Source organism: Streptomyces sp. NPDC005878 (assembly GCF_040629815.1).
GTDB lineage: Bacteria > Actinomycetota > Actinomycetes > Streptomycetales > Streptomycetaceae > Streptomyces.
Genome location: NZ_JBEXWK010000007.1, coordinates 1 through 57,671 on the forward strand (window position 1 = coordinate 1; position 57,671 = coordinate 57,671).

50 protein-coding genes and 1 riboswitch (1 of these 51 running past the window's edge) are annotated in these 57,671 nt (G+C 72.5%); of the genes, 31 read left to right on the forward strand and 19 right to left on the reverse strand.

Annotated elements, in window-relative coordinates:
* The first annotated feature begins 220 nt into the window (after positions 1-220).
* Positions 221-475 carry a (2Fe-2S)-binding protein gene (locus ABZ404_RS13665; RefSeq protein WP_358836182.1) on the forward strand — a complete coding sequence of 85 codons (255 nt, stop codon included), beginning with the start codon at positions 221-223 and terminating at the stop codon, positions 473-475.
* A 21-nt stretch (positions 476-496) separates the two neighbouring features.
* Here the strand turns inward: ABZ404_RS13665 and bfr are convergent, their stop codons facing one another.
* Complete coding sequence (bfr, locus tag ABZ404_RS13670; RefSeq protein WP_188274092.1) at positions 497-976, reverse strand: bacterioferritin; 480 nt, start codon at positions 974-976, stop codon at positions 497-499.
* A 154-nt stretch (positions 977-1,130) separates the two neighbouring features.
* Between bfr and ABZ404_RS13675 the strand changes: the two genes are divergently transcribed.
* Positions 1,131-1,763, forward strand: a complete 633-nt coding sequence (locus ABZ404_RS13675) for a sulfite oxidase-like oxidoreductase (protein WP_358836181.1) — start codon at positions 1,131-1,133, stop codon at positions 1,761-1,763.
* 55 nt (positions 1,764-1,818) lie between these two features.
* Here ABZ404_RS13675 and ABZ404_RS13680 read toward each other — a convergent pair whose 3' ends face one another.
* From ABZ404_RS13680 to thiO, 6 genes are all read right to left on the reverse strand, one after another.
* A complete protein-coding gene (locus ABZ404_RS13680; RefSeq protein ID WP_358836180.1) occupies positions 1,819-2,427 on the reverse strand; it encodes a DUF4396 domain-containing protein in 609 nt (202 codons plus the stop codon).
* Positions 2,428-2,508: 81 nt separating this feature from the next.
* Entirely contained in the window at positions 2,509-3,360 is an 852-nt protein-coding gene (locus tag ABZ404_RS13685; protein WP_358836179.1) for a deoxyribonuclease IV, read from the reverse strand.
* Positions 3,361-3,368: 8 nt separating this feature from the next.
* The gene (gene pknB, locus ABZ404_RS13690) at positions 3,369-5,345 is read right to left on the reverse strand and encodes a Stk1 family PASTA domain-containing Ser/Thr kinase (protein ID WP_358836178.1); all 1,977 of its coding nucleotides are present in this window, start codon (positions 5,343-5,345) and stop codon (positions 3,369-3,371) included.
* 431 nt (positions 5,346-5,776) lie between these two features.
* On the reverse strand, positions 5,777-6,571 hold the full coding sequence (locus tag ABZ404_RS13695; RefSeq protein WP_358836480.1) for a thiazole synthase: 795 nt from the start codon (positions 6,569-6,571) through the stop codon (positions 5,777-5,779).
* Between the two features lie 2 nt (positions 6,572-6,573).
* Positions 6,574-6,789, reverse strand: coding sequence for a sulfur carrier protein ThiS (gene thiS / locus ABZ404_RS13700; RefSeq protein ID WP_358836481.1), 216 nt, complete (start codon positions 6,787-6,789; stop codon positions 6,574-6,576).
* Positions 6,786-7,982, reverse strand: coding sequence for a glycine oxidase ThiO (thiO, locus tag ABZ404_RS13705; RefSeq protein WP_358836482.1), 1,197 nt, complete (start codon positions 7,980-7,982; stop codon positions 6,786-6,788). Before thiO ends, thiS begins: the two co-directional genes overlap by 4 nt.
* Positions 7,980-8,093, reverse strand: a riboswitch (TPP riboswitch). Its footprint overlaps the gene before it by 3 nt.
* 196 nt (positions 8,094-8,289) lie before the next feature.
* Here thiO and ABZ404_RS13710 point away from each other — a divergent pair.
* From ABZ404_RS13710 to ABZ404_RS13730, 5 genes are all read left to right on the forward strand, one after another.
* On the forward strand, positions 8,290-9,453 hold the full coding sequence (locus tag ABZ404_RS13710; protein ID WP_358836489.1) for an FAD-dependent oxidoreductase: 1,164 nt from the start codon (positions 8,290-8,292) through the stop codon (positions 9,451-9,453).
* A gap of 43 nt (positions 9,454-9,496) precedes the next feature.
* A complete protein-coding gene (locus ABZ404_RS13715) occupies positions 9,497-9,862 on the forward strand; it encodes an Rv2175c family DNA-binding protein (protein WP_358836483.1) in 366 nt (121 codons plus the stop codon).
* Between the two features lie 71 nt (positions 9,863-9,933).
* Entirely contained in the window at positions 9,934-10,590 is a 657-nt protein-coding gene (thiE, locus tag ABZ404_RS13720) for a thiamine phosphate synthase (RefSeq protein ID WP_358836484.1), read from the forward strand.
* Positions 10,591-10,686: 96 nt separating this feature from the next.
* On the forward strand, positions 10,687-11,604 hold the full coding sequence (gene metF, locus ABZ404_RS13725) for a methylenetetrahydrofolate reductase [NAD(P)H] (protein WP_358836485.1): 918 nt from the start codon (positions 10,687-10,689) through the stop codon (positions 11,602-11,604).
* Positions 11,605-11,674: 70 nt separating this feature from the next.
* A complete protein-coding gene (locus tag ABZ404_RS13730) occupies positions 11,675-12,547 on the forward strand; it encodes a hypothetical protein (protein WP_358836486.1) in 873 nt (290 codons plus the stop codon).
* A 42-nt stretch (positions 12,548-12,589) separates the two neighbouring features.
* Here ABZ404_RS13730 and ABZ404_RS13735 read toward each other — a convergent pair whose 3' ends face one another.
* The 5 genes from ABZ404_RS13735 to ABZ404_RS13755 all read right to left on the reverse strand — a co-directional run bounded on the left by ABZ404_RS13735 (position 12,590) and on the right by ABZ404_RS13755 (position 18,615).
* Positions 12,590-14,104 (reverse strand): NAD(P)/FAD-dependent oxidoreductase, encoded by a 1,515-nt coding sequence (locus ABZ404_RS13735; protein ID WP_358836487.1) that lies wholly within the window; start codon positions 14,102-14,104, stop codon positions 12,590-12,592.
* A 54-nt stretch (positions 14,105-14,158) separates the two neighbouring features.
* Positions 14,159-14,776, reverse strand: a complete 618-nt coding sequence (locus tag ABZ404_RS13740) for a DUF4126 domain-containing protein (RefSeq protein WP_358836488.1) — start codon at positions 14,774-14,776, stop codon at positions 14,159-14,161.
* A 345-nt stretch (positions 14,777-15,121) separates the two neighbouring features.
* Positions 15,122-15,727, reverse strand: coding sequence for a helix-turn-helix domain-containing protein (locus ABZ404_RS13745; RefSeq protein WP_358837143.1), 606 nt, complete (start codon positions 15,725-15,727; stop codon positions 15,122-15,124).
* 28 nt (positions 15,728-15,755) lie between these two features.
* A complete protein-coding gene (locus tag ABZ404_RS13750) occupies positions 15,756-17,840 on the reverse strand; it encodes a YhgE/Pip domain-containing protein (protein ID WP_358837142.1) in 2,085 nt (694 codons plus the stop codon).
* The gene (locus ABZ404_RS13755) at positions 17,812-18,615 is read right to left on the reverse strand and encodes an ATP-binding cassette domain-containing protein (RefSeq protein WP_358837141.1); all 804 of its coding nucleotides are present in this window, start codon (positions 18,613-18,615) and stop codon (positions 17,812-17,814) included. Before ABZ404_RS13755 ends, ABZ404_RS13750 begins: the two co-directional genes overlap by 29 nt.
* Positions 18,616-18,840: 225 nt before the next feature.
* Between ABZ404_RS13755 and ABZ404_RS13760 the strand changes: the two genes are divergently transcribed.
* The 3 genes from ABZ404_RS13760 to ABZ404_RS13770 all read left to right on the forward strand — a co-directional run bounded on the left by ABZ404_RS13760 (position 18,841) and on the right by ABZ404_RS13770 (position 21,117).
* Positions 18,841-19,368 (forward strand): SAV_6107 family HEPN domain-containing protein, encoded by a 528-nt coding sequence (locus tag ABZ404_RS13760; RefSeq protein WP_358837140.1) that lies wholly within the window; start codon positions 18,841-18,843, stop codon positions 19,366-19,368.
* A 141-nt stretch (positions 19,369-19,509) separates the two neighbouring features.
* Positions 19,510-20,268 carry a methyltransferase gene (locus ABZ404_RS13765; RefSeq protein ID WP_358837139.1) on the forward strand — a complete coding sequence of 253 codons (759 nt, stop codon included), beginning with the start codon at positions 19,510-19,512 and terminating at the stop codon, positions 20,266-20,268.
* Between the two features lie 450 nt (positions 20,269-20,718).
* Positions 20,719-21,117 (forward strand): DUF3040 domain-containing protein, encoded by a 399-nt coding sequence (locus ABZ404_RS13770; protein ID WP_358837138.1) that lies wholly within the window; start codon positions 20,719-20,721, stop codon positions 21,115-21,117.
* Positions 21,118-21,548: 431 nt separating this feature from the next.
* Here the strand turns inward: ABZ404_RS13770 and ABZ404_RS13775 are convergent, their stop codons facing one another.
* From ABZ404_RS13775 to ABZ404_RS13790, 4 genes are all read right to left on the reverse strand, one after another.
* Positions 21,549-23,933, reverse strand: coding sequence for a DUF3488 and transglutaminase-like domain-containing protein (locus ABZ404_RS13775; RefSeq protein ID WP_358837504.1), 2,385 nt, complete (start codon positions 23,931-23,933; stop codon positions 21,549-21,551).
* Positions 23,930-25,333: a DUF58 domain-containing protein gene (locus ABZ404_RS13780; protein ID WP_358837505.1), complete on the reverse strand. Its 1,404-nt coding sequence runs from the start codon at positions 25,331-25,333 to the stop codon at positions 23,930-23,932. Before ABZ404_RS13780 ends, ABZ404_RS13775 begins: the two co-directional genes overlap by 4 nt.
* Entirely contained in the window at positions 25,333-26,343 is a 1,011-nt protein-coding gene (locus ABZ404_RS13785) for a MoxR family ATPase (RefSeq protein ID WP_358990404.1), read from the reverse strand. Before ABZ404_RS13785 ends, ABZ404_RS13780 begins: the two co-directional genes overlap by 1 nt.
* A 363-nt stretch (positions 26,344-26,706) precedes the next feature.
* Positions 26,707-27,270 (reverse strand): carbonic anhydrase, encoded by a 564-nt coding sequence (locus ABZ404_RS13790; RefSeq protein WP_358837145.1) that lies wholly within the window; start codon positions 27,268-27,270, stop codon positions 26,707-26,709.
* A gap of 409 nt (positions 27,271-27,679) precedes the next feature.
* Between ABZ404_RS13790 and rsmH the strand changes: the two genes are divergently transcribed.
* From rsmH to ABZ404_RS13870, 16 genes are all read left to right on the forward strand, one after another.
* Positions 27,680-28,684, forward strand: a complete 1,005-nt coding sequence (gene rsmH / locus ABZ404_RS13795; RefSeq protein ID WP_358837146.1) for a 16S rRNA (cytosine(1402)-N(4))-methyltransferase RsmH — start codon at positions 27,680-27,682, stop codon at positions 28,682-28,684.
* Entirely contained in the window at positions 28,681-29,274 is a 594-nt protein-coding gene (locus ABZ404_RS13800) for a septum formation initiator (protein WP_358837147.1), read from the forward strand. The genes rsmH and ABZ404_RS13800 overlap by 4 nt, the downstream gene beginning before the upstream one ends.
* A gap of 4 nt (positions 29,275-29,278) precedes the next feature.
* Positions 29,279-31,210 carry a penicillin-binding protein 2 gene (locus ABZ404_RS13805; RefSeq protein ID WP_358837148.1) on the forward strand — a complete coding sequence of 644 codons (1,932 nt, stop codon included), beginning with the start codon at positions 29,279-29,281 and terminating at the stop codon, positions 31,208-31,210.
* A 13-nt stretch (positions 31,211-31,223) separates the two neighbouring features.
* Positions 31,224-32,909 carry a UDP-N-acetylmuramoyl-L-alanyl-D-glutamate--2,6-diaminopimelate ligase gene (locus ABZ404_RS13810; protein WP_358990407.1) on the forward strand — a complete coding sequence of 562 codons (1,686 nt, stop codon included), beginning with the start codon at positions 31,224-31,226 and terminating at the stop codon, positions 32,907-32,909.
* A complete protein-coding gene (gene murF, locus ABZ404_RS13815) occupies positions 32,906-34,336 on the forward strand; it encodes a UDP-N-acetylmuramoyl-tripeptide--D-alanyl-D-alanine ligase (RefSeq protein WP_358835605.1) in 1,431 nt (476 codons plus the stop codon). The genes ABZ404_RS13810 and murF overlap by 4 nt, the downstream gene beginning before the upstream one ends.
* On the forward strand, positions 34,333-35,403 hold the full coding sequence (gene mraY / locus ABZ404_RS13820) for a phospho-N-acetylmuramoyl-pentapeptide-transferase (RefSeq protein WP_283143831.1): 1,071 nt from the start codon (positions 34,333-34,335) through the stop codon (positions 35,401-35,403). Before murF ends, mraY begins: the two co-directional genes overlap by 4 nt.
* Positions 35,385-36,824, forward strand: a complete 1,440-nt coding sequence (gene murD / locus ABZ404_RS13825) for a UDP-N-acetylmuramoyl-L-alanine--D-glutamate ligase (RefSeq protein ID WP_358835606.1) — start codon at positions 35,385-35,387, stop codon at positions 36,822-36,824. The genes mraY and murD overlap by 19 nt, the downstream gene beginning before the upstream one ends.
* 60 nt (positions 36,825-36,884) lie before the next feature.
* Entirely contained in the window at positions 36,885-38,234 is a 1,350-nt protein-coding gene (gene ftsW / locus ABZ404_RS13830; protein ID WP_358835607.1) for a putative lipid II flippase FtsW, read from the forward strand.
* Between the two features lie 6 nt (positions 38,235-38,240).
* Positions 38,241-39,326, forward strand: a complete 1,086-nt coding sequence (gene murG / locus ABZ404_RS13835; RefSeq protein ID WP_358835608.1) for an undecaprenyldiphospho-muramoylpentapeptide beta-N-acetylglucosaminyltransferase — start codon at positions 38,241-38,243, stop codon at positions 39,324-39,326.
* Between the two features lie 24 nt (positions 39,327-39,350).
* The gene (locus ABZ404_RS13840) at positions 39,351-40,151 is read left to right on the forward strand and encodes an FtsQ-type POTRA domain-containing protein (RefSeq protein ID WP_358835609.1); all 801 of its coding nucleotides are present in this window, start codon (positions 39,351-39,353) and stop codon (positions 40,149-40,151) included.
* 276 nt (positions 40,152-40,427) lie between these two features.
* Positions 40,428-41,621 carry a cell division protein FtsZ gene (ftsZ, locus tag ABZ404_RS13845; RefSeq protein ID WP_358835610.1) on the forward strand — a complete coding sequence of 398 codons (1,194 nt, stop codon included), beginning with the start codon at positions 40,428-40,430 and terminating at the stop codon, positions 41,619-41,621.
* A gap of 17 nt (positions 41,622-41,638) precedes the next feature.
* The gene (pgeF, locus tag ABZ404_RS13850) at positions 41,639-42,385 is read left to right on the forward strand and encodes a peptidoglycan editing factor PgeF (RefSeq protein ID WP_358835611.1); all 747 of its coding nucleotides are present in this window, start codon (positions 41,639-41,641) and stop codon (positions 42,383-42,385) included.
* Between the two features lie 32 nt (positions 42,386-42,417).
* Complete coding sequence (locus ABZ404_RS13855) at positions 42,418-43,140, forward strand: YggS family pyridoxal phosphate-dependent enzyme (RefSeq protein WP_358835614.1); 723 nt, start codon at positions 42,418-42,420, stop codon at positions 43,138-43,140.
* 142 nt (positions 43,141-43,282) lie between these two features.
* Positions 43,283-43,900, forward strand: coding sequence for a cell division protein SepF (gene sepF, locus ABZ404_RS13860; protein WP_067158125.1), 618 nt, complete (start codon positions 43,283-43,285; stop codon positions 43,898-43,900).
* A 70-nt stretch (positions 43,901-43,970) separates the two neighbouring features.
* Complete coding sequence (locus tag ABZ404_RS13865) at positions 43,971-44,261, forward strand: YggT family protein (RefSeq protein WP_358835612.1); 291 nt, start codon at positions 43,971-43,973, stop codon at positions 44,259-44,261.
* 55 nt (positions 44,262-44,316) lie between these two features.
* On the forward strand, positions 44,317-45,531 hold the full coding sequence (locus ABZ404_RS13870) for a DivIVA domain-containing protein (protein ID WP_358835613.1): 1,215 nt from the start codon (positions 44,317-44,319) through the stop codon (positions 45,529-45,531).
* Positions 45,532-46,249: 718 nt separating this feature from the next.
* Here ABZ404_RS13870 and ileS read toward each other — a convergent pair.
* Complete coding sequence (ileS, locus tag ABZ404_RS13875) at positions 46,250-49,390, reverse strand: isoleucine--tRNA ligase (RefSeq protein WP_358835874.1); 3,141 nt, start codon at positions 49,388-49,390, stop codon at positions 46,250-46,252.
* Positions 49,391-49,976: 586 nt separating this feature from the next.
* On the opposite strand from ileS, the gene ABZ404_RS13880 reads away from it, so the two are divergent.
* The 4 genes from ABZ404_RS13880 (at position 49,977) to ABZ404_RS13895 (ending at position 54,539) form a co-directional block, all read left to right on the forward strand.
* Positions 49,977-51,203: a TraR/DksA C4-type zinc finger protein gene (locus tag ABZ404_RS13880; protein ID WP_358835873.1), complete on the forward strand. Its 1,227-nt coding sequence runs from the start codon at positions 49,977-49,979 to the stop codon at positions 51,201-51,203.
* A 60-nt stretch (positions 51,204-51,263) separates the two neighbouring features.
* Entirely contained in the window at positions 51,264-51,830 is a 567-nt protein-coding gene (gene lspA / locus ABZ404_RS13885) for a signal peptidase II (RefSeq protein WP_358835872.1), read from the forward strand.
* Between the two features lie 52 nt (positions 51,831-51,882).
* Positions 51,883-52,824 carry an RluA family pseudouridine synthase gene (locus tag ABZ404_RS13890; RefSeq protein WP_358835871.1) on the forward strand — a complete coding sequence of 314 codons (942 nt, stop codon included), beginning with the start codon at positions 51,883-51,885 and terminating at the stop codon, positions 52,822-52,824.
* A gap of 128 nt (positions 52,825-52,952) precedes the next feature.
* Entirely contained in the window at positions 52,953-54,539 is a 1,587-nt protein-coding gene (locus ABZ404_RS13895) for a Na+/H+ antiporter (RefSeq protein WP_358835870.1), read from the forward strand.
* Between the two features lie 33 nt (positions 54,540-54,572).
* On the opposite strand, the gene ABZ404_RS13900 is transcribed toward ABZ404_RS13895, so the two are convergent.
* A complete protein-coding gene (locus tag ABZ404_RS13900; RefSeq protein ID WP_358835869.1) occupies positions 54,573-55,604 on the reverse strand; it encodes a mechanosensitive ion channel domain-containing protein in 1,032 nt (343 codons plus the stop codon).
* A gap of 30 nt (positions 55,605-55,634) precedes the next feature.
* On the opposite strand from ABZ404_RS13900, the gene ABZ404_RS13905 reads away from it, so the two are divergent.
* Positions 55,635-56,204, forward strand: coding sequence for a dienelactone hydrolase family protein (locus ABZ404_RS13905; RefSeq protein ID WP_358835868.1), 570 nt, complete (start codon positions 55,635-55,637; stop codon positions 56,202-56,204).
* Positions 56,205-56,213: 9 nt separating this feature from the next.
* On the opposite strand, the gene ABZ404_RS13910 is transcribed toward ABZ404_RS13905, so the two are convergent.
* On the reverse strand, positions 56,214-57,671 hold the 3' portion of the coding sequence (locus tag ABZ404_RS13910) for an alkaline phosphatase D family protein (RefSeq protein WP_358835867.1). Its footprint extends 195 nt past the window's final position; the window shows 1,458 of its 1,653 coding nt (coding positions 196-1,653); its start codon lies off the right edge, out of view; it ends in the stop codon at positions 56,214-56,216.

Sequence of the window (57,671 nt, forward strand, 5' to 3'; positions counted from 1 at the left end):
GGGTGGTGGGGGGTGGGGAGGGGCGTTTATAGCAGGGGATAGAGGGGGGGGGGCGGGGGGGGGGGGCCCCGCCCGGGGGGGGGGGGGGCCCCCCGCCCCCCCCCCCCCCCCACGGGCGTATCCGGGGCTTTTCGTCCCCCGGGACAGCAGGTACGGTTAGGTTAGCCTCACCGAATAGGGGATGGCTGCCGGACCGTTCCTGCCAGGGAGGTGAACCCGCGTGTACGTCTGCTCTTGCTTCGGCATCACCGACAAGCAGGTCGAGCAGCACGCGGCCGCCGGCGCCTGCACCCCGCGCCAGATCGCCTCCGTCACCAAGGCGGGCACGGACTGCGGCTCCTGTGTGCGCACCATCCAGGGTCTGCTGGGCCGGGGTGCCTGCCCGCGCCGGGAGCTGCTGGAGAAGGGCGGGTCCGGCGCGGTCCTCGCCGCCGACCCCGAGCTCGTCGACACCGAGCTCGTCGACGCCGCCTGAAGCCTGGGCGCGGGCCCCGGCCTAGCTCTCCGGCTGCTCGATGAGCTGCGCGATGTACAGCGCCTCACCGAGCTTCTCGACCAGTTCGAGCTGGGTGTCGAGGTAGTCGATGTGGTGCTCCTCGTCCGCCAGGATCGACTCGAAGATGTTCGCCGAGGTGATGTCGCCCTTGGCCCGCATGACCTCGATCCCGCGCTTGAGGCGGTCGATCGCCTCGACCTCCACCTGCCGGTCCGCCTGGAACATCTCGGTGACCGTCTGCCCGACCCGGACGTGGAAGAGCCGCTGGTAGTTGGGCAGCCCGTCCAGGAACAGGATCCGGTCGGTCAGCACCTCGGCGTGCTTCATCTCGTCGAACGACTCGTGGCGCGTGTACTTGGCGAGCTTCGTCCAGCCGAAGTTCTCCTGCATCTTCGCGTGCAGGAAGTACTGGTTGATCGCGGTCAGCTCGGCGGTCAGCTGCTCGTTCAGGAACTCGATGACCTCGGGGTCGCCCTGCATCGCAGAGGCTCCTTCCACACGGGTGAGGGGCAGATTCGCGCGCATCCTCGCATCGCGTGCGGGGAGCGTCCAGTAAGTGCACGCTTAGTAGGAGTTGCCCGAATCGGGGCGCCGCTGGTCATGACCACCCCTCGCCGTCTGTCACCATGGAGGCATGGGTCAGCCGGAACGCCCGGAGCAACGGGGAGCAGCGCAGTCGGAGCTTCCCCCGGGGCAGCGGCTCCAGCGCGGCTGGCCGGTCACCCACTACGGTCCGGTGCCCCGGTTCAAGCCGGAGCGGTGGGAGTTCCGGGTCTTCGGGGCCACCGCCGACGGCGACAAGCACTGCTGGAACCACGAGGAGTTCACGGCCCTGCCCTTCGCCACCGTCGTCGCGGATCTTCACTGTGTCACGAAGTTCTCGATGCTGGGGGCCGAATGGGGCGGAGTCCTCGCGCGCACGGTCGCAGAACTCGCGCCGCCCGCCCCGGATGTCACCCATGTGATGGTCTGGGCCGAGTACGGCTTCAGCTCCAATCTGCGCCTCGCCGACTTCCTCTCCGACCGCACGGTCTTCGCCACCCACAAGGGCGGCGACCTGCTGACCGCGGAGCACGGTTTCCCGGTACGGCTGGTCGTCCCGCACCTGTACGCCTGGAAGGGCCCGAAGTGGGTCCGCGGCATCGAGTACATGACGGCGGACCGGCGGGGCTTCTGGGAGGAGCGGGGCTACCACAACGTCGGTGACCCCTGGCGGGAGCAGCGCTACTCGTACCAGGAAGAGCCCGGGGACGGCCCCGAGCTCTGACTCCTGGTGCGTGACGTGCGTACGGTACGTGTGGTGCGTGGCGTGACCGCGGTGCTCAGTGGTGGTACTGGTGCACCACCGCGTGGCCCTTGCCGCGCCCGATCATCCACTTGTTGACCGGTGTGGTGATCACGAAGGCGAGTGCCAGCGAGACCGCGAGCGAGCCCCAGAACAGCGCGTCCGAGAGCGTCGCGTCCATGGCGGACGGCCAGAGGGCGATCACTCCGTTGTCGATCAGCTCCATGACGGCGATGGAGAGGGTGTCGGCGGCGAGCGCGACCTTGAACGCGGTGCCGAAGTCGACGCCGGCGCGGGTGATGCCGCGCAGGGTGAGCGAGTAGCCGAAGAAGAAGGCCAGCGCGATGGCCAGCACCATCGTCGGCATGTTGCCCCAGCCGAGCGCGGTGCCCACGATCATGCCGAGCACCTCGCCGATGGCGCACCCGGTGAGGCAGTGCAGGGTGGCCTGGGCGGCCATCGACCAGCTGACCTTGCCGCCGCCGTGGGCGTGGGCGTGGTGTTCGCCGTGGCCGTGGTGTTCGCCGTGGCCCTCATGGCCCTCATGACTCTGGGGGGCCTCGTGGCTCTGGTCTACCTCGTGGCCCTCGTTCGGGCCGTGCTCGTGGTGGCCGTGCTCGGTGTGCGTGTGCGCCTCGTGCCGCATGACTTCCCCCAACGCCGGATGACCGTTCCTGTCGATAACAGGAACGGTATACCCCCTAGGGGTATTCCTCAAGAGAGGGAATCAGGTCCGCAGGGACTTCAGCAGCGCCACGTCCGCCGCTTGTCCCTCCTTCCCGCCGGGCGTCTCGATGATCAGCGGTACGCCCTCGGTCGCCGGGTGTCCGAGCAGTTCGCCGAACGGCTCGGCGCCTATGTGGCCCGCGCCGATGTTCACGTGTCGGTCCAGGTGCGAGTCGACGCCCTCCTTGGAGTCGTTGGCGTGGATCAGCTTCAGCCGCCCCGCGCCTACGGTCTCCACCAGCAGGTCCAGGGTCTGCGCCGCCCCGCCGGGCGCGGCCAGGTCGTGCCCGGCGGCGTGGATGTGGCAGGTGTCCAGGCAGACGCCGAGCCGGGGGTGGGCGTCCAGCGCCTCGAAGTACGGGCCGAAGTCCCAGGTCCGCGAGCACAGCGAGGACCCCTGCCCGGCCGTCGACTCCAGCAGCAGGAACGGGTCGTCGTCGTGGGTGAGCTCGTCCAGGAGGGGCAGCAGCCGCTCCCGTACCTGAGCCAGCGCCTCGGCGCGCGGCCTGCCGCCGGTCGCCGAGCCGGTGTGCACGACCACGCCGAGCGCGCCGATCTCGCGGCCCCGGCGCAGCGAGTGCCGCAGCGACTCCACCGACCGCTCGGCCGTCGCCTCGGTGTGCGAGCCGAAGTTGATCAGGTACGGGGCGTGGACGTACGCGGAGATGCCCCCGGCGGCGCACTCCGCGCGGAACTTCTCGTCCTGGGCCGGGTTGCCGGGCGGTGTCGCCCAGCCGCGCGGGTTGGCGACGAAGACCTGGACGGTCTCGGCGCCGATGTCGCGCGCGTAGGCGAGGCCGGTCGTGGCGAGGCCGCCGGCCACGGGCACATGGCCGCCGATGGGGTTGCGCATGGGGTGGTTCAGAGTCCCTTGGTCTTGATGGTGATGGTGGAGCCCTCGGGCGCCTGGGAGCCGGCCTCGACGGACTGGCTCGCGATCTCGTCGCTGAGGAACGGGAAGCCGTGGTCGACCTTGACCTTGAAGCCGGCCTTCTCCAGTTCCTTCTTGGCGTCGTCGCTCTTCTTGCCGGTCACCTTGGGCACCGTGACCATCCGCGGGCCCTTGGAGACGGTGAGCGTGACCGTGTCGCCCTTGGCGAGGCGGGAGCCCTCGGCCGCGGACTGGGCGGCGACGCTGCCCGCCTCCTCCGGCGAGTTGACCTGCTCGGGCGCGATGGTGACCTCCAGGCCCGCGTCCTTCAGGGCGGAGGTGGCGTCCTCCACCGAGTCCCCGACGACGCCGGGGGTCTCGATCGGGGCGCCCTTGCTGACGACGAGGGCGACCGCGGTGTCCGCGCGGCGCCGGGCGCCGGCGGCCGGTTCGGTGCTGACGACCGAGCCCTGGTCGATGTCCTCGTCGAACTCCTCGGTGACCGCGCCCGGGGTGAGCCCCGCGTCGGTCAGGGCCTTCTTGGCGTCGTCCAGCGACTTGCCGCCGATGTCCGGGACCTTGACCATCTCGGGTCCACTGGAGATCACGACGGTCACCGAGGCGTTGCCGCGCACGCGCGCGCCCGTCTCCGGGTCCGTCTCGATCACCGTGCCGCGCTTGACGGTGTCGCTGTGGCGGCGGTCGACCTTCTTCACCGACAGGCCCGCGTCCTCCAGCCGCTTCTTGGCGGCGCTCTCGCTCTGCCCGATGACGGCGGGGACGTGGGTGAACTGGCCGGAGTTGATGTACCAGACCCCGGCGCCGACCCCCAGGACCAGCAGCACGGCGGCGATCACCGTGATCAGGCCGCGCCGGCCGTTCAGGACGAGGCGGGTCCGGCCGCCCCGCGCGCGCGTGGGGACGGCCTCGGGCGGCGGCAGGGTGAGCCGGCTGGTGCGGTTGACAGGGTCCTGCTCGGCGGGGAGCGGGGCGGCGCCGGGGGTGGGCGGGGTGCCCCGGGGCGGGGTCGCGGCCGCGCGCGGTATGACGCTCGTACGGTCCTCGGAGCCGGTGGTCCGGGCCGTCGGCAGGGCCTGCGGGGGCTCCGCGTCCAGTTGCTCGTCGGTGAGCGCGGCACGGGCCGCGTGGGTCTGCGCGAGCAGGCCCACCGCGTCGTACGGCCGCGCGTCGGGGTGGCGGGCGGTCGCCGACGCCACCAGCTCGTCCAGCTCCAGGGCGAGACCGGGCACGGCGGCGGACGGGGCGGGCACGCCCTCGTGGAGGTGGGCGTAGAGGATCTGGGCGGCGTTCTCGCCGGAGTGCGGCTTGGCGCCGGTGAGCATCTCGTAGAGCACGACGCCGCACGCGTAGACGTCCGCGCGGGTGTCCGCGGTGCCGTGCTCGATCTGCTCGGGGGCGAGGTAGGAGACGGTGCCGAGGACGCTCCCGGTGGTGCTGGTGACCGCGTCCACGGCCCTGACCAGGCCGAAGTCGGCGACCTTGACCCGGCCGTCGTCCCCTATCAGCACGTTCTCCGGCTTCATGTCCCGGTGGACGAAGCCGGCGCGGTGGGCCGCGCCGAGCGCGGCCAGGACCGGCTCCAGGATGTCCAGGGCGGCCCGGGGCTGGAGGGCGCCGCGCTCGCGCAGCACGTCGCGCAGGGTGCAGCCCGCCACGTACTCCATCGCCAGGTAGACGTATCCGCCGTCGGTGCCCTGGTCGAAGACGCCGACCACGTTGGGGTGGGCGAGCCGGGCGACGGACTTGGCCTCGCGGATGAACCGCTCCACGAACGAGCCGTCGGCGGCGAGGGCCGGGTGCATCACCTTGAGGGCGAGCACCCGGTCGAGCCGGGTGTCGACGGCCCGGTAGACCGTGGCCATACCGCCGACGGCGATGCGTGCCTCGACGCGGTAGCGGCTGTCGAGCACCTGCCCGACGAGCGGGTCCTGAAGGGTCGTATCCACGCAGCAGAGTCTACGAGCGGCCTCGGACACCCCTGCCGTCCCGGGTGGGGGTGGGGCGGGACTGAAGCGGAGCTGTGACGTGGGGGGTGGGGTGGGGGGGGTGGTCTTCGTCTGCGGGTGGTGGGGGGTTGCTCGCGCAGTTCCCCGCGCCCCTGGGGTGGCCGGGGTGAATCCTCGGCGGCGGTCGGGCCACCCGATGGGCCCGCAGGGCCCTCTCAGGGGCGCGGGGAACTGCGCGACCAGCCCCCACCGGCCCGCAGACGAGAACGCGCCCCACCCGCCCCGCAGCCCCCCGCCCCGCAGGCACCCCACCCCAAGGGGCGCGGGGAACCGCGTGAGCAACCACCCGCTGCGGGCACACGAACAGCGACCCAGGACCGCCCCGCAGCCGAGCGCACCCCACCTGGCCCGGCCCGCCGCCAGGCGCCCCCTCAGAACGCCGGGCGTTCCGGGTCCAGGGCCGCTCGGCCCTCGCGTGGTGACGACGCCTCGGCGAAGTGGCGGCGGGGGATGCGGCCCGCCCGGTACGCCAGGCGCCCCGCCTCCACCGCGTACCGCATCGCCTCCGCCATCAGCACCGGCTCCTGCGCGCGCGTGACCGCCGAGGCGAGCATCACCGCCGAGCACCCCAGCTCCATGGCGAGCGCCGCGTCGGAGGCCGTGCCCGCGCCCGCGTCCAGGATGACCGGGACGGTGGCGCGGTCCACGATCAGCTCGAAGTTGTGCGGGTTGCGGATGCCCAGCCCGGAGCCGATGGGGGAGCCCAGCGGCATGATCGCCGCGCACCCCACGTCCTCCAGCCGCCGGGCCAGCACCGGGTCGTCGCTGGTGTACGGCAGCACCGTGAATCCGTCGTCGACCAGCACTTCCGCCGCGTCGAGCAGCTCGACCGGATCGGGCAGCAGGGTGCGCTCGTCGGCGACCACCTCCAGCTTCACCCAGTCCGTGCCGAGCGCCTCGCGCGCGAGGCGGGCGGTGAGGACCGCCTCCCCGGCGGTGAAGCAGCCGGCCGTGTTCGGCAGGACGGAGATGCCGAGCTTCTCCAGGACGGACAGGACCGAGCCCTGCACGGTCGGGTCGAGGCGGCGCATCGCGACGGTCGTCAGCTCCGTGCCGGAGGCGGCGAGCGAGCGCTCCAGGACGTCCAGGCTCGGCGCCCCGCCGGTGCCCATGATCAGCCGCGAGGTGAAGGTCGTACCGCCGAGGGAGAACAGGTCGTCGGCCATGGTCAGCCCCCCTGCACGGCGGTCAGGACCTCGACGCGGTCACCGTCGCCGAGCGTGGTCGCGGCCCACCGGCCGCGCGGCACCACCGTCTCGTTGACGGCGGCGGCGACCCCGGCGGGCGCGGGCGTCAACGTGGAGACGAGGACGTCGAGGGTGGTGCCGGCGGCGAGGTCGCGCGCCTCGCCGTTCACGGACACGGTCGTCAAGGAGGCGGTCATACGGTCAGCTCCTGCGGTACGGACTCCGCCGGGGCGGAGGTGAAACGGCCGGGGGTGAAGGGGCGCGCCTCGGCGGGCAGTTCGCCGGTGGCCAGCGCGTGCGCCAGGGCGTCGCCGGTGACGGGGGTGAGCAGCACCCCGTTGCGGTAGTGGCCGGTGGCCAGGTGCAGACCGGGCAGCGCGGTCGGGCCGAGCAGCGGCGCGTTGTCGGGGGAGCCGGGGCGCAGCCCGGCGCGGGTCTCGGTGAGCGGGAGCTCGGTGATGCCGGGCACCAGCTCGTGCGCGTCGCGCAGCAGTTCGTAGACGCCGCCGGCGGTGACGGTGGTGTCCCAGCCCAGCTCCTCGCTGGTGGCGCCGACCACGAGCTCGCCGTCGGCGCGCGGCACCAGGTAGACGTGGCTGCCGCGGACCACCGCGCGGACCGTGCGGGACAGGAACGGGGCGTACGCGGGCGGCACGGTCAGCCGCAGCACCTGGCCCTTGACCGGGCGTACGGGAGGGCGCACCTCGTCCGGGAGCCCGGCGAGCCGGGCGCTGAGGCTGCCGCCCGCGAGGACGACCTGGTCGGCGGCGAGCGCGGTGCCGTCGGCCAGGACCGCCCCCGCGGCCCGCTCGCGGACCACCGAGAGCCGTTCGGCCCGGCCGTGGTGGAACTCCACCCCGGCCCGCTCGCAGGCCGCCAGAAGGGCCCTGGCGAGGCGGCGCGGGTCGATCTGGTGGTCGCCGTCGACCCGCAGACCGCCGCGCACCCCGGGCGCCAGCATCGGCTCCAGGCGGCGGCACTCGCGCCCGGTGAGCCACTGGGAGTCGAGCCCGAGGCGCTGCTGGAGCGCGTGCAGCTCGCGCAGATGGGCGCGGTCGTCGGCGTCCAGGGCGACCGCGAGGGTGCCGCAGGCGCGGTAGCCGGTGGTGAGGCCGCTCGCCTCCTCCAGCTCGGCCACGAAGTCCGGGTAGCGCCGGGCGGAGGCCAGGTTGAGGCCGAGGAGGGTCTCCTCGCCGTAGTGGAGCTCGGTGACGGCGGCGAGCATGCCGGCCGCGACCTGGGCGGCGCCGCCGCCGGGCGCGGGGTCGGCGAGCGCGGTGCGCATACCTTGCCGCGCGGCCCGCCAGGCCGTGACGAGGCCGATGATGCCGCCACCGATCACCAGCACGTCCGACCCGTGGGGAACTGCCCCTTTTCGGGATGAATGCATGGGCGTCCAGCCCCTCCCTTCGCCGGCATGACCCGGATCAGGTTCGTACGGTCGGAGGCCGCCGCAGCCTCCCTCTCAGCCCGGTGCGTCCGGGCTCCCGCGAGATGGTTGTCGTGCCGCCGCGCGTCCCGGGGCCGGGGCCTCGGAGCGCGGACGGTACGTCGGCCAGACTAACCCCAGCGGCCCATCGGCAGTAGGGAGCGTCCGGGCCGGGCTGTCTGACGATTCGTCAGCTGTTTATGGTGATCGGGTGAGCGAACAGCAGACGCATGCGGAACAGCGGCACGTGGTGGTCGTCGGCGCGGGCATGGCCGGGGTCCAGACCGCGGTGGCCCTGCGCGAACAGGGCTTCCCCGGCCGGATCACCCTCATCGGCGCCGAACCCCACCAGCCCTACGACCGGCCCCCGCTCTCCAAGGCGGTGCTGCTCGGCAAGGCCGAGAGCTCGGCCTTCGAGGTGGACTTCGAGGGCCTCGGCGTGGAGCTGCGCCTGGGCGAGCCGGTCACCGGCGTACGCGCGCGTGAGCACGAGGTCGACACCGCGGCCGGGCCCGTCCCGTACGACGCGCTGGTGATCGCCTCCGGCGCCGAACCCCTCACCCTGCCCGGCATCGAGGACCTTCCGGACGTCCATCTGCTGCGCACCCTCGACGACGCGGGACGGCTGCGGGCGGTGCTCGGCGCGCAGCGGCGCGTCGTGGTCGTCGGGGCGGGCTGGATCGGCGCCGAGTTCGCCACGGCCGCGCGCGAGGCGGGCTGCGCGGTCACCGTCGTCGAGGCCGCGGACCGCCCGCTCGCGGGCGCGCTGCCTGCCGAGGTCACCGAGCCGATGGCCGCCTGGTACGCGGAGAGCGGCGCGGAACTGCTCACCCACGCGCGCGTGGCGGCCGTCGAGCCCGGGGCCGTCGTCCTCGCTGACGGCCGCAGGCTGCCCGCCGACGCGGTCGTCGTCGGCATCGGCGCCCGGCCCACCACCGACTGGCTGGCGGGCACCGGCATCGAGCGCGGGGCGGAGGGCGCGGTCACCGCCGACGACCGGCTGCGCACCTCCCTGCCGGACGTCTACGCGGTCGGCGACTGCGCTTCCTTCCCCTCGGGCCGGTACGGCGAGCGGCTGCTCATCCACCACTGGGACAACGCCCTCCAGGGGCCGCGCACGGTGGCCGCGGACATCATCGGCGAGGCGGTCCTCCCGTACGACCCGGTGCCCTACTTCTGGTCCGAGCAGTTCGGCAGGTTCGTGCAGTACGCCGGTCACCACGGCGGGGCCGACCGGCTGCTGTGGCGGGGGGACCCGGCGGGCGCCGCCTGGTCGGTCTGCTGGCTGCGCGAGGACGTGCTCGTCGCCCTCCTGGCCGTCGGCCGACCGCGCGATCTGGCGCAGGGCCGCAAGCTCATCGAGGCAGGTGCGAGGCTGGATCCGGTCCGCGCCGCCGACCCGTCCGTCCCCCTCAAGGCGGCACTCGGCTGACCTCCGGCTACCGAGTGTCAGTCCGGGATGGCACGCTTGTCCCGTGACCGAGATTGACGCGAAAACCGATGCACTCGTCCCCGCCTGGCTCCACCTCCCCGACATCGCCGAGATGCTCGACGTTGAGGTGACGCGAGTGCGGCAGCTGGTCAAGGAGGGCCAGCTCATCGCCGTGCGCCGCGGTGAGAACAGGACGCTGCAGGTGCCCGCCGCCTTCATCGACGGCGACAAGGTCGTGAAGGGCCTCAGCGGCACCCTCACCCTCCTGCGGGACGACGGCTACTCCGACCAGGAGATGCTGGAGTGGCTCTTCACCCCCGACCCGACCCTGCCCGGCACCCCCGCGCAGGCCCTGAGCGAGAATCGCGGCACGGAGGTGAAGCGCCGCGCCCAGGCGCTCGCCGTCTGACCCGATCGCCACCAGGTGCGGCGCGGACCGGTCCCCCGGCCCGCGCCCACCGCATCCCACGGGGGACCTTCATGCCCACGGCCCGTGAGCGGCTCGCCGACGCCCGCCTGTACCTCTGCACGGACGCGCGCAGGCGCCAGGGCGACCTGCCCGCCTTCCTGGACGCGGTGCTCTCCTCGGGCGTGGACATCGTCCAGCTGCGGGACAAGGGCATGGAGGCCGCCGAGGAGCTGGAGCACCTCGCCGTCTTCGCCGACGCCTGCCGCCGGCACGGCAAGCTGCTCTCGGTCAACGACCGGGCCGACGTGGCGCACGCCATCGGCGCGGACGTGCTGCACCTGGGCCAGGGCGACCTGCCGGTCCCGGCCGCCCGGGCGATCCTGGGCGACGAGGTCCTGATCGGCCGCTCCACACACGCCGACGCGGAGGCCTTCGCGGCGGCCGTCGAGCCGGGCGTGGACTACTTCTGCACGGGCCCCTGCTGGCCCACCCCCACCAAGCCCGGCCGCCACGCCCCGGGCCTGGACCTGGTGCGCTACACGGCCTCGCTCGCCACCGAGCGCCCCTGGTTCGCGATCGGCGGCATCGACGCCGCCAACCTCGACGAGGTGCTCGACGCGGGCGCCGAGCGGATCGTGGTGGTCCGTGCGATCACCGAGGCCGACGACCCGGCCGAGGCGACGGCGAAGCTCGCCGGGCGCATACGTGAACGGCTGGTGGCCCCCTAGCGGCCGGTTGTCCGAGGGATGGACAAGAGTCCGACCATACGGACAATTTACCCCGGTCTTGTTGGGGGACCGCCAGGCCCTGGCTAACCTGCCGTTATGGCCCTTGGCACTGCTTCCACCAGGACGGACCACGCACGCACCGTGCGCGAGATGCTCGCGACCGGTGAGACGACGTACTCGTTCGAGTTCTGGGCGCCCAAGACCGAGAAGGGCGAGCGCAACCTCTGGAACGCGCTGCGCCGGGTGGAGGCGGTGGCCCCGAGCTTCGTCTCCGTGACCTACGGCGCGGGCGGCTCCACCCGCTCCGGCACCGTCAAGGCCACCGAGCAGATCGCCGCCGACTCCACGCTGACCCCGGTCGCCCACCTCACGGCCGTCGGGCACTCGGTCGCCGAGCTGCGCAACATGATCGGCCAGTACGCGGACGCCGGGATCCGCAACATCCTCGCAGTCCGGGGCGACCCGCCCGGCGATCCGATGGGCGAATGGGTCAAGCACCCCGAGGGCGTCACCTACGCGGCGGACCTGGTCCGCCTCATCAAGGAGTCGGGCGACTTCTGCGTCGGCGTCGCGGCCTTCCCGGAGATGCACCCGCGCTCCACCGCATGGGACACCGACGTACGGCACTTCGTCGACAAGTGCCGGGCCGGCGCGGACTACGCCATCACGCAGATGTTCTTCCGGCCCGAGAGCTATCTGCGGCTGCGCGACAAGGCCGCGGCGGCGGGCTGCACGACCCCGATCATCCCCGAGGTCATGCCGGTGACCAGCGTGAAGCAGCTGGAACGGCTGCCCCAGCTCAGCAACGCCGAGTTCCCGCCCGAGCTGAAAGAGCGGATCCTCGCCGTCAAGGACGATCCGGCCGCTGTACGCTCCATTGGCATCGAGTTCGCCACGGAGTTCTGCGCGCGGCTGCTCGCCGATGGCGTACCCGGGTTGCACTTCATTACCCTCAACAACTCCACGGCGACACTCGAGATCTACGAGAATCTGGGTCTGCACCAGCAGCCCTGATCAGTCGCATCTGGCGTACCGGCCGACCGTCCCGACAAGGGGGGCGGCGGCCGCCTGGAGAGGGGCGTACATGGGCTGGGCGGTCCTCTACATCGCGTTCGGCGTCGTCGCGCTCTGGCTGCTCGGCGAAGTGCTCCTTCAGTACAAGGCGCGGCTGCGCTGGCGGCTGCTGGCCTTCGCGGGCTTCATGGGCGTGGTCCTGGGCGTGCTCCTGCCGTCGGTCTTCGTGATCATCCTGGGCGCGCTGGCCTTCGCGGTCGGCCAGACCTGCGTGACGCTCTCCTTCCGCCGGGGCTTCTCCACGGGATGGGCGGTCGGCGGCAGGCCGGGTGCCAGCCGTCGTCGCCGCGCGGGTGGCGCGGCCCCGCTGAACGACCCGGTGCTCCAGGTCTCCGACGTCCGGTACGAGGACGGCGAGGGCAGTGCCCCGCAGGGCGCACCGGCGGGCGAGGAGGCCGACCTCGCGGGCGCCGCCCGGGAGGCCGTCTACGAGCCGCAGCCGCTGCCCGACGACACCGGCCAGTACGGCGTCTACAGCGAGAGCGCCCCCGCCGGCGCCCAGCAGCAGTACGCCGGGTTCGACACCGGACAGCAGCAGTTCGCCGACCCCTACGCGAGCCAGTACGACTACGGCACGGACACGGGTCAGCAGAGCTACGCCGCGTACTCCGACCCGTACATCGGCAGCGGCACCACCCAGGGCTACGGCAGCTACGACAGCTATGCCGCGCCCCAGCAGGCCTACGCCGACCCCTACGCCCAGAACTACGGCATGGACACCCCGCCCGGCGGGGTCTGGGTGCCGCAGCAGCGTGACAACGAGCCCCAGCCGTACGCGGAGGAGCAGCCTGCGCCGTACCCGTACAGCGGGGAGTACGGCAACGGGACGGGCGGCGGCACCGGATCCGGTTACCTCAACGAACAGCAGCCGTACCGCTATTGAGTGATCGCCGGGGTGGCCCGGCGGCCCGCTCGACCGTGGCGCTCACTGGGAGCCGCGGAAGTCGTCGCCCTCCACGATCAGGCCGCTGACCAGCGCCCCGGACATCCCGGCATGCGCCAGCCCGCCACCGGGGTGGGCCCAGCCGCCCGCCAGATACAGGCCCGGCAGGCTCGTGCGGTTGCCCGGGTGCAGCCGGGCGGCACCGGCCCCGGCCAGCGAGGGCGCGGGGACCGAGCCGCCCTCGGCGCTGGTCTCGGCCTCGGTGTCCGCGGGGGTGCGCACCACACGCCACAGGACGCGCTCGCCCAGCCCCGGCACCGCCGCCCCGGCGGCCTGGACCAGTGTGTCCGCGTACCGCTCGCGGGTCTGCTCGTCGCTCCAGTCGACCTGGCCGTGCGCGGGCACGGTCGCGGTCAGCGTGACGGCTTCGTGGGCGTCGTCCGGGCGGGTGGACGGGTCGTCGGGGCGCAGCACCGTGACCGTCGGCGGTATCGCCGGGCGGCCGGCGGTGAAGACCGCCTCCGCCTCGGCGGCCGGGTCGGGGGAGTGGACGACCGTGCGGTGCACCGCGTCGGCCGGGCGCCCGCCGCGCAGGGCGAGCAGCACCGTGAACCGCCCGGGGGCCGGGCCGGCCGCCGGACGCACCTCGCCGTCCCCCCACGGCTCGCGCCCGCGCAGCGGGCCCGCACCCGGGCGCGGCTGGGCGGCGAGGACCACGTGGTCCGCCTCCGCCACCTCGCCCGACGCCAGCTCCACGCCCGCCGCGCGGCCGTCCTTCTCGACGATCCCGGTGACCTCGGCGTCGAAGACGAAGGCGACGCGCCGCTTCAGGCACCGCTCGTACACCGCCCGCGCCAGCTCCCGCATACCGCCGCGCACATACCAACTGCCGAAGGTCTGTTCCAGGTACGGCAGCAGGGCGGCACTCGCGGGGGCCGTGCGCGGGTCCAGGCCCTCGGCCAGCGCGTAGCTCGTCAGGAGCGCGGCCAGACGGGCGTCGCCCAGCTCCCATGCGCCGACCTCCGCGAGCGTGGACGCCTGGCGGGGGGAGCGCAGGAGGCGGCGCTGTCTGAGCGCCGGATACGGGTCGCGGGCCAGGACCTGCCAGTCGGCCCAGAGCGGCTCCTCCAGGAGCGGGCGGCGCGAGCGGTCCCAGGCGTCCCGAGCGCGCCCCAGGAAGTCGCCCCATTTCTCGCCCGCCCCCGCGCCGAGCGCTCCGTCCAGCGCCGAGACGACGCCCGCGCGCGAGGCGTTGGGCAGCGAGACGTCCGTGCCGTCGGCGAAGAGGTGGCGGGCGGCGGGGTCGGTGGGCGTGAGCGCGACGCGGTCCTCCAGCGGCTCCTTGCCGGTCTTGAGGAACAGGTCGCGGTAGACCGCGGGCAGGCGCAGCAGACCGGGGCCGGTGTCGAACACGAACCCGTCCCGCTCGACCCTGCCCAGCGCCCCGCCGTACGTCGAAGCGCGCTCGTACACCGTCACCCGGTGGCCTGCCACGGCCAGCCGGGCGGCAGCCGCCATGGCGCCCATCCCGGCGCCGATCACCGCAATCCGTGCCATGCCAGGGACTTTATCGGCCGCCACTGACAACGCCGCCGCGCGGGGCGGGCGGCCTCACCGGGGCGGGCCCGCCTCCCGGGCGGCGGCCAGCCGCCGCTCCTCGCGGAGCTGGGCGCGACGCCGCCGGAAGCGGCGGATCCGGCTCCAGAGGAAGACCAGTATCGCCACGCCCAGCAGGAGCAGGATGCCCGCGATCACGGCCGCGGCGACCGGGTGGAAGATCGCGAAACTGATGATCGCGGCGACGCCGAGGTCCTCGGCGGTGCTCAGCGCGATGTTGCTGAACGGCTCCGGCGAGGTGTTCACCGCCATCCGCGTCCCGGCCTTCACCAGATGGCTCGTCAGCGCCGTCGATCCGCCGATCGCGCCCGCCGCCAGATCCGGCAGCGACCCGCTCTGCCCGGCCAGCAGCGCGCCGACCACGGCCCCCGCCACCGGCCGGATCACCGTGTGCACGGAGTCCCAGACCGAGTCGACGTACGGGATCTTGTCCGCGACGGCCTCGCAGAGGAAGAGCACCCCCGCGACGATCAGGACGTCGGGGCGCTGGAGCGCGTCGGGCACCTCGTCGGTGACCCCGGTCGCGCCGAAGACGCCGAGCAGCAGGACCACCGCGTACGCGTTGATTCCGCTGGCCCAGCCGCTGGTGAACACCAGGGGGAGTACGGACACGGACGTGATCGTAACCAGTTCCGGCTTTCCCGGGCTGGGGTTGAGCACACACGCCTGAGTATCCGTACTCAGGAGAGGAGATGAGTAGTTGCGCGGATGGGGTCCCACCTGCGCGGACGGAAGAGTGGAGGACACGGAAGGGGCAGACGCGCCCGTACCGCCGACACGGGGCGGCGGAACGAGCGCGGCTCCCCCGACCGAACGGGGCACGGGGGGTACGGGGGTACTGAAGTGCCCAGAGCGACGTACGGGGGACGTGTTCCGAAGGAAATACGCCGGTGCGGCGAGGCCCAGGGGGGATCGGGGCCTCGCCGCACCGGTGTGTCCACGCGCGCGTGGCGGCGCTCAGCGTCCGCTGACCCTCCCGTGCAGCAGCCGCGACAGCGCCGCGTGCACCTCGTCCAGGGAGCGCTCGCTCTGGAAGGCCTGCCAGTCGAGCGCCGCCACCAGCACCATCCCGACCAGCGCGGCCGCCGTGAGCGGGATGTCGATCTCCTCGCTCAGCTCGCCCTCCGCGACGGCCTCGCGCAGCACCGTCTCGACGACGGCGACCGCCTCCCGGCGCACCACCATCAAGGTGGACTGCCAGGCACGGTTGGTGCGCCACAGCTCCGCCACGTACAGCTGGGTGAAGGCCGGATAGCGGTGGATGAACTCCAGACCGGCCCGGATCATGGCGTCCAGCGCCTCGACCCTGCTGCCACCGCGCGCGTGGGTGACGTCGGCGGCCTCCTGGAGCGAGGCGGTGAGCAGCCCCACCCCGTGCCGCAGCAGCTCCTCGAACAGCTCGGTCTTGCTCTTGAAGTTGTAGTAGACGGTGCCCTTGGCGACACCGGCCCGCTCCGCGATCTCGTCGACGGTGGTCGCCGAGAACCCCTGCTCGGCGATGAGCGTCACCGCCGCCTCGTAGAGCTTCTGCCGGGTCGCCTGCCGTCTGGTGCTGGACTCCATGCGGTCGATTCTCACAGGTCCGGCGCCCCTAGAGGCTCAGCTCGGGGTGGAGCCGGTCCAGCGTCCAGACCTGCTTCCGCCTCGCCGACAGCGCGGTGAGCGCCAGCGCGCCCACGGTGAACGCCACCAGTACCGCGCACCCCTGCCACACCGGTCCGAGCCCGCCTCCGGTGATGAGCCTGCGCAGCCCCTCGACCACGTAACTCATCGGCAGGTACGGGTGGATCGCGTTGAAGAACGCCGGGCTGGTCTGCACCGGGTAGGTGCCGCCCGCCGAGGTCAGCTGGAGCATCAGCAGCGCCAGCACCAGGATGCGTCCGGCCGCCCCGAAGCGGGCGTTGAGCCACTGCACGATCGCCGCGAAACAGCACGAGACGAGCGTCAGGAACCCGATGGTGCCCGCGGCGCGTTGCATCTCCAGGCCGAGTCCGTAGTGCAGCACCGTCATCAGCGCGCCCACCTGGAGCACCCCGACCGCCGCCACCGGCAGCCAGCCCGCCAGCGCGATCCGCCACGCCGGGGCGCCGGTCGCGAGCGCCCGCCGGTTGAGCGGCTGGATCAGCATGTAGGCGACCATCGCGCCCACCCACAGGGAGAGCGGGATGAAGTACGGGGCGAAGCCGGTGCCGTAGTTGGGCGCCTTGTGCAGCGCCTGCGAGGCGAGCCTGACCGGGTCGGCCATCACCTCGGTGCGCTTGTCGCGGTCCTGCTTGTCGTAGTCGGGGATCTTGCCGACGCCGTCGTGGAGTCCGCCCGCGAGCTGCGCGGAGCCGTCGGAGAGCTTGAGCAGGCCGCCGTCGAGGGTGCCCGCGCCCTTCTTGAGCTTGCCGACACCGCTGTCCAGGTCGGTGGCGCCGGTCCTGGCCGTGGTGAGACCGGAGTGCAGGGTGCCGGCGCCCTTGGCGACCTGCTTGGCGCCCTTGTTGAGGGCGTTGATGTCCCCCACGGCCTTGTCGAGGTCCTTGGCGAGCGTCGGCGCGTTCTTGGCGACCCGGCGCGCCTGCTTCTGGAGCTCCACGAGGTTCTTGTCGAGCGTCTTGAAGTCGCTGTTCTGGTCCTGGATCACCCTGTTGAGGTCCTCGGCGAGGGTGGCCGCGGTCGCCGCCGCCTTCTTGGCGCGCTTGAGCTCGGGGCAGCCGGGGCCCGGCGTCGCGGACGCTTGGCAGAGCTTGGCGTACACCGAGTCGAGGTCGTCGGAGGCCTTGCGGGCGCCGGTCGCGGCGGCGGGCGCCGCCTTGATCACGGCGGCCAGGTTGTCGCGCACCGGCCCCACCGTGTCGTCGACCAGCCGGGCCGTGTCCCCGATGGCCTTGGCGTTCTCCTTCAGGAAGGGACGTGCCTCGTCCGCCGCCGTGTTGACCTTGTTGGCCAGGGTCTGGGTGCCGGCCGCGACCTTGCGGGCGCCGGTCTCCAGCTCCGCGGAGCCGCTGTCGAGCTTCTTGATGCCGCCCGCCAGCTTGCCGCTGCCCGCCTTGGCGTCGCCCAGGCCGTCCGCGAGGTCCTTGGAGCCCTTCTTCGCCTTGCCCAGGCCCCCCTTGAGGTCGGCGGCGCCCTTGGCCGCCTTCTCGGTCTGGTCGTGCAGGTCGGAGAAGGAGATGAAGATCTTGTCCAGGAAGGAGCGCGAGGCCTTGGCGGAGGCCGCCGAGCGCACCTCGGAGAAGACCGTGCGGGAGATGGATCCCACGATGTAGTTGTTGGCGTCGTTGGTGCGCACCTGGAGGGCGCCCGTCTCGGGGGAGTCGCCGGAGCTCGACGCGATCCGCTCGCTGAAGTCGGCGGGCATGGTCAGCGACAGGTAGTACGTGCCGTCCTCGACGCCCTTGCGCGCCTCCTCGCCGCTGACCTCGTGCCAGTCGAACGTCTTGCTGTCGTGCAGCCCCTCGGCTATGCCGTCGCCCGCGGTGATCTTCTGGCCGCCGGCGGTGGCGCCCTTGTCCTCGTTGACCAGCGCCACCGGCACCCGGTCGAGCCGTCCGTACGGATCCCAGAACGACCACAGGTAGAGCGCCCCGTACAGCAGCGGCAGCAGCAGGAGCGCGACCAGCGCGGCCCGCGGCAGCTTCCCCCTGCCGAACCGCCTCAGCTCAAGCGCGGCCAGTCGTGGCGAACGCATCCCCCGCCCCCTCCTCGTCCTTCTCGTCCCCGTCCTGCCCGTCCTTGCCGTCCTGCTGGTCCTGCTGGTGCTGCTGGTCCCGCGTGGTCCCCACCGCCAGGTCGGCCTCCTCGGGGGCCTGGCTGCAGACGGCGAGCACCGTCGTCCCGGCGTCGGCCGTGGACCGCAGCAGCGCCCACGCCTCGGCGCGCTCGACGTCGGAGAGCTTCATGTCGGTGTCGTCGACGCCGAGCAGCCTCGGCCGTCCCATCAGCCCCAGCGCCACGGACAGGCGCAGCGCCTCCAGCCGCTCCAGATCGCGTACGTAGGTGCGTTCGCCCTTCGGCAGGGTGGCGAGGTCGAGGCGCGCGGCCTTCAGCGCCTCGTCGATCGTGGCCCTGGCCCGGGTGCGGCGTTCGGCGGGCGTGCGCAGCAGCGCGCGCGGGGAACCGTCGAAGCGGTGCTGGAGCAGCGCCCGTTCGCGCAGGTGCTCGGCGACGGTCAGGGCGGGGTCGAGGTCGTTCACTCCCGGGACCGGGCCCAGGGCGCTGAACCGGCGGACGGCGGCCATCCTGCGCGGCAGCCGCTCGCCGCCGACCTCGGCGTGGCCCTCGGTGGGTTTCATCCGGCCGGTGAGAGCCAGAAGCAGACAGGTACGCCCGGAGCCGGATGGGCCCTCGATGGCGACGAGCGAACCGGGTGCGGCCTCCAGCCGCACGTTCCGGAAGGCCCAGCCGCGCGGCCCCTTGAGCCCGAAGTCCTCGGCGGTGACGCCTGCCCCGTGCGGGCTGTCCACGTTCCCCCCATTCGTTGGCTGACGAATTCTTTGAACTGACTGGTCAGTACAAAAGTAACCCCGAACCCGCGTACGAGGCAAAGAGGCAGGTCACGGGCGGGGGAGGGCGGGGTAAGGGCCTGGGGAGGTCCAGCGGAGGGCTCGCTGACGGCCGATTGTCAGTGGGGGCCCTCACGATGGACACATACGGCCACAGCGCCGTCACACGACGACAGGAGGTTCGTCATGGCCAGCCATCGCGCGGCAGCCGCCCATCGGCCCCGCCCCCTCGGCCCTGCCCCCTCACTGAACGGTCCCGCGAGCGACATCCACCCCGTGCTGCGCAGGGGTGGCGCGCCACCCGCCGCCCTCGACCTGCTCGCCCAGGCCCGCAGCGGTCTGGACGAGGCCGCCGTGCTCGACACCCCCAACGAGCGGTACGCGACGGCGCACCTGGCCGCGCTGCGCACCGCCGCCGCCGTCCTCGCCGCCCGCGGCCGGCCCGAGACCGGGCCGCGCCGGCGGCAGCGGATCCGAAGCGCCTGGGAGGTGCTGCCGGAGATAGCGCCCGAACTGACCGAGTGGAGCGCGCTGTTCGCCTCCGGCGCCACCCGCCGGGCGCGCGCCGAGGCGGGCATCCAGGGCGCGGCCACCGTCCGCGACGCGGACGACCTCATCCGCGACGCGGCGATGTTCCTGCGGCTGGTCGAGCGCCTGCTCGTCCTCCAGCCCGCGCTGCCCCAGCCGAGGACCCGGGAGCCGGACGCGGGGTGAGGGTGCGGTGACGCGGGCGCGGGGGTGCGGTGAGGTGCGGGGATGAGCGGGGGCGGGCCCCCGAGGCAATAGGGTGGTCGGGCCTTCACCGTTCTTTGCCCCGCCGTCCCGCGGCGGCGCCGCGCCGAGGAGTCAACTGCCGTGCCGGACCCCATGCGCCCCCGCGCCTCTCTCCGTACCGCCGTGGTCTGGGACGTCCTCAAAGACGCCCTCGACCGCCGGGTCAAGGCGACCGGGCGCGAGGCGCTGGACGTCCTGGACACCGGCGGCGGCTCGGGCAACTTCGCGGTGCCCGTCGCCCGCCTCGGCCACCGCGTCACCGTGGTCGACCCCAGCCCCAACGCGCTGTTCGCCCTGGAGCGCCGGGCCGCCGAGGCCGAGGTGGCCGACCGGGTCCGTGGTGTGCAGGGCGATGTGCTCGGCCTCTTCGACGTGGTCGAGCGCGGCGGCTACGACGCGGTGCTGTGCCACGGCGTCCTGGAGTACGTGGAGGACCCGGCCGAGGGCGTACGCAACGCGGTGGACGCGCTGCGCGCCGAGGGAGCGCTGAGCCTGCTCGCCGCCGGTCTCGGGGGTGCGGTGCTCGCCCGCGCGCTCGCCGGGCACTTCACCGAGGCCCGCCGCGCCCTGGACGACCCGGCCGGGCGCTGGGGCGACGGCGACCCGGTGCCGCGACGGTTCACGGCCGAGCAGCTCACCGAGCTGGTCGCGGCGACCGGGGTCGAGGTCGGCGCGGTGCACGGCGTACGGGTCTTCGCGGACCTGGTGCCCGGGGTGCTGGTGGACACCGAGCCGGGGGCGTTCGACGCCCTGCTCAAGCTGGAGGCGGCGGCGGCCGAGCTGCCCGCGTTCCACTCCGTGGCGACGCAGTTGCACGTCCTGGGCGAGAAGCGCGCCTGACCCGGCGTCCGCCGCGCGCGTGCCCCGCGCGTGCCCCAGTGTGCCCGGGGTGCCCGGGGTGCCCGGGCGTTCATCCGGCGTCCGCCCGTCCGGTGGCGTCCGTTCGGCTGCCCGGACCGCCGCCCGGACGGACGCGGCGCGGGCCGCCGGTGCGCGGCCGGTCCCACGCCCGGGCGTCCCCACGCTGATCAGCGAAGCTGTCCCGGACGGAGTAGCGGCATGGAGTACGCCACAGGCCCCCCGATCGGCGGCTTCGCCCCGTATGATCGGGGTACATGGTCCGGCATGGCGGGTCGTTCGATGGGGAATCCACTCCCCACCGGGCGGGCCGCCGTGGCGGCTCGGATTGGCGAATTGGCGTAGAGGGCGGGTTTCACGGGGGCGATTCCCTGCCTATCCTGAAGGGGCCGCATCCGGTCGCCCCCCGCGACCGACGAGTAGGAGGACTCCGTGCCGCTCTCGGAGCACGAGCAGCGCATGCTCGAGCAGATGGAGCGAGCGCTGTACGCCGAAGATCCCAAGTTCGCGACAGCGCTTGAGGGAAGCGGGCTGCGTACGTACACCCGACGACGGGTCTACCAGGCGGTCGCTGGCTTTTTGGTGGGTATCGCGCTCCTCATGATTGGTATCGGGCAGGGGATCTGGATCAGTGTGGTCGGGTTCCTCATCATGCTCGGCTGCGCCGTGCTCGCGGTCACCGGTTGGCGCAAGGCGCCACGGCGTGGCGAACAGCCGGTGGGCGGCGGTGTGGCGGCGCGGCCCGCGGCGCGCACACGTGCCCCGAAGCGGTCCGTGATGGACCGCATCGAGCAGCGCTGGCAGCGGCGCCGCGACGAAGGCGGTCGCTAGGCGGGGCTGTGCTTGAACGTGGCTGAGGGGCGACCACCGATGCGGTGGTCGCCCCTCAGCGGTTTGTCGCTCGGCCTGCGGCCTTGCTCGTCCTCAAGCGCCGGACGGGCTGATTCATCGCGCCCTCGGGGGGTGCCTCCGCCGTCCCGCCCTGCGGGCCGTCGCCTCGGCCTGCGGCCTCACTCGTCCTCAAGCGCCGGACGGGCTGGATATGCGTCCGCCCGGTCTTGAAAGGTCGGCCCGGTGCGGGCCGGGCGGGAGAGGAGGGCGGCCAAGCCGGGGTGCCGGGGTCGGGCACGTAGGGGCGAGGGTCGGCGCCGGGGAAGCGGCGCCGGTCTGCGGGAGCCGTTGGCTCCGGCCCGGTGCGCTCCCGTCGGCCCCCGCCTCACCCCCTCACGCCGACCCCCTCGTCGGCCTCCGCCACACCGTCCTCAGGACCGTCCTCCGCAGCTGCCCAGACGGGTAGCCGTCGCGGACGTCAGGGACTGCCACTTCGCCGTTGCCGTCCAGGTCAGGCGGGCCGCCGAGCGGGGGGCCAGGTCGGCTCGGAGGCGGGACCGGAGAGGGAGGGAGGTCCGCAGGCCCGTGCGGATGTCCTGGGCCGCCTCCGGGAGGCCCGTGGGGGGCCGGGGGGTCGGGGCGTACAGGACCTGTTCCACCGCGCTTGCCGCGCGGTGCGCCGACTCCGCCGCCGGGCCCTCGAGGCCGCCCAGCCGCACCATGCGCGCCGCCGCCTTGCGGGGCGTCAGCGAGTCGTCGGGGACGATGCCGTGGTCCCAGGCCGTGTCGATGACCTCCCGCCACACCGTCAGCGTGGCGGTGACCGGATCGGCCTCCGGGTGCCCGGCCCTGGCCAGTCGCCGGGAGCGGACCCGTACCCGCCACAGCCACGGCAGCAGCGGCAGCGCCAGCGCCGCGAACACGCCCAGGGCCACCGCGGCCACCGTGGCCGCGGGGGTTCCGCCGTCGTCGCCGTCCAGGGGAGCCGCCGGGGCCACCTCGCCGCACTCGTTCTGCTTGCGCAGCTGCGCCGGGCAGGAGGAGGACGGGGCCGGTGCCGCGGAGGGCCGCGCCGAGGGACCCTCGGAGGGCTTCACCGGGTTGCTGGGGGCACCCGACGGGGTGTCGGGGCGGGTGTAGTCGGGGGCGGAACCGCGCGAGGGGGTCGGTTCGAACCGGGTCCAGCCCACACCCTCGAAGTACAGCTCGGGCCACGCGTGCGCGTCCCGCAGCCCCACCGACATCGTCCCGTCCGCACGCGGCTCGCCGGGCGTGAAGCCCACCGCCACCCGGGCCGGTATGCCCAGGGTCCGGGCCATCGCGGCCATCGTGAAGGAGAAGTGGACGCAGAAGCCCTGCTTGTCCTTGAGGAAGCGGGCGATCGCCTCCGTACCACTGCCGGACTCGACCTGGGTGTCGTACGTGAACCCGCCCTTCACCGCGAACCAGTCCTGGAGCAGCACGGCCCGCTGGTAGTCCGTGGTGGCGCCTCTGGTGATCCTGCGGGCGGTCGTGCCGACGATGCGCGGCAGGGTCTGGGGGACCTTCGTGTACTCCCGCGCCAGCGCCGCCGGCGCGGGCTGCGCGGCGGCCAACTGGTCCGCCGTCGGGCGCACCTGGAGGCTGCTGACCTGGTACTGGGCGCCCTGGGTGGTCTGGCCCCGGTCGCCCACCAGGGTCCGGCCGACCGGCTCGAAGCGCCAGTGCCCGCCGATGTCGACCTTGGTCGCCGGATAGGGCATCGGCAGCCAGTTCTGGGTGTACCAGCCGGCCGCCGACACGCTCGTGCGGATCTCGGCGGTGCCGATCGACGGGCTCAGCCCCTCGGGCTGCGGCAGCACGTCCGGCACGTCCTTGATCTTGCGCTCGGAGGACTTCCAGGACGCCCCGTCGAACTGGTCCAGGGCCACGATCCGCAGATACAGGTCCTGGGTGTCCTGCGCGTTGGTGCGGTAGCGCAGGACCTCGCGGTCCTCCGGCTGGTTGAGGCTGTTCTGGAGCGAGACCAGCGGGTTGACCGCGGAGATCGTGCCGCCTCCGCCGCCCTCGCCGCTGCCGCCGCCGCTCCCGCCGAGCAGGCCGGAGCCCATCGCGGGCAGCGCGGCCGGGATCACCAGGGAGATGCCCAGGGCGAGCGCCCCGATCCGGCGGCCGGTACGCACCGGCGCCAGCGGGCCGCTGTCCGCCTCGAACGGCGTCTGCGGCCGGTCGGACCGGGCCGCCCCGCCGAACATCCGCCCCCACTGGGAGAGCCGGTCGCGGCCCTCGGCGAGCAGGAGCAGCAGATAGCCGGCGGCCGCCAGCAGGAACCACAGCCAGCTCGCCCCGCCGTTCGACAGGCCCGCGGCCACCGAGTACAGCGCGAGCAGCGGCAGCCCGGCGGGGGCGGCGCTGCGGAAGGTCACGGCGAGCGCGTCCACCACCAGCCCGATCGCCAGCGTGCCGCCCACCACCATCAGCCGGATGCCGTCGGTGGCGGGCGCCGGGATCGTGTACCGGCTGACGTCGTCGGCTCCCTGCTGGAGCAGCGCGGAGAGATGCTCCAGGGCGTCCGGCCCCGGCAGCAGCCCGACCAGCGCCTGCTCCCGCGCGAACACCGCGGTCAGCAGCACCAGCGTCACCGCCGCCTGCACCAGCACCGTCAGCGGCCGCGCCAGCGGCACCCGGCGGGCGAGCGCGCCCACCCCGGCCTGGAGAGCGAGCAGGAACGCCGCCTGCACGATCCAGGTCGCCCGGTCCACGAGCGGCAGCATGGAGCACGACGTCATCACCGTGGCGGCGAAGGCGCACAGCGCCAGCCGTCCGCGCCCGCTCATGACCACGCCCCTGACATTCCCGGTATCCCCGATGTTCCCGACGGCCACGCGCCGCCCGAAGCGGCCCCCGTGCCCGTCCGTTCCTGACCCGCCTGGCGCCACAGGTGCGTGAGGGAGGCGCCCGGCGGCACGGCCAGCGCCGTCCACCCGGCCTCGCGCAGCAGCCGCAGCGTCCGCTCGGCCGGGCCGAAGCCCCCGGGCGGCGGTGAGCCGTGCGTCCACAGGTCGCTGTCCAGGACGAACGCGACCGCGGCGCCGCTGCGCCGCCTCATCTTCGCCGCGACCGCGGCCTGTTCCTCGTCGAGGTCCCCGAAGAACCCGACGAGCAGCCCTTCGTTGCCCCCGCGCAGCACGTCGTACGCGGGCGACAGGCCGGCGCCGTCGGAGTGGTCCACGACCGCGAGGGTGTCCATCATCAGCCCCGCCGCGTCCGAGGAGTCCTGGCCGGCTCCGGCGAACCCGCCCTCGCCCTCGCCCGGCACCGAGCTTCCGGTGTCGGTCAGCAGCCGCACCGAGTAGCCGCGCTCCAGCATGTGCACCAGCGCCGAGGCCGCGCCCGAGACCGCCCATTCGAAGGCGGAGTCAGGGCCGGCGCCCGCGTACGCCAGGTCACGGGTGTCCAGGAGCACCGTGCACCTGGCCCGCTGCGGCTGCTCCTCGCGGCGCACCATCAGCTCGCCGTAGCGCGCGGTGGAGCGCCAGTGGACCCGGCGCAGGTCATCGCCGTGCCGGTACAGCCGGGGGATCACGTCGTCCTCGCCGGCCAGCGCCAGCGAGCGGTGCCGGCCGTCGCCGTACCCGGCGGCCTCGCCGGACAGGCGCACCGGCGGCAGGGGTTCGGTGCGCGGTATCACTGTGAGGGTGTCGAAGGCGCTGAACGCGCGCGTGAGTTCGCACATCCCGAACGGGTCGGTCAGGCGCAGCTGGAGCGGACCGAGCGGATAGCGTCCGCGCAGATCGGAACGGACCCGGTAGGACACCTCGCGCTTGCCGCCCGCCTCCACCCGGTCCAGGACGAAGCGGGGGCGCGGCCCCAGCACGTACGGCACCCGGTCCTGGAGCATGAGCAGGCCCGTGGGCAGCCGGGAGACGTTGTCGACGCGCAGGTGCACCCGGGCCTCGGAGCCCGCGGGCACGCGCGCGGGGGCCAGCCGCCGGCTGCCCGCGACGCGGTAGCGCGTGCGGTACAGGACGGTCGTGCAGACCAGGGGCAGCACGGCGAGCAGCAGCCCGACCCGCAGCAGATCCTCCTGGCCCAGGACGTACGCGCAGATCGCGGCGGCGATCCCGGCGGCCAGGAACGAGCGGCCGCGGGTGGTCAGTCCGGACAGGGCCGCCCGGGCCCCGCCCTTCTCGGTGTCCTCGGCCCCCGCCCCCGCCGGGGGAGCCCCGGCCGCCATCACAGCCGCCGGGTGCCGGGCTGCTGCTGGCCGTAGAGCGGGCCGCCGGCCTGCGGCACGGGGGTGTGCTGGAGGATCTCCAGGACGACCTGCTCGGCGGTGCGGCGGTTCAACTGGGCCTGGGCGGTGGGCAGCAGCCGGTGCGCGAGGACGGCGACGGCGAGCGCCTGGACGTCGTCGGGCAGCGCGTACTCCCGGCCGCTCAGGGCGGCGGTGGCCTTGGCGGCGCGCAGCAGGTGGAGCGTGGCGCGCGGCGAGGCGCCGAGTCTGAGGTCGGGGTGGGTGCGGGTGGCCCCGACGAGCTGCACCGCGTACCTCCGCACGGCGTCGGCCACGTGGACCTTGCGGACCGCGTCGACGAGCTTGACGATGTCGTGCGCGTGCGCCACCGGCTGGAGGTCGTCGAGCGGGGAGACCGCGCCGTGCACGTCGAGCATCTGGAGCTCGGCCTCGGCCGACGGGTAGCCGATCGAGACGCGGGCCATGAAGCGGTCGCGCTGGGCCTCGGGCAGCGGGTAGGTGCCCTCCATCTCGACCGGGTTCTGGGTGGCCACCACCATGAAGGGGCTGGGCAGTTCGTAGGTCTGCCCGTCGATGGTGACCTGGCGCTCCTCCATGGACTCCAGGAGCGCCGACTGGGTCTTGGGGGAGGCGCGGTTGATCTCGTCGCCGATGACGATCTGCGCGAAGATCGCGCCCGGCTTGAACTCGAAGTCCCGCCGCTGCTGGTCGTAGATGGACACACCGGTGATGTCCGACGGCAGCAGGTCCGGCGTGAACTGGATACGCCGCACCGAGCAGTCGATGGACTTGGCCAGCGCCTTGGCCAGCATGGTCTTGCCCACGCCCGGGACGTCCTCGATCAGGAGGTGCCCCTCGGCGAGCAGTACGGTCAGCGAGAGCCGTACGACCTCGGGCTTGCCCTCGATCACACCCTCCACCGACCTGCGGACGCGCTCCGCAGTGGCGGTCAGATCTGTGAGGCTCGCTCGCTCGTCATAGGTCGTCACCCGGCCCTCCTCGGCCCTTCCCCCCGCTCAAGAAGCGGGGGGTTACCCCAGTTGCCTGCGGGCCGGCGCACTGGAAACGGAACGGCCCACTTCGAAATAGGGACACCGCGTCCGAGACGTTCGGACGGATGCCACCCCCGCATTCTTGTTGCCGTCGCCGCGTCGTGTCACTCGCCTGTGGATAACTGGAGGGGATATGTCGGGGGTTGCCGTGTTTTTGTCCCCGAAGGGACCCCGAAGAGTCGCCGAAGAGACTCCGAAGCGACGCGGAATCGAGTCCGAACCGCCCCGGCCGGACAGCCGGCGGACAGTCGGCGGGGGCAGTCGGCGGGGCAGTCGGTCCGGCTGCCGGCCGGGCCCTCGCTAGGCGGCCGGGTCGATCTCGCGCAGCAGGCCGGTGGTGACGTCGAAGACGAATCCGCGCACGTCGTCGACGTGCGGCAGGAACGGGGAGGTGCGGACCCGCTGCATGGACTGGCGTACGTCCTGGTCGACATCGCGGAAGGACTCCACCGCCCAGGCGGGGCGCTGGCCGACCTCGTCCTCCAGCTCGTGGCGGAAGTCCTCGGTGAGCGACTCCAGGCCGCAGCCGGTGTGGTGGACGAGCATGACGCTGCGGGTGCCGAGCGCCCGCTGGCTTATGGTCAGCGACCGGATGACGTCGTCGGTGACCACGCCGCCGGCGTTGCGGATGGTGTGGCAGTCGCCGAGTTCCAGGCCGAGGGCCGCGTGGAGGTCGAGGCGGGCGTCCATGCAGGCCACCACCGCGACGCGCAGGACCGGACGGGCGTCCATACCCGGATCGTCGAACGCTTGTGCGTACGTGCGGTTCGCGTCGACCAGCCGGTCGGTGACGGTACCCCCGTCACCGACCGCCGGGCGGGGGCGGACGGGGGGCTCTGCGGGGAGGTGCGCAGGAGTCGACATGTCTATGACGTTAGTCGCCGTAGATCGTCCGGTCGCGCTGTGAGGACGGAAAAATCCCGTCAACTCGGTCCGCTGTGAGGTAACCCACAAGCGTGGTAATCGGTCACCCGTGCGGGTGAAAAGTGCACCCCGCGACGCGCTGGGCCGTTGATTGACCGACAGGACCGGTGGACTAAAGTGACGCGAAGTGGGAGGGGTGACACACTCCGGCCCGCTTGCGGGGACAGATTCCGTATCCGCAATACAGAGCAGTTGCACAGTTTCCCCCCGCGTGCGCGGCGCGCGTACGGCTCGGCCTCCTCCCGCTCGCCGGTCGGCTGACGCCACTTCCCCGGCGCCGGCAGACCTTCCGAGCGGGTGGGGACCCGGCCGTATGCGCGGGGTGCCCGCCGGACCTGAGAGGGCCAAAGTGACAGGGCGCGAAGCGCTTCCCAGCGAGGGCGACGGCGGGCGACGGGAGGAGCGGACCCGGCACGTCCCGGTGATGCTCCAGCGGTGCCTGGACCTGCTGGCCCCGGCCCTGACGCAGCCCGGCGCGGTCGTCGTCGACTGCACCCTGGGCCTCGGCGGGCACAGCGAGGCCCTGCTCACCCGGTTCCCCGAGGCGCGCCTGATCGCCCTCGACCGGGACAAGGAGGCCCTGCGCCTCTCCGGCGAGCGCCTGGCACCCTACGGGGAGCGCGCGACCCTGGTCCACGCCGTCTACGACGAGCTCCCCGAGGTCCTCGACAGGCTCGGCGTCCCGCGCGTCCAGGGCATCCTCTTCGACCTCGGCGTCTCCTCGATGCAGCTCGACGAGGCCGACCGCGGCTTCGCCTACGCGCAGGACGCCCCGCTCGACATGCGCATGGACCAGACCACCGGGATGAGCGCCGCCGAGGTCCTCAACACGTACGCGCCGGGCGAACTGGTGCGCATCCTGCGCCAGTACGGCGAGGAGAAGCAGGCCAAGCGGATCGTCTCGGCGATCGTCCGCGAGCGAGAGAAGGAGCCGTTCAGCAACAGCGCGCGGCTCGTCGAGCTGATCCGCGACGCGCTGCCGCAGGCCGCCAAGCGCACCGGCGGCAACCCCGCCAAGCGCACCTTCCAGGCGCTGCGCATCGAGGTCAACGGCGAGCTCTCGGTCCTGGAGCGGGCGATCCCGGCCGCCGTCGCGGCCCTGGACGTGGGCGGGCGGATCGCGGTCCTGTCGTACCACTCGCTGGAGGACCGCCTGGTCAAGCAGGTCTTCGCGGCCGGCGCCGCCACCACGGCCCCGCCGGGCCTGCCGGTGGTGCCCGAGCAGTACCAGCCGCGGCTGAAGCTCCTGACCCGCGGCGCCGAACTGCCCACGGAGGAGGAGGTCGCCGAGAACCGCCGGGCGGCCCCCGCCAGGTTCCGCGGGGCCCAGCGGATCCGGGAGGACGTGCGGTGAGCGCACCGGCCAGGCAGCTGCGGGGGCGGGCCGCCCGGCTCGGCAGGCTGCTGCCCCCCGCGGGCACGGGCAGCCCCGCCCGCACCCCGTTCGTCCTGCTGGTCGTCGTCCTCCTCGGCGGCGGACTGATCAGCCTGCTGCTGCTGAACTCGGCGCTGAACGAGGGCTCGTTCAAGCTGAGCGAGCTGCGCCGCCAGACCACCGAGCTCACCGACGAGCAGCAGGCCCTCCAGCACGACGTGGACGGCCTCTCCGCCCCCGACGCGCTCTCCCGGCGGGCCACCGAGCTCGGGATGGTCCCCGGCGGCAGCCCCCTGTTCCTCAACCCGGACGGCACGGTCAAGGGCGTGCCCGGCGGCGCCGTCCAGCCCGCCCCGGCGCCCAGCCCCGAGCTGGTCCAGGGCGCGGCCGTGACCGCCCCCGCCCCGTCCCCCGAGACCCCGGCCGCCTCTCCCGCCCCGGGCGCGCAGCCGTCCGGCACCCCCGCGCCGGCCCCGGCGCCCGCGCAGACCCCCTCCGGTACACCTCCGCGCGCCTCCGTACCCCCGGCGCCCGCCCCCGCGAAGACCTCCCCGACCCCCGGCAGGTGACGCAGTGAGCCCCCAGGAACCGCCGCGCCGCCGGGTGCCAGGACCCGCGCGGCCGCGCCCCCAGGCCCGCCCGGCGCAGCGCCGCCCCAAGCCCCCCGCCCGGATAAGGCTCGGCAGCCCGCGCCCCCGGCTGCGCCTGGTCAGCCTGGGGCTCACCCTGGTCATGATCGCGTTCGTGGTGCGGCTGCTCCAGGTACAGGCGGTCGACGCCAGCGCGTACTCCGCCAAGGCGGAGAAGAACCGGTACGCCAGCTACGCGCTGCCCGCCGAGCGCGGCGAGATCACCGACCGCGACGGCATCGCCCTGGCCACCAGCGTCGACGCGTACGACATCACCGCCGACCCGTCGATGTTCACCCCGGCCACCAGCAAGGCCCCCGACGCCCCCCAGCAGGCCGCGGCCCTGCTCTCCCCGCTGATCGGCAAGGACCAGGAGGAGATCGCCAAGAAGCTGCGGACGCCCCGCAGCCGCTATGTGGTCCTCGCCCGCCGCCAGACCCCGCAGGTGTGGAACCAGATCAAGGACCTGAAGAAGGTCTTCGCCGAGAAGGCCCGCGCCGACCTGGCCAAGGGCGGCACCGGCGCCAATGTGCTCGGTGGCGTCTTCAACGAGTCCAGCAGCAAGCGCGTCTATCCCAACGGCGACCTCGCCGCCGGGATACTGGGGTACGTCAACGCCGAGGGCCGCGGCGGCGGGGGCCTGGAGTCCCAGCTCGACAAGGTCCTGGCCGGCGAGGACGGCAAGATCACCTACGCCCAGTCGGGCGGGCGCCGGGTGCCCACCGCGGGCACCCGCGAGACCCCGGCCGTCCCCGGCTCCGGAGTCGAGCTGACCCTGGACCGGGACATCCAGTGGATGGCCCAGAAGGCCATCACCGACCAGGTCCGCAAGTCCCAGGCCGACCGGGGCTATGTGGTGGTCCAGCGCACCGACACCGGCGAGGTCCTCGCCATGGCCAACGCCCCCGGCTTCGACCCCAACGACCTCTCCCACGCCAACACCTCGGCACTGGGCAACGCGGCCGTCCAGGACGTGTACGAGCCGGGCTCCACCGCCAAGGTCATGTCCATGGCCGCGGTCCTGGAGGAGAACGCGGCGACCCCGCTGACCCACGTCACCGTCCCCAACCGGCTGCACCGCGGCGACCGGCTCTTCAAGGACGACATCGACCACCCGACCTGGAACCTGACGCTCAACGGCGTCCTCGCCAAGTCCAGCAACATCGGCACGATCCTCGCCGTGGAGCAGCTCGGCAAGACCGACGCCGAGGCCGACCGGGTCCTCTACTCGTACCTGCGCAAGTTCGGCCTCGGCTCGCCCACCGGCCTCGGCTACCCCGGCGAGACCCCGGGCATCCTCGCGCCGCCCCAGAAGTGGTCCACCTCCCAGCAGTACACGATCCGCTTCGGCCAGGGCCTCTCGCTCAGCGCCATGCAGGCCGCCTCGGTGTACTCCACGATCGCCAACGGCGGGGTGCGCGTGGAACCGACGCTGGTCCGCGGCACCAGGGGCCCCGACGGCCGCTTCACCCCGGCCCCGGCGCCCAGGCAGTCCCGGGTGGTCAGCGAGAAGACCGCCAGGACCGTGGCGCAGATGCTGGAGTCGGTCGTCGGCGACGAGGAGGGAACCGGAACCAAGGCCCGCATCCCCGGCTACCGGGTCGCGGGCAAGACCGGCACCGCCAACCGGGTCGACCCCAAGACCGGCCGCTACCACGGCTACACGGCGTCCTTCGCCGGTTTCGCCCCCGCCGACAAGCCCGCGATCACCGTCTACTGCGCCATCCAGAACCCCACCAGGGGCAGTTACTTCGGCGGTCAGATCTGCGGTCCGATCTACAAGCAGGTGATGGAGTTCGCGCTCAAGACGCTTCAGATCCCGCCGACCGGCGCCCAGCCGCCCAAACTGCCCGTCTCCTTCGGCGGCACCGACTGAATCCGGAACCATCGTGACAACCATCACCCCCGGCCCCGGGAACCAGAACCGCGACCACCACGCCCCGCCCCCCTCTTTTGGCGACCCGGCGGGTGCGCCCGGTACGCTCACCGCCGTGCCACACGCTGATCAGTACCGAACCGCCCCGCAGGACGCGCCCGCGCACCAGCCGGGAGCGCCCCGTCCGGACCGGGGCAGCCCGACGCCCCTGAGCGAGCTGGCCGAACGGCTGGGAGCCGAGAGCCCGGGCGCGGGGGAGGTCACGGGCATCACCCACGACTCCCGCGCGGTGCGCCCCGGCGACCTCTACGCGGCCCTGCCCGGCGCCCGCTTCCACGGCGCCGACTTCGCGGCCCAGGCCGCGGGCCTGGGCGCCGCCGCCGTCCTCACCGACCCGACGGGCGCCGAACGCGCCGCCGCGACCGGCCTGCCGGTCCTGGTCACCGAGGACCCGCGCGGCGCCATGGGCGCCCTGGCCGCCGAGATCTACGGCCACCCCGGCCGCGACCTGCTCCAACTGGGCATCACCGGCACCTCGGGGAAGACCACCACCGCCTACCTCGTCGAGGGCGGGCTGCGCGGGGCCGGGCACCGCACCGGTCTGATCGGCACGGTCGAGACGCGCATCGGCGACGAGCGCCTCAAGTCCGAGCGGACCACCCCCGAGGCCACCGACCTCCAGGCCCTGTTCGCGGTGATGCGCGAGCGCGGGGTGGAGTCGGTCGCCATGGAGGTCTCCAGCCACGCCCTGGTGCTGGGCCGGGTCGACGGCTGCGTCTTCGATGTCGCCGTCTTCAACAACCTCAGCCCGGAGCACATGGAGTTCCACTCCGACATGGAGGACTACTTCCGGGCGAAGGCGCAGCTGTTCACGCGGCGGCGCGCCCGGGTCGGGGTGGTGAACTTCGACGACGAGTACGGCCGCAGGCTGGTGACCGAGTCGGAGATCCCGGTCACCACCTTCTCGGCCGAGGGCCACCCGGATGCCGACTGGCGCGCCGAGGACGTGGACGTGGCCCAGGACAGCTCGACCTTCACGGTCGTCGGGCCCAAGGGCGAGCGGATCTCCGCCACCGCCCCGCTGCCCGGCCCGTTCAACGTGGCCAACACCCTCGCCGCGATCGTCACGCTGGCCGTCGCCGGCGTCGACCCGCAGACCGCCGCCGACGGCGTGGCCGCCGTGCCGGGCGTGCCCGGCCGCCTGGAGCGGGTGGACGCGGGACAGCCGTTCCTCGCGGTGGTGGACTACGCGCACAAGACGGACGCCGTCGAATCGGTTCTGCGCTCGCTGCGCAAGGTCACCCGCGGCAAGGTGCACATCGTGCTCGGCTGCGGCGGGGACCGCGACCGCACCAAACGCGGGCCGATGGGCGCGGCCGCCGCCCGGCTCGCCGACACCGCCGTACTGACCTCGGACAACCCCCGCTCCGAGGACCCGCTCGGGATCCTCGCCGCGATGCTCGCGGGCGCCGCCGAGGTGCCCGCGCACGAGCGCGGTGACGTCCTGGTCGACGCCGACCGGGCCACCGCCATCGCCGCGGCCGTGGCCCGCGCCGAGCCCGGCGACACCGTCCTGGTCGCGGGCAAGGGCCATGAGCAGGGCCAGGACACCCACGGGGTGATCCGCCCCTTCGACGACCGTGTGGTCCTGCGGGCCGCGATCGAACACCGCCAAGCACAGTCAGGGATGAAGCAGTGATCGCCCTCTCCCTCGCCGAGATCGCCGAAATCGTCGGCGGGCAGTCGCACGACATACCGGATCCGTCCGTCCAGGTCACCGGATCCGTGGTCATCGACTCCCGCGCCGTGGCGCCCGGTTCCCTCTTCGCCGCCTTCGCGGGCGAGCGTGTCGACGGCCACGACTACGCGCGCGGGGCGTACGAGGCGGGCGCGGTGGCCGTGCTGGCCACCCGGCCCGTCGGTGTGCCCGCGATCGTCGTCGACGACGTCCAGGGCGCGCTCGGCGCGCTGGCCCGCGAGGTCGTGGGCCGGCTGGGCACCGACGTGGTGGCGCTCACCGGGTCCTCCGGCAAGACCTCCACCAAGGACCTGATCGCGCAGGTGCTCCAGCGGCACGCGCCCACGGTCTACACGCCGGGCTCGCTCAACAACGAGATCGGCCTGCCGCTGACCGCGCTCACCGCCACCTCCGAGACCCGCCACCTGGTCCTGGAGATGGGCGCGCGCGGGATCGGCCACATCCGCTATCTCACCGGTCTGACCCCGCCGCGGATCGGACTCGTCCTCAACGTCGGCTCCGCGCACATCGGCGAGTTCGGCGGCCGGGAGCAGATCGCCCAGGCCAAGGGCGAGCTGGTGGAGGGGCTGCCGTCGGCGGACGAGGGCGGCCGCGCCGTGCTCAACGCCGACGACCCGCTGGTACGGGCGATGGCCTCGCGCACCAAGGCGCGCGTCCTGCTCTTCGGCGAGGCCGAGGACGCGGACGTACGTGCCGAGAATGTCCGGCTCACAGCGGCCGGACAGCCTTCCTTCAGGCTTCACACACCCTCCGGGTGCAGCGACGTGACCTTGCGCCTGTACGGTGAGCACCACGTGTCGAACGCGCTCGCCGCGGCCGCCGTCGCCCATGAGCTGGGCATGTCCGCAGACGAGATCGCCCGCGCGCTCTCCGAGGCGGGCACCCTCTCCCGCTGGCGTATGGAGGTCACCGAGCGTCCGGACGGTGTGACAGTCGTCAACGACGCCTACAACGCGAACCCCGAGTCCATGCGAGCCGCCCTGCGCGCGCTCGCCGCCATGGGCGAGGCCGCCCGGGCCAGGGGGGGACGTACGTGGGCGGTGCTCGGTCCGATGGCCGAGCTCGGCGACGAATCGCTCGCCGAGCACGACGCGGTCGGACGGCTCGCCGTCCGGCTCAACGTCAGCAAGCTCGTGGCAGTCGGGGACCGGGAAGCGTCCTGGCTGCAACTGGGCGCATATAACGAGGGTTCGTGGGGTGAGGAGTCGGTGCACGTGTCCGACGCACAGGCGGCCGTCGACCTGCTGCGCAGTGAACTGCGCCCGGGTGACGTCGTGCTGGTGAAGGCATCGCGGTCGGTCGGCCTGGAACGGGTGGCACTCGCGCTGCTCGACGGTGGCGTCGAGGGCGAGGTCGCCGCCCGATGAGGCAGATCCTCTTCGCGGGAGCCATCGGTCTCTTCCTGACCCTGGTCGGCACCCCGTTGCTCATCAAGCTGCTCGCCCGCAAGGGCTACGGCCAGTTCATCCGCGACGACGGCCCGCGCGGCCACGCCGGCAAGAAGGGCACGCCCACCATGGGCGGCATCGCCTTCATCCTGGCGACGCTCATCGCGTACGCCGCGACGAAGGTGATCACCAGCGAGGACCCGACCTTCTCGGGTCTGCTGGTGCTCTTCCTGACCGCCGGCATGGGCCTGGTCGGCTTCCTGGACGACTACATCAAGATCGTCAAGCAGCGTTCGCTCGGTCTGCGGGCCAAGGCGAAGATGGCCGGCCAGCTGATCGTCGGTATCGCCTTCGCGGTGCTGTCCCTCCAGTTCGAGGACAAGCGGCACCAGACCCCGGCCTCCACCAAGCTCTCCTTCATCACGGACTTCGGCTGGTCCATCGGGCCCGTCCTGTTCGTGATCTGGGCGCTGTTCATGATTCTCGCCATGTCCAACGGCGTGAACCTGACGGACGGTCTGGACGGCCTGGCCACCGGCGCCTCCGTGATGGTCTTCGGCGCCTACACCTTCATCGGGCTGTGGCAGTTCCAGGAGTCCTGCGCCAACGCGCAGACCCTGACCAACCCCAACGCCTGTTTCGAGGTGCGCGACCCGCTGGACCTCGCGGTGGTCGCCTCGGCCCTGATGGGCTCCTGCTTCGGCTTCCTGTGGTGGAACACCTCGCCCGCCAAGATCTTCATGGGTGACACCGGTTCGCTCGCGCTCGGCGGCGCGCTCGCCGGCCTCGCGATCTGCTCGCGCACCGAGTTCCTGATCGCCCTGCTCGGCGGCCTCTTCGTGATGATCACCATGTCGGTGGTCATCCAGGTCGGCTCGTTCAAGATGACCGGGAAGCGCGTCTTCCGGATGGCCCCGCTCCAGCACCACTTCGAACTCAAGGGGTGGTCCGAGGTCCTTGTGGTGGTGCGGTTCTGGATCATCCAGGGCATGTGCGTCATCGTGGGCCTGGGTCTCTTCTACGCGGGATGGGCAGCCGACAAGTGAGCCAGAGCTGGCAGGGCATGCGGATCACCGTCGCCGGCCTCGGGGTGAGCGGCGTCAGCGCCGCCCGCGCCCTGGCCGGTCTCGGAGCCGTGGTGACGGTCGTGGACGGCGGTGACTCCGCCGCCCACCACGAGCGCGCGGCCGAACTGGCGCGGCACGGCGTCTCCGTACGGCTGGGAGACGCGGACACCCTCCCCGAGGGGACCGGACTCGTCGTCACCTCGCCCGGCTGGAAGCCGGACTCCCCGCTGTTCGCGGCCGCCGCCGAGGCGGGCGTGGACGTGGTCGGGGACGTGGAGATCGCCTGGCGGCTGCGGGACCTGGACGGCCGCGAGCCCGCGCCCTGGCTGGCGGTCACCGGCACCAACGGCAAGACCACGACCACGCAGATGCTGGCCTCGATCCTGCGCGCGGCGGGTCTGCGCACCGCCGCCGTCGGCAACATCGGCACGCCGATCGTCGACGTGGTGCTCGGCGAGGAGACGTACGACGTCCTCGCCGTGGAGCTCTCCAGCTACCAGCTGCACTGGGCGCCCTCGCTGCGCGCCCACTCGGCCGCCGTGCTCAACCTGGCGCCCGACCACCTCGACTGGCACGGCTCCATGGAGGCGTACGCCGCCGACAAGGGCCGGATCTACGAGGGCAACACGGTCGCCTGCGTCTACAACGCGGCCGACCCCGCCACCGAGGACCTGGTGCGCGAGGCCGACGTCGAGGAGGGCTGCCGGGCGATCGGCTTCACCCTCGGCACTCCCGGCCCCTCCCAGCTCGGCGTCGTGGAGGGCATCCTCGTCGACCGCGCCTTCGTCGCCAACCGGCAGAAGAACGCCCAGGAGCTGGCCGAGGTCGCCGATGTGACCCCGGCGGCCCCCCACAACATCGCCAACGCCCTCGCGGCGGCGGCCCTGGCCCGCGCCTTCGGCGTCGAGCCCCGGGCCGTACGGGACGGGCTGCGGGCCTTCACGCCCGACGCCCACCGGATCGCGCACGTGGCGGACGTGGACTCGGTCGCCTACGTGGACGACTCCAAGGCCACCAACACCCACGCCGCCGAGGCATCCCTGGCCTCCTACGACTCGATCGTCTGGATCGCCGGGGGCCTCGCCAAGGGCGCGTCCTTCGACGAGCTGGTACGCCACTCGGCCGAGCGGCTGCGCGGGGTCGTCCTGATCGGCGCCGAGCGCCACCTCATCGCCGAAGCGCTGGCGCGACACGCCCCCGAGGTACCGGTGGTCGACCTCGACCGGACCGACACTGGGGCGATGTCCGCGGCGGTCCGCGAGGCGGCCGGGCTCGCCAAGCCCGGGGACACGGTCCTGCTGGCCCCGGCCTGCGCCTCGATGGACATGTTCACCAACTACAACAAGCGCGGCGAGGCCTTCGCGGAAGCGGTCCGCGAACTCGCCGCCGAGCGCGCCTAGCCGGCCGGGACCCGTCCCGCGGGCCGGCGGCGCCGGGCACGACTGGAGGGGACAGCACACATGCCGGCCGAAGCGACCCCGCCCGGGTTCGTCCTGCGCAGCCGTGCCGCGGCCTCCCCGCGCCGCCCTGCGGTCGGGCGCGGCGGCGGCAGCGGCGTCCCGCCACGGCTCCGCGGCGGCGGTCCGCGGCGGCTCCTGGAGCGCGCCCGGCGGGGCTGGGACCGCCCCCTCACCGCGTACTACCTGATCCTCGGCAGCTCGCTGCTGATCACCGTGCTCGGTCTGGTGATGGTCTACTCGGCCTCGATGATCAAGGCCCTGGAGCTGTCGCTGCCGGCCTCGTACTTCTTCCGCAAGCAGTTCCTCGCCGCCCTGATCGGCGGGGCGCTGATGTTCGCGGCCTCCCGGATGCCCGCCAAGCTGCACCGGGCCCTGTCCTACCCGATGCTGGTGGTGACCGTCTTCCTGATGGTCCTGGTGCAGATCCCCGGGATAGGGATGTCGGTCAACGGCAACCAGAACTGGATCTACCTGGGCGGTCCGTTCCAGCTCCAGCCCAGCGAGTTCGGCAAGCTGGCGATGATCCTGTGGGGCGCCGACCTGCTCGCCCGCAAGCAGGACAAACGGTTGCTCACCCAGTGGAAGCACATGCTGGTGCCGCTGGTCCCGGTGGCGTTCCTGCTGCTGGGGCTGATCATGCTCGGCGGCGACATGGGCACCGCGATCATCCTCTGCGCGATCCTCTTCGGGCTGCTCTGGCTCGCCGGGGCGCCCACCCGGCTCTTCGGCGGCGTCCTCGCGGTGGCCACGACCATCGCCGTGCTCCTCATCAAGACGAGCCCCAACCGGATGGGCCGGCTCGCCTGCATCGGGGCCACCGACCCCGGCCCGCAGGACCAGTGCTGGCAGGCCGTGCACGGGATCTACGCACTCGCCTCGGGCGGATGGTTCGGTTCCGGGCTGGGCGCGAGTGTGGAAAAATGGGGCCAACTCCCCGAACCCCACACCGACTTCATCTTCGCCATCACCGGTGAGGAACTGGGCCTGGCGGGCACACTGTCGGTGCTCGCCCTGTTCGCGGCTCTAGGCTATGCGGGTATCCGCGTGGCCGGACGCACGGAGGACCCCTTCGTGAGGTACGCCGCGGGAGGTGTGACCACCTGGATCGTGGCCCAGGCCGTGATCAACATCGGTGCGGTGCTCGGTCTGCTGCCGATCGCCGGGGTCCCGCTCCCGCTGTTCTCCTACGGGGGGTCCGCCCTGCTGCCGACCATGTTCGCCGTGGGGCTGCTGATCGCGTTCGCGCGGGACGACCCCGCGGCGCGGGCGGCGCTGGCCATGCGGCAGCCTCGGGTGAGTTGGAAGTCGATGAGACGGCGCGTCAAGAAGCGTCCGTCCGGAGAGCGGTGAATTTCGGTGCATGTCGTACTCGCCGGTGGGGGGACCGCCGGCCACATCGAGCCCGCGCTCGCCCTCGCGGACGCCCTGCGCAGGCAGGACCCGACCGTGGGGATCACGGCCCTCGGCACGGAGAAGGGCCTGGAGACGCGGCTGGTCCCCGAGCGGGGCTATGAACTCGCGCTCATCCCGGCCGTCCCGCTGCCCCGCAGGCCCACCCCCGAACTGATCACGGTCCCGGGGCGGCTGCGGGGCACGATCAAGGCCGCCGAGCAGATCCTGGAGCGCACCAAGGCCGACTGCGTCGTCGGCTTCGGCGGCTACGTGGCGCTGCCCGGCTATCTCGCGGCCAAGCGCCTCGGGGTGCCGATCGTCGTGCACGAGGCCAACGCGCGCCCCGGTCTGGCCAACAAGATCGGCTCGCGGTACGCGGCCGGGGTCGCCGTCGCCACCCCCGACAGCAAGCTGCGCGGCGCCCGCTACATCGGCATCCCGCTGCGGCACTCCATCGCCACCCTCGACCGCGCCCGGGTCCGCCCCGAGGCGCGCGCCGCGTTCGGCCTGGACCCCAACCTGCCGACGCTGCTCGTCTCCGGCGGCTCGCAGGGCGCCCGCCGCCTCAACGAGGTGATCCAGCAGGTCGCTCCGGTCCTCCAGCGCTCCGGCATCCAGATCCTGCACGCGGTCGGCCCGAAGAACGAACTGCCGCGCGTCGACAACATGCCCGGAATGCCGCCGTACATCCCGGTACCGTACGTGGACCGGATGGACCTCGCGTACGCCGCGGCCGACATGATGCTCTGCCGCGCGGGCGCGATGACCGTCGCCGAACTCTCCGCCGTCGGGCTGCCCGCCGCCTACGTCCCGCTGCCGATCGGCAACGGCGAACAGCGGCTCAACGCCCAGCCGGTGGTGAAGGCGGGCGGCGGTCTGCTGGTCGACGACGCCGAGCTCACCCCCGCGTGGGTGCAGGACCAGGTCCTGCCCGTGCTCGCCGACCCGCACCGGCTGTACGAGATGTCCCGCGCCGCCTCCGAGTTCGGCCGCCGGGACGCCGACGACCTGCTCGTCGGCATGGTGTACGAGGCGATCGCCGCGCGCTGACGGAGCGGCAGAAGGCAGGGGACCGTGGCCGGACAGGCGACCGCTCGACGCGGGACGGGGCAGGCGGACACGTCCGGCCCGTCCGGCCCCCGCCGCCCCCTGCGCCGGCTGCGGCTGCGGCTGCCCGCCCGGCGGCGGCTGGTGCTGATTCTGGCCACCGCGCTCGTCGCCGGAGCGGCCCTCCTGTGGGTGCTGTACGGCTCCACCTGGCTGCGGGCCGAACAGGTGGAAATCACCGGCACCGAGGTGCTCACCCCGGCCGAGGTCGAGGCGGCGGCCGCCGTTCCGGTCGGATCGCCGCTGATCTCGGTCGACACCGACGGGATCGGGGCCCGGCTGCTGCGCAGACTGCCGCGGCTGGACTCGGTGGACGTCGGCCGCTCCTGGCCGCACGGCATCACCCTCGACGTCACCGAGCGCAAGCCCGTTCTGCTGATGAAAAAAGGCGCGAAATTCACCGAAGTGGACGCCAAAGGTGTGCGGTTCGCCACGGTCGCCAAGGCGCCCGCGCACGTACCGCTGCTCGAACTGAACCCGGACAACTCGACCTCCCTGCGCCGCTTTCCGGCCGATGTGCTGGTGCGCGCGGCGGTGCGGGTGGCGGGCGAACTCCCGTCCGCCGTAGCGGCGGACACCCGCCTCGTACGGGTCACCTCCTACGACGCGGTCTCCCTGGAGTTGAGTCGCGGGCGTACCGTCCTGTGGGGCAGTGAGGAGGAGGGGGAGCTCAAGGCCCGTACGCTGGTCGCCCTCATGAAAGCCGCGCCCCGGGCGCGGTACTTCGATGTGAGCGCCCCCACCGCCCCGGCGGTATCGGGGAGTTGACGCACATATGCGCTGGCCAGCACCCTGGTTGGTCATCGCTACGGGTGATCACATAGGGTGAAAAGAAAAACGGGAGGTTCGGCGTGTTCGTTGAACGTGCGCCACTTGTCGACTTAGTGTCCTGTTCGGAAGAGTCCAGTGAACAGACACATTGGTAACCCTAAACTTCAACGTTAGGGTTCGGGTCGGCGTTCGGACCGTCCCACATCGGCATTCGTCGTCGCCGTGCGACACCCGCACGTGACGACCCGTAACTCGAGGCGAGAGGCCTTCGACGTGGCAGCACCGCAGAACTACCTCGCAGTCATCAAGGTCATCGGTGTCGGCGGCGGTGGTGTCAATGCCATCAACCGAATGATCGAGGTCGGTCTCAAGGGCGTCGAGTTCATCGCGATCAACACCGACGCACAAGCTCTGTTGATGAGCGACGCCGACGTCAAGCTCGACGTCGGCCGTGAACTGACCCGCGGCCTCGGGGCCGGAGCCAACCCGGCAGTCGGGCGCAAGGCGGCAGAGGACCACCGCGAGGAGATCGAGGAGGTCCTCAAGGGGGCCGACATGGTCTTCGTCACCGCGGGCGAGGGTGGCGGCACCGGCACCGGCGGCGCGCCCGTCGTCGCCAACATCGCGCGCTCGCTCGGCGCCCTCACCATCGGTGTGGTCACCCGGCCGTTCACCTTCGAGGGGCGCCGCCGCGCCAACCAGGCGGAGGACGGCATCGCCGAACTCCGCGAAGAGGTCGACACCCTCATCGTCATCCCCAACGACCGGCTGCTGTCCATCTCGGACCGCCAGGTCAGCGTGCTCGACGCGTTCAAGTCGGCCGACCAGGTGCTGCTCTCCGGCGTCCAGGGCATCACCGACCTGATCACCACCCCGGGTCTGATCAACCTCGACTTCGCCGACGTCAAGTCGGTCATGTCCGAGGCCGGTTCGGCGCTCATGGGCATCGGCTCGGCGCGCGGCGACGACCGCGCGGTGGCCGCCGCCGAGATGGCGATCTCCTCGCCGCTCCTGGAGGCGTCCATCGACGGCGCCCGTGGTGTGCTGCTCTCCATCTCCGGTGGCTCCGACCTCGGTCTCTTCGAGATCAACGAGGCCGCGCAGCTGGTCAGCGAGGCCGCCCACCCCGAGGCCAACATCATCTTCGGCGCGGTCATCGACGACGCGCTGGGCGACGAGGTCCGGGTCACGGTCATCGCGGCCGGGTTCGACGGCGGCCAGCCGCCCGCCCGCCGCGACACCGTGCTCGGCTCCACCACCGCCAAGCGCGAGGAGCCCGCGCCGGTCCGCGCGGCCGAGCGCCCGCTGGGCGGGCTCGGCACCGTGAGCCCGCGCGAGGACACCCCGGCCCCGGCCCCGGTCGAGACGGCCCCGGCCGGCGAGACCACCCCGCCGCAGGTGCCGACGGCCCGTCCGTACCAGGACAGCCAGGCCGAAGAGCTGGATGTCCCGGACTTCTTGAAGTGATAGGGCAGCACTCCCTCGTGAGCGGCGCGCACTTCGCCTTCACCGACCGGTGGGGCGGGGTGAGCGCCGCTCCGTACGAGGAGCTCAACCTCGGCGGCGCGGTCGGCGACGCGCCCGATGTGGTCCGGACCAATCGCGGACGCAGTGCGCGGGCGCTGGGCCTCGACGCGGACCGGGTGGTCTGGATGAACCAGGTGCACGGGCGGGACGTGGCCGTGGTGGACGGGCCCTGGGGCGCGGACGCGGAGGTCCCGGCTGTGGACGCGGTGGTGACGGCACGTCGCGGGCTCGCCCTCGCGGTCCTGACCGCCGACTGCACACCTGTTCTCCTGGCCGACCCGGTCGCCGGGGTCGTGGCCGCGGCGCACGCGGGACGGCCCGGGATGGTCGCGGGCGTGGTGCCCGCGGCGGTCGGGGCGATGGTCTCGCTCGGGGCCGAGCCGTCCCGGATCACCGCCCGGACCGGGCCCGCCGTCTGCGGCCGGTGCTACGAGGTGCCGGCGGCGATGCGGGACGAGGTCGCCGCGGTCGAGCCCGCCGCCTGGTCCGAGACCGGCTGGGGAACCCCGGCCGTCGACGTCACCGCCGGCGTGCACGCGCAGCTGGCGGCGCTCGGGGTGACGGACCGGCAGGCGTCCGGGGTGTGCACGCTCGAATCGAAGGACCACTTCTCGTACCGCCGCGACCGCACCACCGGCCGGCTCGCCGGATACGTCTGGCTCGACGCGGAGCGGGACGCCGAGGGAGAGGGGAGCGGGTCATGACGGACCGGACCGACCAGACGGACGAGACGGACCTGACCGGTCGCAAGGCGGAGCTCGCCGCGAACCTGGCGCGGGTGGAGGAACGTATCTCCGCGGCCTGCGCGGCGGCCGGGCGCAAGCGCGGCGACGTGACGCTCATCGTGGTCACCAAGACCTACCCCGCGAGCGACGTCCGGCTCCTCCACGAGCTGGGCGTGCGCCAGGTCGCCGAGAACCGGGACCAGGACGCGGCGCCCAAGGCGGCGGAGTGCGCGGACCTGACCGATCTGCGCTGGCACTTCGTGGGCCAGCTCCAGACGAACAAGGTCCGTTCCGTGGTGAATTACTCGGATCTGGTGCAGTCTGTCGACCGGGACCGCCTGGTCACGGCCCTGTCCGCCGCCGCCGTGAAGGCGGAGCGGGAGGTGGGGTGCCTCATCCAGGTCGCGCTCGACGCGGAGTCGGGGGCGCGGGGCGACCGGGGCGGCGTCGCCCCGGACGGAATCGGGCAGTTGGCCGGGCTTGTGGCGGACGCTCCCGGTCTGCGGCTGGACGGTCTGATGACCGTCGCGCCGCTGGCCGGCGAGTACGCGGGCCGCGACCGTGCCGCGTTCGAGCGGCTGATGGATTTGTCGACTGACCTGCGCCGCGCTCATCCGGCTGCGAACATGGTGTCAGCAGGGATGAGTGCGGATCTCGAAGAGGCTGTAGCGGCCGGAGCGACACATGTACGCGTCGGTACGGCGGTACTCGGAGACCGACCCCGGCTCGGGTAACGTCGCGAAGCAAGTCGGACCACAGCAGAAAATATGGTCATTCCCACTCTTCGGTGGGCAGACCTAGTGGATCGTGGGCACTTGGTGACACTGCGACATTTGGCGACAAGGGCGATCCACCACAGAGCGGAGGAATCGGAGCATGGCCGGCGCGATGCGCAAGATGGCGGTCTACCTCGGTCTCGTGGAGGACGATGGGTACGACGGCCCGGGGTTCGACCCCGATGACGAGTTCGAACCCGAGCCGGAGCCCGAGCGGGACCGTCGGCGGCACCAGCCCCCGCATCAGGTCGAACGGGACGAACCGGTACGAGCCGTACAGCCGCCGGCCCCCCGCGAACCGGTCTCCCATGCAGCCGTGATGCCCGCGGAATCGGGGCGTCCGGCGCGAATCGCCCCCGTGGCATCCATCACACCTGAACGTCCGAGCCTGGAGAAGAACGCACCGGTGATCATGCCCAAGGTCGTGTCCGAGCGGGAGCCCTACCGCATCACCACGCTGCACCCGCGGACCTACAACGAGGCCCGTACCATCGGGGAACACTTCCGCGAGGGCACGCCGGTGATCATGAACCTCACCGAGATGGACGACACCGATGCGAAGCGACTTGTCGACTTTGCCGCCGGTCTCGTGTTTGGTTTGCACGGCAGCATTGAACGGGTGACGCAGAAGGTGTTCCTGTTGTCGCCTGCTAACGTCGATGTCACGGCGGAGGACAAGGCCCGTATCGCAGAGGGCGGTTTCTTCAACCAGAGCTGAGACACGACACCGGGAACGATCCGGCCACGGGGCCGGGGGCACAGAGAGCAAGGGGAGAGGGAAGCGCGAGATGGGCGTCGCACTGGATGTGGTCTACATCGCGCTGATGTGCTTCCTCATCGTGCTGATCTTCCGGCTCGTCATGGACTACGTCTTGCAGTTCGCACGTTCATGGGAACCTGGCAAGCCGATGGTGGTCGTTCTTGAGGCCACCTACACTGTCACCGATCCACCGCTCAAGCTTCTGCGGCGGTTCATTCCGCCGCTGCGTCTCGGGGGCGTGGCACTCGACCTGTCCTTCTTCGTTCTGATGATCATCGTGTACATCCTGATCTCCATCGTCACCAGCGTGGGGAGATAGATGTGAGCGACACGGTCCTGCCGACTGCCGACGACTACGTAGAGGTGAAGAAGAGATGCCGCTGACCCCTGAGGACGTGCGGAACAAGCAGTTCACGACCGTCCGGCTCCGAGAAGGCTACGACGAGGACGAGGTCGATGCCTTCCTGGACGAGGTCGAAGCCGAACTGACCCGCCTGCTTCGCGAGAACGAGGACCTGCGCGCCAAGCTGGCCGCCGCGACGCGTGCCGCCGCGCAGAACCAGCAGCAGCAGGGTATGCGCAAGCCGGAGCCGCAGGACCAGCGCGGTCCGGGTGCGCCCGTGCCCGCCGCCATATCCGGACCTCCGCAGGTGCAGCAGCAGCAGATGGGCGGCCCGCCCCAGCTGCCGAGCGGCGCCCCGCAGCTGCCCGCCGGCCCCGGTGGACACGGTCCGCAGGGCCAGCACGGCCAGGGTCCCATGGGTCAGGGTCCGATGGGTCAGAACCAGATGGGTCAGGGCCCCATGGGTCAGGGTCCGATGGGCCAGAACCAGATGGGCCAGAACCAGCTCGGCCAGGGTCCGATGGGGCAGGGTCCCATGGGCCAGGGTCCGATGGGCCAGAACCAGCTCGGCCAGGGCCCCATGGGCCAGCCGATGGGCGGCCCCATGGGCGGCCACGGTCCGCAGATGTCGCAGCCCGGCCAGGGCCCCGGCGGCGACAGCGCCGCGCGTGTCCTGTCGCTGGCCCAGCAGACCGCCGACCAGGCGATCGCGGAGGCCCGCTCCGAGGCCAACAAGATCGTCGGCGAGGCCCGGTCGCGCGCCGAGGGCCTGGAGCGGGACGCCCGCGCCAAGGCGGACGCGCTGGAGCGGGACGCGCAGGAGAAGCACCGCGTCGCGATGGGCTCGCTGGAGTCGGCCCGCGCGACCCTGGAGCGCAAGGTCGAGGACCTGCGCGGCTTCGAGCGCGAGTACCGTACGCGCCTGAAGTCCTACCTGGAGTCGCAGCTGCGCCAGCTGGAGACCCAGGCGGACGACTCGCTGGCTCCGCCGCGCACCCCGGCGACCGCGTCGCTGCCGCCGGCTCCGCAGATGAGCGGGTCGATGGCGTCGGCCGGTGCCGGGTCGATGGGCCACACGATGGGCGGCCAGCCGTCCATGGGTGGCGCGCCCTCGTACGGCGGGCAGCAGCAGATGTCGCCCGCGATGACGCAGCCGATGGCGCCCGTGCGGCCGCAGGGCCCGTCGCCGATGCAGCAGGCTCCGTCCCCGATGCGGGGCTTCCTGATCGACGAGGACGACAACTGACGGGCGGGTCGCGTGTGACCCACGCGTAGCCTTCGGCAGGCTGAGGGCCGGGCCCCCGGATTCATCCGGGGGCCCGGCCCTTTTCGCGCCCTACGGGACGCCCGGTCCCGACTCCTCCCCCAGCCCCGGGGGTGGGTGGGTCTTGCCTGGACTACGCCCCCGGGGCCCCTGTCCGGGGCCGGCGGCCCTGCGCGCCCGGTGGGTTGCGCTGCGACCCCGGTGGGTTGCGCCCCCCGGCTCCCGCCTGCCGTCTTCCTCTGCGGACCGTGGGTGGCTGGTCGCGCAGTTCCCCGCGCCCCTGGCAACCAGGGCCGAGCCATGTTTCCCGGCGACGGGGAACCCCCTAGGGGCGCGGGGAACTGCGCGAGCAACCCCCACTCAGCCGCACCCGACAGCGCACCGCACCCGACAGCGCACCGCACCCGACAGCGCACCGCACCTCACCGCACCTCACCGCACCTCACCGCACCCCGCCCCACCCGCCGGAGGCTTTCGGGAAGGGGTGGGGTGGGGGAAAGCAAAGCGGCCCGCCCCCCCGGCAGGGGGGACGGGCCGCTGTGGGCTCGGGCGGGAGCGTTGCACCCTGCGGGGGCGCGGGCCCGGGCGAGAGCGTTACGCCTGCGGGCGCGCGGGCTCCCGCGGCGGCGCTACGCCCTGAGCGGGCGCGGGCCCCGCGGCGGCGCTACGCCCTGAGCGGGCGCGGGCTCCTGTGGCGGCGTTACGCCTTGCGGAGGCGGAACGTCAGGGACAGGGCCTCGTCCGTGAACGGGGCGCCGTACGTGTCGTCCGCAGCCCCGGCCGCGTACTCCGTCGCCAGGACCTCCTCCGCGATCAGCCCCGCATGCGCGCTCAGCGCCGAGACGACCTCCGCGTCCGAGGACTCCCACCGCACCGCGATCCGGTCCGCCACATCCAGCCCGCTGTTCTTGCGCGCCTCCTGGATCAGCCGGATCGCGTCCCGGGCCAGGCCCGCCAGCCGCAGCTCCGGGGTGATCTCCAGGTCGAGGGCGACCGTCGCGCCCGAGTCGGACGCCACCGACCAGCCCTCACGCGGCGTCTCGGTGATGATCACCTCGTCGGGGGCCAGCACCACCTGCTCGCCGCCCACCTCCACCGACGCCTCCCCGGTGTCCCGCAGGGACGCCGACAGCGCCGCGGCGTCCGCCGCCGCGACCGCCTTGGCCACGTCCTGGACGCCCTTGCCGAACCGCTTGCCCAGGGCACGGAAGTTCGCCTTGGCCGTGGTGTCGACCAGCGAGCCGCCGACCTCGGAGAGCGACGCGAGGGACGAGACGTTCAGCTCCTCCGTGATCTGCGCGTGCAGCTCCGGCGAGAGGGACTCGAAGCCCGCCACGGCCACCAGCGCGCGCGAGAGCGGCTGGCGCGTCTTGACGCCCGACTCCGCGCGCGTGGCGCGGCCCAGCTCCACCAGGCGCCGCACCAGCAGCATCTGCTGCGAGAGCGTCGCGTCGATCGCCGACGGGTCCGCCTTCGGCCAGGACGAGAGGTGTACGGACTCCGGGGCGTCCGGCGTCACCGGCACCACCATGTCCTGCCACACCCGCTCGGTGATGAACGGCGTGAGCGGGGCCAGCAGCCGCGTCACCGTCTCCACCACGTCGTGCAGCGTGCGCAGCGCCGCCTTGTCGCCCTGCCAGAACCGGCGCCGCGAACGGCGCACGTACCAGTTGGACAGATCGTCCACGAAGGAGGAGAGCAGCTTGCCGGCGCGCTGCGTGTCGTACGCCTCCAGCGCCTGCGTCACCTGCTCGACCAGCGTGTTCAGCTCGCTCAGCAGCCAGCGGTCCAGGACCGTGCGCTCCGCCGGGGCCGGGTCGGCCGCGCTGGGCGCCCAGTCGGACGTGCGCGCGTACAGCGCCTGGAAGGCCACCGTGTTCCAGTACGTGAGGAGCGTCTTGCGGACGACCTCCTGGATGGTGCCGTGGCCCACGCGGCGCGCGGCCCACGGGGAGCCGCCGGCCGCCATGAACCAGCGCACCGCGTCCGCGCCGTGCTGGTCCATGAGCGGGATGGGCTGGAGGATGTTGCCCAGGTGCTTGGACATCTTGCGGCCGTCCTCGGCGAGGATGTGGCCCAGGCAGACCACGTTCTCGTACGACGACTTGTCGAAGACCAGCGTGCCGACCGCCATCAGCGTGTAGAACCAGCCGCGGGTCTGGTCGATGGCCTCGCTGATGAACTGCGCCGGGTAGCGGCTCTCGAACAGTTCCTTGTTCTTGTACGGGTAGCCCCACTGCGCGAACGGCATCGAGCCCGAGTCGTACCAGGCGTCGATCACCTCGGGGACGCGGACCGCCGTGTGCGAGCAGCCCTCGGCCGTGCAGGTGAAGGTGATGTCGTCGATGAACGGGCGGTGCGGGTCGAGCGCGCTCTGGTCGGTGCCGGACAGCTCGCTCAGCTCGGCGCGCGAGCCGACGCAGGTCAGGTGGTCGTCCTCGCAGCGCCAGATCGGAAGCGGGGTGCCCCAGTAGCGGTTGCGGGAGAGCGCCCAGTCGATGTTGTTGTTCAGCCAGTCGCCGAAGCGGCCCTGCTTGACGGAGTCCGGGAACCAGTTGGTCTTCTCGTTCTCCCGCAGCATCGCGTCCTTGACGGCGGTGGTGCGGATGTACCACGACGGCTGCGCGTAGTAGAGCAGCGCGGTGTGGCAGCGCCAGCAGTGCGGGTAGCTGTGCTCGTACGGGACGTGGCGGAAGAGCAGGCCGCGCTCGGCCAGGTCCGCGGTCAGCTTCTCGTCGGCCTTCTTGAAGAAGACGCCGCCGACCAGCGGGACCTCCTCCTCGAAGGTGCCGTCGGGGCGGACCGGGTTCACCACCGGCAGGCCGTACGCCTTGCAGACCAGGAGGTCGTCGGCGCCGAAGGCGGGGGACTGGTGGACCAGGCCCGTACCGTCCTCGGTCGTCACGTACTCGGCGTTCACCACGTAGTGCGCGGGCTCGGGGAACTCGATGAGCTCGAAGGGGCGCTGGTAGGTCCAGCGCTCCATCTCGGCGCCCGTGAAGGTCTGCCCGGTGGCCTCCCAGCCCTCGCCGAGCGCCTTCTCCAGCAGCGGCTGGGCGACGACCAGCTTCTCGTCACCGTTGGTGGCCACCACATAGGTGACCTCGGGGTGGGCCGCCACGGCGGTGTTGGAGACCAGCGTCCACGGCGTGGTCGTCCACACCAGGAGCGCCGCCTCGCCCGCGAGGGGGCCGCCGGTCAGCGGGAAGCGGACGAAGACCGAGGGGTCGACGACCGTCTCGTACCCCTGCGCCAGCTCGTGGTCGGACAGGCCGGTGCCGCAGCGGGGGCACCAGGGGGCGACGCGGTGGTCCTGGGTGAGCAGGCCCTTGTTGAAGATCTCCTTCAGGGACCACCAGACGGACTCCACGTACTCGGGGTCCATCGTGCGGTAGGCGTCGTCCAGGTCGACCCAGTAGCCCATCCGGGTCGTGAGCTCGGCGAAGGCGTCCGTGTGGCGGGTCACCGACTCGCGGCACTTGGCGTTGAACTCGGCGATGCCGTACGCCTCGATGTCCTTCTTGCCGTTGAAGCCGAGCTCCTTCTCGACGGCGAGCTCGACCGGCAGGCCGTGGCAGTCCCAGCCGGCCTTGCGGGCCACGTGGTAGCCCTGCATGGTCCGGAAGCGGGGGAAGACGTCCTTGAAGACGCGGGCCTCGATGTGGTGGGCTCCGGGCATGCCGTTGGCGGTCGGCGGGCCTTCGTAGAACACCCACTCGGGGCGGCCCTCGGACTGCTCAAGACTCTTGGCGAAGACCTTGGCCTCGCGCCAGAAGTCGAGCACGGCGTGCTCCAGCGCGGGAAGGTCGACCTGGGCGGGCACCTGGCGGTACTGCGACATCCGTTCATCCTCCGGCGGATCGTCGTACGTTTCCGTCGGAGGGACGAGAGCTGCGGCCGTCCTACGGCCCCGCGCTCCCGCGGTACCACCCTCCTTGGCGGTGTACGGGACACCGCCCCCTCATTGGGGTCGCGAAGCCGGTTCTACTCGCACCCGGGGGTGCTTTCTTCCGGCGGCTCCGGGGTGATCTTCACATCGCGCTCGCCTCCGGGCTCCCACCGTCCCCGGATCGCTCTTGGCTGCGTACGACGCTACTCGTCCCATTCACGCCTCTCGCTGCGCCCAGTGTAAGGGCCCGCACCGACAGCGGCCGACCGGATATCCGGCGGGGCCGCGTCCGGGCCGCCACGCGCGCGTGGACGACCCGGCGATGACCCGAATGGGCATACGTGGCCGGGCGGGGTCCGGTGCCGCCCGTGTGGCGGATTACGGGCCGGAGAGCTGGGCACAACGGATGCAGGTTCCTCTCCGGGCACGTCGGGCGGGGGCGGACCGGCGGCGTGCCCCGTTGCCGCGGGCCTGGGGTCGATTTATCGTCCCAGCACGATGCGCGAGCAAGATCACAATATGTGAAGGGGCCGCGGCCATGGTGGCAGGGAAGACCGCGTTGGCGTCCGAGGACGCCGTGGTGGCCGCGGCCACGGAGAGTGCGTCCGCGTCCGGGAAGAAGGCTGCGTCCGGGAAGACGGCGGCGGCCGGGAGGAAGACCGCGGCCAAGAAGGAGGCGGCCCCGAAGAAGGCCCCGGCGGGGAAGGCAGCGGCCAAGAAGGCGGCTGCCAAGAAGACGGCTGCCAAGAAGGCCGTGGCCGATGAGACCGGTACGAAGAAGGCGGCGGCCAAGAGGGTGGCGCCCAAGGAGGCTCCGGCCAAGAAGGCCGCGGCCAAAAAGACCACCGCCAAGAAGGCTTCGGCCAAGAGGGCTCCCGCCAAGAAAGCCGCAGCCGAGGAGGCCCCTGCCGAGAGGGCCGCGGTGAAGAAAGCCGTGGCCGAGAATCCCGTGGCCGAGAAAGCCGCCGTCGACAACACGGCCCGGGCCAAGAAGGCTGCCACCAAGAAGACGGCGTCGGCCCAGAAGACCGCCGCTACGAAGACCGCGTCGGCCGACAGGACTGGCGTCGAGAAGACGGAGACCGCCAAGAAGGCTGCCGCCAAGAAGACCGCGTCGGCCAAGAAGACCGCCGCCAAGGAGACGGCGTCGGCCAAGAAGGTCGGCGCCACCAAGACCGCGTCAGCGGACAAGGCTGCCGTCGGGGCAGCGAAGACGGCCGCCACGGCGGCCCAGGGGGCGGCCGAGGCCGCGGAGCAGAGGGGAACCGAGAAGGTGGTTGCCAAGAACACGGCCGGCGAGGCCGCGGCCAGGAAGTCCACGGCGGCGTCGGCCGTGCCGAAGGCCCGCGCGGTGGTCGCCGGGGTGCCCGGCGAGCTGCCGGTGCGGCCCGGGGAGGACCCCTGGACGCCCGAGGAGGTCGGCGAGGCGCGTACCGAGCTGACCGGCGAGGTCCTGCGGCTGCGGGCCGAGCTGGAGGCCTCCGAGGCCGCCCTGAGCGGGCTGATGCGGGACTCCGGGGACGGCGCGGGCGACGACGACGCCGACACCGGGACCAAGAACATCACCCGCGAGCACGAGATGGCCCTCGCCGCCAACGCGCGCGAGATGCTGGAGCAGACCGAGCGGGCGCTGGAACGGCTCGACGCCGGTACGTACGGCTACTGCGAGATCTGCGGCAATCCCATCGGCAAGGCGCGGATGCAGGCCTTCCCGCGCGCGACCCTCTGCGTGGAGGACAAGCAGAAGCAGGAACGCCGGGGCTGAGTCCGTACGCACGTGTCGTACGCTCGTCCTCAGTCAGGTACCTAGGGTTGAGGGACTCACGTGGCAGAGGCGGAGCGCATCATCGGTACGCCGGACGTAGAAGGGCCCGAGGGGGCCGCGGCTCCCGACGAGCGGCCCGCGGGCGGGCGCAGGATCGCCGTCCTGTTCGCGGTGGCGCTCTTCGCGTACCTGCTCGACCTCGGCAGCAAGATGCTCGTGGTGGCCAGGCTGGAGCACCACGAGCCGATCGACGTCGTGGGCGACCTGCTGAAGCTGGAGGCGATCCGCAACCCGGGTGCCGCGTTCGGCATGGGCGAGGCCTTCACCGTGATCTTCACGGTGATCGCGGCGACGGTGATCGCGGTGATCGTCCGGCTGGCCCGCAAGCTCTACAGCCTGCCCTGGGCGATCGCGCTCGGTCTGCTGCTCGGCGGCGCGCTCGGCAACCTGACCGACCGGATCTTCCGGTCCCCCGGCGTCTTCGAGGGCGCGGTCGTCGACTTCATCGCGCCCGCCCACTTCGCCGTCTTCAACCTGGCCGACTCCGCGATCGTCTGCGGCGGCTTCCTGATCGTGATCCTCTCGTTCCGGGGCCTGGACCCGGACGGAACGGTCCACAAGGACTGATCCCGGTCCTCGTGCGGACGGGGATGTCGGTGGGGCAAGGCATACTCGACGGGTGAGTACGTTTCCCGAGATCCGCACCCTGCCCGTTCCCGACGGCCTGGAGGGCGAGCGCGTCGACGCCGCCATCTCCCGCATGTTCGGGTTCTCCCGGACGAAGGCGGCCGAGCTCGCCGCGGCGGGGAAGGTCCAGGTCGACGGCTCGGTGGTGGGCAAGTCCGAGCGGGTCCACGGGGGTGCGTGGCTGGAGGTCGAGATGCCCCAGGCGCCCGCGCCGGTGCAGATCGTGGCCGAACCGGTCGAGGGCATGGAGATCGTGCACGACGACGACGACATCGTCGTCATCGTGAAGCCGGTCGGCGTGGCCGCCCACCCGAGCCCGGGCTGGACGGGGACGACGGTCATCGGCGGCCTCGCGGCGGCCGGGTACCGGATCTCCACCTCCGGCGCCGCCGAGCGCCAGGGCATCGTCCACCGGCTCGACGTCGGCACCTCGGGGCTGATGGTCGTCGCCAAGTCCGAGCGGGCGTACACGTATCTGAAGCGCCAGTTCCACGACCGCGTCGTGGACAAGCGCTACCACGCGCTGGTGCAGGGCCACCCGGACCCGATGAGCGGCACGATCGACGCGCCCATCGGCCGCCACCCCAACCACGACTACAAGTGGGCGGTCACGGCCGAGGGCAAGCCGTCGGTGACGCACTACGACCTGATCGAGGCGTTCCGGGCCGCGTCGCTGCTCGACATCAAGCTGGAGACGGGGCGTACGCACCAGATCCGGGTGCACATGTCCGCCCACCGCCACCCGTGCGTCGGCGACCTGACGTACGGCGCGGACCCCACGATCGCCAAGCGGCTCGGCCTGACCCGGCAGTGGCTGCACGCGGTGCGGCTCGGCTTCGAGCACCCTTCGGACGGCGGCTGGGTCGAGTTCGCGAGCGACTACCCGGCCGACCTCCAGCACGCGCTGGACGTGATCCGGGCGGAGAGCGAATGACGCTCCCGTAGGCGTCCAGGACCCGGCGAGCTGTGCGATCGGCCACGCACGGCCCGCGGGTCGACGCCCCGGCGGGGGCCGCGTGGCAGGCTGGAGGTTCTTGATCGCCTCGCCGCCGGAGGGCCTTCGTGGACCAGCTCGCCCTGATGTTCGTGCTCCTGCTCGGAGCCGTGGTCACGGTTCCGGTCGGGAACCGGCTGGGGCTTCCCGCGCCGGTCCTGATGACGCTCCTCGGCGGTGTCCTCGCCCTGCTGCCGTTCGTCCCGAACGTCGACGTACCGCCGGACTTCATCCTTCCGCTCGTGCTGCCGCCGCTGCTGTACGCCTCGGTCCAGCGCACCTCCTGGCGGCAGTTCGCCGCCAACGTCCGGCCGATCCTGCTGCTCGCGGTGGCCCTGGTGTTCGTCACGACGGCCGCCGTGGCGGCCGTGGCGCACGCCATCGTGCCGGGGCTGCCGCTCGCCGCCGCCGTCGCGCTGGGCGCCCTGGTGGCGCCGCCCGACCCGGTCGCCGCCACCGCGGTCGCGGGCTCGCTCGGGCTGCCGCGGCGGCTGGTGTCGATCCTGGAGGGCGAGGGGCTCTTCAACGACGTCACCGCGATCGTGCTCTACCACGTGGCGATCGCCGCGGCCGTCAGCGGCGACTTCTCCTGGCCGGACGCGGTGGGCAAGCTGGTGCTCTCCGCCGTGGTGGCGGTCGTGGTCGGCCTGGTCCTGGGCTGGACGGCCAACAAGCTGATGGGGCTGCTCGACGACGCCACCCTCCAGATCGGCCTCACCCTCCTCGTGCCGTTCGTCGGCTATGTGCTGGCCGAGGAGTTCGGCGGCTCCGGGGTGCTCGCGGTCCTCACCCTCGCGCTGTTCCTCGCCGAGCACGCGGTGGACGCCGACGACGTCCAGGGGCGCCTCGCCGGAGCCACGTTCTGGCAGGTCGTCGACACCCTGGTGACGGGGATCGCGTTCGGGCTCATCGGGCTCGAACTGCACAACGTGTTCGGCACCGCCACCGGCCGCCTGGGGGAGATGGCGGGCTGGGGCGCGGTGGTCGTCGGGGTCGTCGTCGGCGTACGGCTGCTGTGGCTGCTGCCCGCCACCTGGCTCGCCAAGCGACTGCACACGCTGCGGGACTACGACGAGGAGATCCCCACCACCTGGCGGGAGACGATCATCATGTGGTGGGCGGGGATGCGCGGGGTGGCCTCCGTCGCGCTCGCGCTCGCCATCCCGTTCACGACCGAGAACGGCTCGGCCTTCCCCGCCCGCGACGAGATCGTCTTCATCGCCTTCTGCGTGATCATGGCGACGCTGGTGGTCCAGGGGCTCACCCTGCCGTCCCTGGTGCGCCGGCTCGGCGTCCAGGCCGACACCGACGCCGAGCGGGCGCTGGAGCGCGAGCTCGCGGTCCGCGCGGCCAAGGCGGCCAAGCGGCGGCTGCGGGAGATCGAGGACGTGGAGGAGCTGCCCGAGGAGGTCATGGAGCAGCTCGTGCGGCGTGCGTACGACGTGGGGGCGCGGCTCAGCCCGGACATGGTCGACGAGGAGCGGCGCGAGGCGTACGCGAAGCGGGTCGAGCGGCTGCGGACCATCCAGCGGATCCAGCGCGAGATGATGTCGGCCGCCCGGCACGAGGTCCTGGCCGCGCGCAGCGAGCCCGGCGCCGACCCCGAGATCGTGGACCGGGTGCTGCGCCAGCTGGACGTGCGCAGTCTGAAGTGAGGGGGCGGGGGGCGCGGGCCCCCCGCCCGGCGGTCATATCCGGTCGGTGTTGATGCGCGGCAGCGACTCGGGGTGGCGGTCGTGGAGCCAGGCCACCATCTCCTCGCGGACCGCGCAGCGGACCGTCCAGAGGTCGCTCGCGTCCTTCGCGGTGACCGTGGCGCGCACCACGATCGTGGACGGGGTGGTGTCGGTGACGGCGAGGTCGCCCTCACGGCCGTCCCAGGCCGGGCACTCCTTGAGGATGTCGGTCAGCTTCTCGCGCATCAGCGCCACCGGGGCCGCGTGATCGAGGTGGAGGAAGACCGTGCCGGTCATCTGCACCCCGCCGCGCGACCAGTTCTCGAACGGCTTGCTGGTGAAGTACGAGACCGGCATGGTCAGCCGGCGCTCGTCCCAGGTGCGGACGGCCAGGAAGGTCAGGGTGATCTCCTCGACCGTGCCCCACTCGCCGTCCACCACGACCGTGTCCCCTATGCGCACCATGTCGCCGAACGCGATCTGAAGGCCGGCGAAGAGGTTGCCGAGGGTGGACTGGGCGGCCACACCGGCCACGATGCCGATGATGCCGGCGGAGGCGAGGATCGAGGTCCCGGCCGTCCGCATCGCCGGGAAGGTCAGCAGCATCGCCGCGACCGCGACGACGCCCACGATGGCCGTCACCACGCGCTGAATGAGCGTCACCTGCGTACGGACCCGGCGTACCCGTGCCGCGTCGTGCGCCGAGGCGGCGTAACGCGCGTACGACGCCTCGACGACGGCCGTGGCGATCCGCACCACCAGCCAGGCGCTCGCGCCGATGAGGACGAGGCTGAGGGTCTGGCCGAGGCCCGCCTGGTGCTTCTGGACGGGCGCCCACTTGATCTGGAGGTAGGTCCCTCTCAGCAGGGCGGTGAGGACGACGACCTGCAAGGGAAGGCGGCAGCGGCGCAGCAGGCCCCACAACGGGGTCTCGCTGTGCCGGGCATCGGTCTGGCGGAGCAGTCGGTCGGCCAGCCACACGAGGGCCAGCGTGAGCACGACCGAGCCACCGATGACGATCAACGGGCGCAGTACGTTCTCCATGCCCCCGACCGTAACTGGCACCATGGGTTCATGAACATCATGCTTTTCCATTCGGCATACGGCCTGCGGCCCGCCGTGCACGAGGCGGCCGACCGGCTGCGCGCCGCCGGACACCTGGTGCACGTGCCCGATCTCTACGACGGGCGCACCGCCGGGACGGTGGAGGAGGGCATGACGATCCGGGACGGGATCGGCAACGACGAACTGCTGAAGCGGGCGGTCGTGGCCGCCGCCCCGCACTCCGACGAGGGCCTGGTCTACGCCGGGTTCTCGCTCGGCGGCTCGCTCGCACAGACCCTGGCGCTGGGCGACGAGAAGGCCCGCGGCCTGCTCCTGTTCCACGGCACCGCCGACATCGCCGACGACGCCTCGGTGGACGAGCTGCCCGTACAGCTGCACGTGGCGGACCCGGACCCGTTCGAGACGCATGACTGGCTGAACACGTGGTACCTGCGCATGGGCAGGATCGGCGCCGACGCGGAGGTGTACAGATACCCGGGTGCCGGGCACCTGTACACCGACCGCGAACTGCCGGACTACGACGAGGCGGCGGCCGAGCGGAGCTGGACCACCGCGCTCGCCTTCCTCGCGTCGCTGTAGCGCGCGGGCTCAGACCACCGGGGAGTAGACCCGCTCGGCCTTCTGGCTGCCGTTGAGCGTCCGGTACGAGCGGGTCCACGACGCCGTGGCGTCCTGCCTGCGCTTGTCGGACACCACGTAGTAGTCCATCTGCGAGCGCTGGGCGTCGACGTCGAGCACGCCGTAGCCGTGCGAGTCCATGTCGACCCACTTCACATGGCGGTTGGCGGCCTTGATGGCGGCCGCCGCGACCAGCGACACGGTGTGCGGGGCGACGTGGAGCATCTCGTCGAGGTTGTCGGAGGTGACCGAGGTCACCACGAACTCGGTGCCCGCCGACTTCGACAGCGGGTAGGTGCCCGCCCTGATGGGGACATCGTTGGCCCAGGCCATGTGGATGTCGCCGGTCAGGAAAACGGTGTTCTTGATGCCGTTGTCGACCAGGTGGCCCAGGAGCTCGCGGCGGTCGTCCGTGTAGCCGTCCCACTGGTCGACGTTGATGGCGATGCCCTCCTTGGGCAGGCCCAGCAACTCCGCCAGCGGCGCGGTCAGCTCGGCCGGCAGCGCGCCGAAGGCGACCGGGGAGATCATCACCGAGGTGCCCACCAGCTGCCAGGAGGCGTCCGAGGAGGAGAGCCCCGACTTGAGCCAGTCCAGCTGGGCGCGGCCGGTGATGGTGCGCTCGGGGTCGTCCACCTTGCCGCTGCCCACGCTCGCCTGCTGGGAGCGGAAGGAGCGCAGGTCGAGCAGGTGCAGATCGGCCAGCTTGCCGTAGCGGATGCGCCGGTAGGTGGTGCCCGCGGTGGACGGGCGGACCGGCATCCACTCGAAGTAGGCCTGCTTGGCGGCCGACACGCGCGCCGCCCAGTCGCCCTCGGTACCGGGCGTGTGGTTCTCGGCGCCGCCCGACCAGGCGTCGTTGGCGAACTCGTGATCGTCCCAGATCGCGATCACCGGGTGGGCCTGGTGCATCGCCTGGAGGTCGGCGTCCGTCTTGTACCTGCCGTGCCGGGTGCGGTAGTCGGACAGGTTCAGGATCTCGTGGGCCGGCTCGTGCTGCCGTACGACGTACTTGGCCTCCGGATAGGCGCCCGTGGCGTACTCGTAGATGTAGTCGCCCAGGTGCAGCACCGCGTCCAGGTCGGCCCGCGCGGCGAGATGACGGTAGGGGGAGAAGTAGCCCGACTCCCAGTTGGCGCAGGAGACCACGCCGAAGCGGACGTTGGCGGCGGCCGCGTCCGTGGCGGGGGCGGTCAGCGTGCGCCCGCTGGGGGAGGAGACGCCGGCCGCCGCGAACCGGTACCAGTACGCCGTGGCCGGGCGCAGGCCGCGCACATCGGCCTTGACGGTGTGGTCGGCGGCGGCGGTGGCGGTGGTGCTGCCCCGGGCCACGATCCGGGCGAAGCCCTTGTCCTCGGCGATCTCCCAGGTGACTTCGGTGTCCGGGCCCTTGCCGGAGCCCGGTATCGCGTCGGGAGCGGGGGTGAC

Excerpts from the sequence above, each read along its gene's own strand:
- ftsW (WP_358835607.1), top strand. The coding sequence starts at position 36,885 with ATGCCGGCCGAAGCGACCCCGCCCGGGTTCGTCCTGCGCAGCCGTGCC.
- ABZ404_RS13775 (WP_358837504.1), bottom strand. The coding sequence starts at position 23,933 with ATGAGCGGGCGCGGACGGCTGGCGCTGTGCGCCTTCGCCGCCACGGTG.
- metF (WP_358836485.1), top strand. The coding sequence starts at position 10,687 with ATGGCCCTTGGCACTGCTTCCACCAGGACGGACCACGCACGCACCGTG.
- thiO (WP_358836482.1), bottom strand. The coding sequence starts at position 7,982 with ATGCATTCATCCCGAAAAGGGGCAGTTCCCCACGGGTCGGACGTGCTG.
- sepF (WP_067158125.1), top strand. The coding sequence starts at position 43,283 with ATGGCCGGCGCGATGCGCAAGATGGCGGTCTACCTCGGTCTCGTGGAG.
- ABZ404_RS13710 (WP_358836489.1), top strand. The coding sequence starts at position 8,290 with ATGGCCGGGGTCCAGACCGCGGTGGCCCTGCGCGAACAGGGCTTCCCC.
- ABZ404_RS13865 (WP_358835612.1), top strand. The coding sequence starts at position 43,971 with ATGGGCGTCGCACTGGATGTGGTCTACATCGCGCTGATGTGCTTCCTC.
- ABZ404_RS13680 (WP_358836180.1), bottom strand. The coding sequence starts at position 2,427 with ATGCGGCACGAGGCGCACACGCACACCGAGCACGGCCACCACGAGCAC.
- ABZ404_RS13905 (WP_358835868.1), top strand. The coding sequence starts at position 55,635 with ATGAACATCATGCTTTTCCATTCGGCATACGGCCTGCGGCCCGCCGTG.
- thiS (WP_358836481.1), bottom strand. The coding sequence starts at position 6,789 with ATGACCGCCTCCTTGACGACCGTGTCCGTGAACGGCGAGGCGCGCGAC.
- ABZ404_RS13790 (WP_358837145.1), bottom strand. The coding sequence starts at position 27,270 with ATGTCGACTCCTGCGCACCTCCCCGCAGAGCCCCCCGTCCGCCCCCGC.
- ABZ404_RS13780 (WP_358837505.1), bottom strand. The coding sequence starts at position 25,333 with ATGGCGGCCGGGGCTCCCCCGGCGGGGGCGGGGGCCGAGGACACCGAG.
- thiE (WP_358836484.1), top strand. The coding sequence starts at position 9,934 with ATGCCCACGGCCCGTGAGCGGCTCGCCGACGCCCGCCTGTACCTCTGC.
- murD (WP_358835606.1), top strand. The coding sequence starts at position 35,385 with ATGGGCAGCCGACAAGTGAGCCAGAGCTGGCAGGGCATGCGGATCACC.
- ABZ404_RS13745 (WP_358837143.1), bottom strand. The coding sequence starts at position 15,727 with ATGGAGTCCAGCACCAGACGGCAGGCGACCCGGCAGAAGCTCTACGAG.
- ileS (WP_358835874.1), bottom strand. The coding sequence starts at position 49,390 with ATGTCGCAGTACCGCCAGGTGCCCGCCCAGGTCGACCTTCCCGCGCTG.
- mraY (WP_283143831.1), top strand. The coding sequence starts at position 34,333 with ATGAGGCAGATCCTCTTCGCGGGAGCCATCGGTCTCTTCCTGACCCTG.
- ABZ404_RS13760 (WP_358837140.1), top strand. The coding sequence starts at position 18,841 with ATGGCCAGCCATCGCGCGGCAGCCGCCCATCGGCCCCGCCCCCTCGGC.
- ABZ404_RS13900 (WP_358835869.1), bottom strand. The coding sequence starts at position 55,604 with ATGGAGAACGTACTGCGCCCGTTGATCGTCATCGGTGGCTCGGTCGTG.
- bfr (WP_188274092.1), bottom strand. The coding sequence starts at position 976 with ATGCAGGGCGACCCCGAGGTCATCGAGTTCCTGAACGAGCAGCTGACC.
- ABZ404_RS13735 (WP_358836487.1), bottom strand. The coding sequence starts at position 14,104 with ATGGCACGGATTGCGGTGATCGGCGCCGGGATGGGCGCCATGGCGGCT.
- ABZ404_RS13750 (WP_358837142.1), bottom strand. The coding sequence starts at position 17,840 with ATGCGTTCGCCACGACTGGCCGCGCTTGAGCTGAGGCGGTTCGGCAGG.
- ABZ404_RS13685 (WP_358836179.1), bottom strand. The coding sequence starts at position 3,360 with ATGCGCAACCCCATCGGCGGCCATGTGCCCGTGGCCGGCGGCCTCGCC.
- ABZ404_RS13880 (WP_358835873.1), top strand. The coding sequence starts at position 49,977 with ATGGTGGCAGGGAAGACCGCGTTGGCGTCCGAGGACGCCGTGGTGGCC.
- ABZ404_RS13695 (WP_358836480.1), bottom strand. The coding sequence starts at position 6,571 with ATGGCCGACGACCTGTTCTCCCTCGGCGGTACGACCTTCACCTCGCGG.
- ABZ404_RS13675 (WP_358836181.1), top strand. The coding sequence starts at position 1,131 with ATGGGTCAGCCGGAACGCCCGGAGCAACGGGGAGCAGCGCAGTCGGAG.
- ABZ404_RS13730 (WP_358836486.1), top strand. The coding sequence starts at position 11,675 with ATGGGCTGGGCGGTCCTCTACATCGCGTTCGGCGTCGTCGCGCTCTGG.
- ABZ404_RS13870 (WP_358835613.1), top strand. The coding sequence starts at position 44,317 with ATGCCGCTGACCCCTGAGGACGTGCGGAACAAGCAGTTCACGACCGTC.